This is a genomic window from Paenibacillus amylolyticus, from assembly GCF_003719335.1.
GTDB lineage: Bacteria > Bacillota > Bacilli > Paenibacillales > Paenibacillaceae > Paenibacillus > Paenibacillus amylolyticus_D.
The window spans coordinates 57,672-115,342 of sequence record NZ_RIAS01000009.1 but is presented as its reverse complement, the minus strand read 5'-3'; the positions used below and the strand labels follow the sequence as shown (position 1 = coordinate 115,342).

Sequence of the window (57,671 nt, the reverse complement as noted above, 5' to 3'; positions counted from 1 at the left end):
GATCTTCCTTCAACTTTGATTTCTGCGTTCATCAATTGGAACTCATCAACATGCATAAAGCGGTTCTCAAAAACCGTTTCCGTCACAACGCTCGTTCCTTCGGATGCAAGTAACAAAGCCATCATTTGGGATTGCATATCTGTCGGGAATCCTGGGTATGGTAACGTTTTGACATCCACTGCTTTGAGTGGACGGTCTGCAATAACACGCACACCATTCTCGTCAGGTTGTACTGTTACGCCCATTTCTTCAAGTTTCGCAATGACGGAACCCAAGTGATCAGAGATGGCACCTTCAACGTATACGTCGCCACCAGAGATTGCTGCGGCAGCCATATACGTTCCTGCTTCAATACGATCCGGAATTACCGTATGCTTAACACCAGACAGTTTCTCTACACCTTCGATACGAATGACGCCTGTACCGGCTCCGCGAACCTTTGCACCCATCCCGTTCAGGAAGTTAGCCAGGTCCACAATCTCAGGTTCTTTCGCCGCATTCTCCAGAACCGTTACACCTTCGGCCAAAGTTGCAGCCATCATAATATTTTGAGTGGCACCTACAGAAGCCACATCCAGATAAATTTTCGCCCCGCGCAACCGTCCTTGGCTACGTGCTTCGATATAACCTTGGCCCAAGCTGATCTCGGCTCCCATGGCTTCAAACCCTTTGAGATGCTGATCAATCGGTCGTGTACCTATGGCACATCCCCCAGGCAGTGAGATTCTTGTTTGACCCAAACGCGTCAACAAAGGCCCCATGACCAGAAAAGACGCCCGCATTTTACTAACCCATTCATACGGGGCTTCACAGGAAGTAAGGTTCTCCGCATTTACGGTAATCACTTCGTCCCGGTATGTAACTCCCGCTCCTAGCGATTCCAACACTTTGTTAATCGTCATCACATCGTCTAGAGGAGGTGCGTCAATAATAACGCTTTGTCCTTCTTCCCCTAAGAGAGAGGCAGCGATGATCGGAAGAACAGAATTTTTAGCGCCGCTAACTTTGACACTTCCGGTCAACCTTTTGCCACCGCGGACGATAAATTTGCTCATCATGGTTCCCTCCGCGCTTTTATTCCCTTTTCCTCATTCCGGAATACGTAAGCCCCACTGTGATAGAAAGGACTGTTGCTGTGTGTGGAATTTCGACAAATTCTGGCATGTACGCACAGATGTCTGATCAGAAAAGAATTGGTTTGTATAATTCATATCGATGATACCATGTGTACTGTACATCCTGCTTCATGGCTTGAGAACTCATTAGAAAGGCCATCTTAGCATCAGAACAGACCAATTGGGATGGTTTTTAGCCGGTAACTACCGGATATCCCCTTTATAACCTACATAATTAGTGAAAAATTGTGAATTCCCTAACTTCCATCATAACATTGTTGAATTGTCCGATACAAGCATTTTTTACATAAACACTTCAAATTCGTTCCGTTGAACGTTCACATTTATTTCTTACATTTTGGCCGACAGCTCATACTCTAATTGTTAACACAATTAATCGATGTTATTCGACAATGAGCCGCTTGAAGAACCTAACAGATGATTAACCAACCATCTCAACATTAAAACAAATTTCTTAACATTTGAGTCCAAGACAAATAATCAATAACAAAGCCTGCAACGGCATGCCCTAAAATAATGGCAAGCAACAAATGTAACAGTCTTCCCTGAGGACCCTTCGGCTGTCTGATTACTAAATCCAATTTCAGATTTTGCAATGACCACCATGTAATCGCTATACATATAAGAGAAACGACAATTGAGATCAGGCTGTTGGTGCTCAATGTCTGGTTCACCTGATTTGCCAGATCATTACCCATATCTTCTTACCTCCACCTTCATTGCTGCAACGATCGGCATATCATATGCCTTGCCCCCATAACTTGTTAGTACACAGGAATGTTCGAAGCAGGAAACAAGTCTGTTCAACTGTCAGGTATCCCTCGATCTGACAAGATCATCTGATGCCTACATGACCAAGCAACAGCAATTCAGCTATGCATGATGAAGGAATCTAGTATCCAACTTCTTGCATCTGCCGACTCTAAGGAATATAGGCTGTTTCACTATTACTTGTCAACTACATTGATTTCCACTTCAAAAACATTTTAATTATTATCCGCCAGTATTGTGTGACTAAAACGACATCAAAGAGCATTATAACGATATCGATTCTGTCATTTCCTCGGAAATAATTCAACTAAGTCTCGTAAAATTAGTTCTATCAGGGGGATATGCCTATACTACTTAAGTCCTACATGTTATTCACCTTATCATTGAAAGGTGAATCTAATCATGTAAAGTACATTCATACTATATAAAGAGAACACTCTCTAACGTTCGAATTCATTAAATAATGTAGTGGCATACTATCGTTGTACTCCACTGGATTGATTTCCTCGTGAAAGATTAAAAGAACCCGGTAGACTATGCCACCGGGTTCCATGAATCACTTTATTTGCCGTACACGTTGATCCGGTTAACCGCTTTTTGCAAAGCAATCTCTGCACGGCGGTGATCAAAGTGGTCCTGATTGCTCTGGCTGGCAAGCCGGCGTTCTGCCCGTTCTTTAGCCGCACGCGCACGATCCACATCAATACTTTCCGGGAATTCGGCACTCTCTGCGAGTACAACAACCTTATCTTTGCGTACTTCGATAAAGCCGCCGCCAATGGCAACCTGCTTGTTCTCTTTTCCGTTTTTGATCATGATTGGTGCAATCTGTAAAGGTGTAACCATCGGGATATGACCAGGGAGAATCCCCAGTTCCCCTTCAATACCACGAGCAATGATGCTGTCCACTTGTTGTGAATAGACCAGACGCTCAGGCGTTACGATTTCCAACAAAAAGGTGCTCAATTCCATCCCTCCTGAAACTATCCGAAGGATAGCTCGCTTCATAAGGACAATCCTGGACTCAGATTATACCAGTGTTTTAGCTTTCTCCACTGCCTCTTCAATTGTACCCACGAAGAGGAATGCTGCTTCCGGCAGATCGTCATGCTTGCCTTCGAGAATCTCTTTAAAGCTGCGCACCGTTTCTTTAACCGGAACGTATTTACCCGGAATACCGTTAAATGCTTCAGCAACGTGGAAAGGCTGGGACAAGAAACGTTGAATTTTACGCGCACGATAAACGAGCGCTCTGTCTTCTTCGCTGAGCTCGTCCATACCCAGGATCGCAATGATATCTTGAAGTTCGTTATAACGTGCCAAGATACGTTTTACACCTTGTGCAACGCTATAGTGCTCTTCGCCAACAACTTCAGGAGACAAGATCCGGGAACTGGATGCGAGTGGATCTACCGCTGGGTAGATACCCATCTCGGAGATTTTACGCTCCAAGTTTGTTGTTGCATCCAAGTGAGCAAACGTTGTTGCAGGAGCCGGGTCAGTGTAGTCATCCGCAGGGACGTAGATCGCCTGGATGGATGTAACCGATCCTTTTTTCGTTGAAGTAATACGCTCTTGCAATTGACCCATTTCGGTTGCCAGCGTAGGTTGGTAACCTACCGCGGAAGGCATACGTCCAAGCAAGGCAGATACTTCTGAACCCGCTTGGGTGAAACGGAAGATGTTATCGATAAAGAGCAACACGTCACGGCCTTCTTCATCACGGAAATATTCCGCCATCGTCAAACCTGTGAGGGCTACACGAAGACGTGCGCCTGGTGGCTCATTCATTTGTCCGAAGACCATTGCTGTTTTGTTGATAACGCCGGAATCACTCATCTCGTGATACAAGTCGTTACCTTCACGTGTACGCTCACCAACACCGGCAAATACGGAGATACCACCGTGCTCCTGCGCAATGTTGTTGATCAGTTCTTGAATCGTTACCGTTTTACCTACACCGGCACCACCGAACAGACCGATTTTACCACCTTTTGCGTAAGGAGCCAGCAAGTCGATAACTTTGATACCTGTTTCAAGCATTTCAGCTTGGGTAGTCAGTTCATCGAATGCAGGAGCAGAGCGGTGAATCGGATTTTTGTGTTCAGCTGCTACTGTACCGCCAGTATCGATTGCCTCACCGAGTACGTTAAATACACGGCCCAGTGTCGCTTCACCGACAGGTACAGAGATTGGAGCTCCAGTATCTACGGCTTCCATGCCACGTACGAGACCGTCCGTGGAGGACATCGCGATACAACGTACCCGGTTGTCACCCAGATGTTTCGAAGCTTCGAGTGTAAGATTTACACTAACGCCGCTTTCGGTTGCTGTAGTGATCGTAATGGCATTGAGGATTTCCGGCAGACCGCCGCGATCAAACTCGACGTCAACAACCGGACCCATGATGCTCACAACGCGTCCTTTGTTCATCTTAACGTTCCCCTCCTACAAGCCTGCTACTTTGACAAAAATAAAGTTCCGTTCATTCATTTTTGCAGTGCAAGCCTTCATTAAATAAAAAACGGTTAGCCTTGTGCTGCGTTGGCACCTGCCACAATTTCCGTAATCTCCTGCGTAATCGCTGCTTGACGGGCACGGTTATATGTCAATGACAGATCGTTAATGAGCTTCGATGCATTTTTGGTTGCATTGCCCATTGCCGTCATTTTCGCGCCCAGCTCACTCGCTTTACCATTCAGCAATGCGCCGTAAATCAATGTCTCCGCATAACGCGGAAGCAAAACTTCCAGCACAGCCTCAGCTGAAGGTTCATACTCGTAGCTTGCAGTCGGTCCATCCGCAGCAGATAACTCAGGTGTATCCATAGGAAGAAGTTTTTCGACCGTTGGAATCTGGGTCAACGCATTTACAAAGCGGTTATAACAGATGTACAATTCATCAAATTTAGCCAGTTCAAATCCATGAACCGCTTCATGAGCAATGGATTTGATATCGGCGAATGCAGGTGAATCCGACAAATCCGTTATCGTGGAAGCCATAGCCATTTCACGACGTCTGAAATAGTCGCGCCCTTTACGTCCGATAACAAACAATTCATAGTCGTCCTGAGAGTTGTGACGCTCTTTCAGCGTCAGATTAACCTGACGCAAAATATTCGCATTGTATCCGCCCGCAAGACCACGGTCCGACGTAATGATCAGATATGCTGTCTTTTTCACCGGACGGCTATCCAGCATAGGATGCTGAATGCCTTGCGTGCTTGTTGCGATACTTGCCACAACTTCTTTCAGCTTCTCTGAATAGGGACGGGCAGCCTCTGCTTTTTCCTGCGCTTTACGCAGTTTTGCAGCAGCAACCATCTCCATTGCTTTGGTGATCTGCTTTGTGCTTTGTACGCTTTTAATTTGCCGCTTAATTTCGCGCATGCCTTTTGCCATGATTTCACCACCTCAAAACTTTGGCAAAGCCAAAGTTACTTCGTAAGCTTCGTTACAAGTTACACATGCAGACATGCGGAATCGGTTAAACAACTCCGCAGCTACATGAATCTATTTAGACAGAGACAGCGAAGCTCTTTCTGAACTTCTCAATTGCATCTTTAAGTGCATTCTCATTGTCTGCTGTCAATTCTTTTGTATCACGGATGGACCCAAGGATTTCCTCATGGTTGCTCTCCATGAACGCAAGGAACTCACGCTCAAATCGAGTTACATCACCTGTCGGGATTTCATCCAAGTACCCTTTAACCGCAGTGTACAAGCTGACAACCTGTTGTTCTACAGGAAGCGGCTGGTTTACACCTTGCTTCAGAATTTCCATCATTCGCGCACCACGATTCAGACGAGCCTGAGTGGATTTATCCAAGTCAGATCCGAATTGAGAGAACGCCTGCAACTCACGATATTGTGCGAGATCGAGACGCAGGGAACCTGCAACTTTTTTCATCGCTTTGATCTGTGCAGAACCACCGACACGAGATACCGAGATACCTACGTTGATCGCTGGACGTTGTCCGGCGTTAAAGAGGTCGGACTCCAAGAAGATTTGACCGTCTGTAATGGAGATTACGTTGGTCGGAATGTATGCAGATACGTCCGAAGCCTGTGTTTCAATGAATGGCAGAGCGGTTAAAGAACCACCACCAAGTTCATCATTCAGCTTCGCAGCACGCTCCAGCAAACGGGAGTGCAAGTAGAATACGTCACCCGGATAAGCTTCACGGCCCGGAGGACGACGGAGCAGCAAGGACAACTCACGGTATGCAGCTGCTTGTTTAGTCAAGTCATCATATACTACAAGCACGTGCTCGCCTTTGTACATGAAGTACTCACCCATGGAGCAGCCGGAATACGGAGCAATGTACAACAATGGGGATGGATCGGAAGCGGATGCCGTTACTACGATCGTATATTCCATTGCACCTCTACGACGCAACGTTTCTACGACCTGAGCAACAGTGGACTGCTTCTGACCGATAGCCACATAGATACATTTCATGCCGCTACCTTTTTGGTTCAGGATCGCATCGATCGCAATCGATGTTTTACCTGTTTGACGGTCACCGATGATCAACTCACGTTGTCCGCGACCGATCGGAACCATCGCATCAATCGCTTTGATCCCTGTTTGCATCGGCTCATGAACCGATTTACGGTCCATAACGCCTGGTGCTTTACCTTCTACCGGACGGAATTCCGTTGTAGCGATCGGCCCTTTGCCGTCCACTGGAATACCGAGCGGGTTCACAACGCGTCCAATCAATGCTTCGCCAACTGGCACTTGCATGATCTGACCTGTACGTTTTACTTGGTCTCCTTCACGGATATCCGAGTAAGGTCCCAGAATAACGACACCCACGTTGCTTTCTTCTACGTTCATGGCGAGGCCCATTACACCGCTTGGGAACTCAACCAACTCGTTGGACATGACATTCTCGAGTCCGTATACACGGGCGATCCCGTCACCAACCTCAATAACTGTACCAACTTCGACTACATCGATATCAGTCTTATATTGTTCAATCTGACTCTTAATTAATGTACTGATTTCTTCTGGTTTGATACTCAAGTGTCCTCACCCCAATCTACTGTACTCGTCTGTTAAAAGACTGCTCAAGACGTTCGAGCTTGCCAGCCAAGCTGCCGTCATAGATCGTATCGCCAATGGCGACTTTCAATCCGCCCAGCAGTGCAGGATCAACAATGTTCTCGATACGGATCTTTTTATTCACACGGCCACCGAACTCACGGGCTACCGCTTCTTTCTCTTCTTCATTCAATGCATAGGTCGAGTATACGCGAGCATCGGCGATTCCAAGGGAATCCCCTTCGATTTTCACATAATCATTCAACAGGTCTTGCAACAATTCCACGCGGCCACGCTCAATCAGAAGCAAAACCGTGCGAAGGACAGGTTCGGACACTTTGCCATCAAGGCTTGCATGAAGCACATTCTGCTTGGCTTCATCAGAGATGTTCGGAGAAACAATAAACTTGATAATCTCTTGATCTCCGGTTAATCCACTGACAACAGCACGCAGTTCCTGTTCAACTTCAAGCACTTGCTGCTGCTGAAGAGCAACTTCGAACAATGCTTTTGCATAACGCTTGGCAACAATCGTATCGCGGCTCATTGTCGGCCCCCTACCTCATTGAGGTATTGGTTCACAAGTTCCTCTTGTGCTGGACCGTTCTCAACTTCTTTTTTGATCAATCTGGAAGCAATCTGAACGGAAGCAGTACCCAGTTCGCTGCGAAGTGCGGCAACCGCTTTGTTCTTCTCGCTCTCAATTTCACGTACAGCATCGTCTTTGAGACGAGTTGCTTCAGCTTTGGCATCAGCCAGAATGGATTCAGCCTGCTTGCCACCCGTTTGTCTGGACTGTTCAATAATGTCGTGAGCTTCTTTGCGTGCTTGTTCCAGAGCCTGTTTTTGCTCCTCCACATAAGCAATCGCCTGTTCCCGAGTCTGAGCAGCCTCATTCATCTGGCTCATTACGAGTTCACGACGCTTTTCCATGATGGAGAACAACGGACCGAAAGCATAACGGCTAAGCAGCCAGTATAAAACCAAAAATGCGATAATCGCAAGAAGCGTATTTTCCCATAAGAAACTCAATCTGTTCACTCCTTCCTGGAGGTATCCTAAACCGTTATCCCTTACAGGATAAGTTCCTAGCTAAAAAGAAGGCGCGGAGGGCTACAGCCTTCCCCGCCGTACTGTGTTATGTCTTAAGCAGCACCGTAGAACATGAATGCGAGTACCACACCGATGATCGGCAATACCTCGATCAAACCTACCCCGATGAACATTGTTGTTTGCAGTGTGGATTTCGCTTCTGGTTGACGCGCGATCCCTTCCACTGTTTTGCTGATTACCATACCGTTACCGATACCTGCGCCGAAAGCGCCCAATCCTGCAACAATTGCTGCTGCGATTAATGCCATTGCTCCCATTTGTATATCCTCCTTAAAATTATAAATCAATTTTATTGTTCAGCCTGATGGAGAGATCCCCGCAGGTCTAAAACTTAATGTTCTTCGTGCGTTTCGATGGTCTGTGAAATGTACACCATCATTAGAATGACGAAAACGAAAGCTTGAATCCCGCCGATAAAGATACTGAAACCTTGCCACACTGCAAGCAGCGGTATTGCGAAAATTGCGCCCAGCACTTTGAAGCTGGTCAATTTGAGGATGGTTGCAATCAGCACCTCACCCGCAAAAATATTCGCGAACAAACGCATGCCGTGCGTGAGCAGCTTGGACGCGGTCTCGATAATATTAATCGGAAGGAACAACGCGTACGGCTGCACATAGTGTTTCAGGTAACCTCTAGTGTTCTTGAACAGTCCCAGTCCATGTGCTACGAGGAAAGCTACGAGAGCTAGTCCCATCGTTACAGACAAGTCAGCTGTTGGCGATTTGAACCAAGCCAGCTCGATATGTGGATGCGCTTCTGGATCCTTCGCGTGAGCCTTTTCATAAGCCTCAACCGCTGTAACGATTGGTTTCCCGAAAACGGTAGCTGCATTAACATCCTTAACATCGGTAACGGCCTGGAATGGAAGTCCAAGCATATTTCCTACGAAGATGAACAAAATCATCGTAAGTGCGAGAGAAATAAAGTGTTTGCCTTTCTTCATGTCCATCGTACTGGATATCAGATTACGAACGAACTCAACAGCCCACTCCATAAAGTTTTGCAGCTTTCCCGGATTATCCACCGACAGGTTCCGTGTAGCGATGATGGCAAAAATGAAGACAATGGCGCTGGTTACAATCAACATCAATAGTACGGACAAGTCCAGATGAAATCCACCAAGCATAATCACTGGAGCTTCATGCATATTTTTTTCTCACCCCTTTCTCTACCTGAAAGTTGCCACACTCAAAATCACTCTGCTTTGCGGGACATGATGATCCCTATAATTAATAGGGAAAATTGCGCAATGGCCAGACCGCCTGCAACCGCATATGTATTGAAGTACTGCGGAAAGCGCATCGATATGTAAATACCAAGCACTGCGAGCGCCGCTCTTGTCAAAAATCCCAGGTTCACACGCTTCAGATTACCTTCTGCCGCATCATCGGACATCTTCCTGACCTTGTAGCCCAGGTAAAATGCATTAATCAAACTAATGCTAACACCCAGGGCCAGTCCCAAAGCAATCGTTTCCAAACGAGGTACAAACGCAACCGTTAGAAAACAAATCATGAGAATATACATGACGGAAACGGTCATCCATCTGCGATATCTGGCTAGTTCACTCATCACTTTCCCCCATGAATTTTTTAGCAATAAAGTAAATGCTTACCCCGCCTGCCGCAAGAAAAAAGAGAACGCTTACGGCGATCCATATTCCGTTGCCTCCAATGGTCCTGTCCAACCACGAGCCAGCGTAATATCCGGCAACAGCGAGCAAGGCAATCTCGATCCCAAAAGCTGTCACGAGCCCCATTGCTTTCCAGACCTTATCATCATGGTTACGGGATGAATTTGGTTTGTTCGAATCGGCCATTTTCCTCGCCACCCTTGCAATCCCAGTTAATTTTACTGAATGATGAGAGCCTTTGTCAATTGATTGATTTTAGCGTTTTAAAGGGAGAAACGACGGGTCTACAGCTCAATAAAGCCCATAAACCCGCGTAAACCGTACAGTTTAACTGTATGCTATCCCCTCTATAAATCCAACAGAAAATGTGAATTATTTTTTGAACTTTCTGTGAAATGAATCCGGACGCTCACTTTTTACGCCGAAATGGTGCAAAATCGCATTGACAATTCTTTCCGATGCATGTCCATCACCGTATGGATTAGCAGCTTGACTCATGCTTGCATACAGCGCTTCATCTGTAAGCAGAGCCTTGGTCCGTTCATATACACGTTCCTCTTCCGTCCCTACCAATTCGAGCGTACCCGCTTCGATGCCTTCTGGGCGCTCTGTTGTATCGCGCAATACAAGAACAGGCACACCAAACGAAGGCGCTTCTTCCTGCAGACCGCCTGAATCAGTCAGGATCAAGTGAGTGTGCGGGTAAAAGTTATGCAAATCCACTACGTCTAGCGGATCAATTAACTGAATACGGGGATGATTCCCCAAAATCGCGTGAGCCGGCTCCTTCACAGCAGGACTAGGGTGCACCGGGTACACGATGGCAATATCTTCAAATTCGTCAGCAATACGTTTGACGGCCTGGAAAATGTTGCGGTGAGGCTCGCCTTGAGATTCGCGGCGATGAGCAGTCATCAACACTAGGCGTTTGCCTTGTGCCCAATCAAGTACCGGGTGTTTGTAATCCTCCCGTACTGTATATTGAAACACATCCGTTACCGTGTTGCCTGTGACGTAGGTACTAGACTTCGATTTATTTTCCTTGGCAAGATTGGAAGAAGACCAGTCCGTTGGTGCAAAATGCAGATCAGCCAAAACACCCGTCAGCTGGCGGTTCATCTCTTCCGGGTACGGCGACAGCTTGTTCCATGTCCGAAGACCAGCTTCCACATGTCCAACCTGAATCTGTTGCAGGAACGCTGCATAGCTGGCTACAAATGTAGTCAACGTATCACCGTGAACGAGCACAATATCGGGTTTAGCTTCACGCAAAACCGGCTCCAGACCGCCAAGAACACGAATGGTGATTTCGTTCAGGGTCTGACGATCCTTCATGACATCCAAATCATAATCGGGATGAATGTCGAAAACTTCAAGAACCTGATCCAGCATCTGGCGATGCTGCGCAGTTACGCAAACAATCGACTCAATAGACTCGGGATGTTTTTGCAATTCCAGAATAAGCGGAGCCATCTTGATCGCTTCTGGACGCACCCCGAAAATAGTCATAACTTTAATTTTTTTGGACATTTGAGCAAAGCCCCTTTTCTAATCCGCATGAAAATATGCTTATTTCGTTCCGTACAGACGGTCTCCTGCATCGCCAAGTCCTGGCACGATATATCCGTGATCATCCAAACGGTCGTCAAGCGCAGCTACATAGATATCTACATCTGGATGTGCATCTTGTACTGCTTTTACTCCCTCTGGCGCTGCAACCAAGTTCATCATTTTGATCTGAGTGCAACCGCGCTTTTTGAGCACGTCAATCGCTGCGATTGCTGATCCGCCTGTTGCAAGCATCGGGTCAATCACAATAAGTTGACGTTCAGTTACATCTGTAGGCAGCTTGGTGTAGTATTCAACAGGTTGCAACGTTTCCGGATCACGGAACAAGCCAACATGTCCCACTTTTGCCGCCGGCAGCAATTTTACTACGCCATCCAGCATCCCCAGTCCTGCACGCAGAATTGGCACCAGTCCAAGCATACGTCCAGAGATAACCTTTCCTTGTGTTGCCGCTACAGGTGTCTGTACGTCGATCGATTCCAGTTCTACATCTCTTGTAATCTCGTAAGCCATCAACGTGGCTACTTCATCAACCAATTCACGAAAATCTTTCGTATTTGTACGCATGTCGCGTATAAACGTCAGTTTGTGTTGAATCAGGGGGTGATCACATATTACTAATTTTCCCATTAAATTGTCCCTCCGGTAAGTTCTTCATGAGTTAAGCATTTCCAAATATACCTAGCCGTCATTCACAGGCTCGATAAATCCTGTATATTATATCATCACCCACACTGAATTACACCATCAAAGGGCACCTAATCATTACAGAAAAGCAAATCCTACAAAAATAGGACCGGAAAATGATTCATCCGGTCCTGTTTGCTCGTGCTGTTGTGTGAGTTGAATAGCAAAATGTTAAATACAATACCACTCCGCCACCAGAATGCTCCTTCGATCGCCGTTATCCCCAAATTTTATGATCACCTTAGAAAGGTGAAAATTCGGGGATAAATGCGAGCGCTCCGCTTCTACGGCCTCATTCTGCTCACTTCGTTACTTTGTATTCCATTTTAACAACCTTCAAAGACAAACAGCACGAGCAATATTTATAAGTAATACTAGTATTTAAGGTCGGTGTAGAGCGGGTATTGGTCAGTCAAGGCAGTTACCTCTGCGCGTGCCTGATCAAGTGTTGCTGTGTCTTTTGGATTTTTAAGCGTCTTGGCAATGATCTTACCGATCGCTACCATTGCTTTCTCATCCATACCGCGGGAAGTCGCCGCAGGTGTACCAATACGGATACCGCTCGTGATAAACGGACTTGTTGGATCAAACGGAATCGCGTTTTTGTTCACGGTAATACCGATGGAATCAAGCACGTGTTCTGCTTCTTTACCCGTGATGTTTACGCTACGAGTATCGATCAGCATCAAGTGGTTGTCTGTACCGCCGGATACGATGTTCAATCCTTCACCGATCAATGTTTCAGCCAACACTTGTGCGTTTTTTACCACGTTCTGAGCATACGTTTTGAACGAAGGCTGCAAAGCTTCACCAAACGCTACAGCTTTTGAAGCGATCACATGCATCAAAGGTCCACCTTGGGAACCTGGGAATACCGCTTTATCAATGGCAGCTGCCCATGACTTCCGGCACAGGATCATACCGCCACGGGGTCCGCGCAGCGTTTTGTGTGTTGTTGTTGTAACGAAGTGCGCATGAGGCACCGGGTTAGGATGCAGTCCAGCTGCAACAAGTCCTGCAATGTGTGCCATATCGACCATGAACAGCGCGCCAACATCATTGGCGATGGAAGCCAGCTTTTCAAAATCAATCGTACGTGGGTATGCACTTGCGCCTGCTACGATCAGACGAGGGCGGTGTTTGAATGCCGCTTTGCGAACTTCATCATAATCAATGAGGAATGTGTCTTCTTGAACGCCATACGCAACGAAGTTGTACAACAAACCAGAAGCATTAACCGGGCTACCATGCGTCAAGTGACCGCCATGTGCCAGATTCATACCCAGAACGGTATCACCAGGCTTCAATGCTGCCAGATATACAGCCATGTTTGCTTGTGCGCCAGAGTGCGGCTGCACGTTCGCATGCTCCGCACCAAACAATTCTTTCGCACGATCGCGCGCGATATCTTCAACGATATCGACATGCTCACAGCCGCCATAGTAACGTTTGCCTGGATAACCTTCAGCGTACTTATTCGTCAGAACGGAGCCAAGTGCTTCAATTACCGCTTCACTTACGATGTTCTCTGATGCGATCAGCTCAATGTTGTTCTGTTGACGTTTCAGTTCAAGATTCATCGCTTCCAATACTGCAGGGTCATTTTTACGCAATTGTTCCATGATTAAATTCCTCCTAAATTATAATGAAGTTATAAAGCAAATCATCAGGTTACACTTCTGACTTCAATTGCATCACCATCTTACGATCGCTGCTATCCCCAGATTGGTGTTGCACTCTCCGTTTTCGTGTAAACATCATTTTGCTTTATACGTTAGTCACAAAAAGTAGCATTAGGCTCTTCTTCCATTCGATAAACCGCACGTTCGCCGCCAATCAGCTTCGGACGTGTAAGTGCTGCTGTGACACGAGCCTCTCCAATGTAACGAAGCGATGTCCGAAAAGGAACCGCGACATGGCGAAGATGCATGCCAATCATTGTCTCTCCGATATCCAGACCTGCATGGGCTTGAATATGTTCAGCCAGACATGGATCGGAAAGTGAACGATAGGCGGTAGATGCCATGGAACCACCCGCTTTTGGCACAGGTACAGCGCCAACCTCTGTCAGTCCGAGCCGATGAAGCAATGCACGTTCCATGACAAGCGCCCGGTTCAGGTGTTCACAGCACTGGAATACAGTGTCGAAACCAAACTCCGTCTGCACCTCACGAATTCCTGCAAGCAACTGCTCTGCCACTTCGACGGCACCACTTGTTCCAATGCGCTGGCCAGCTACCTCGCTTGTACTCGTGCCGATAACAACAACATGGCCAGACCCAAGCTTACCGGCAATTGCCAGTTCGCGCAGGATCGATGCGGTCTGTTGCTGCAATCCGGGTTGTTCCGAATCCAATTCAATAGTCATCCTATCGCCTCCCGATAAAATCATGCCCGCTATCTATATAAGTTGAATTAAAGATTTTACACAGTCCACTCCAATGACAGAATAACCTGGAGAGTAGCTGTTATCCCCGTTTTTTTTCGATTCCCTTTTCCAAAGGGGAAAATCCGGAGATAAGCGTATGCTTCCGATGTAGCTTTCTTGCAGAAAGCTTTCAGGCGACCGCTACGCTTTCGGTTTTTTTGTCCTCTCCGTTAACGTGTAAATGAATAGTTCAACTTATAGTTAATATTTGCTCTACATATGCGCTGCATGGCATTTCAGGTACTATTATAGCGAAAAATCAGATGAAAGACGAAAAAAAGAGCAGTCTGCGGGTATCGCAGAATTGCTCTTTTGCCCAGGCGACCGGCCGTTTGTTCCGGTGCTCCATTGTGGTTGTGCCCACTTCGTCGCCAGTTACACCGGATCCCTGTTTTCCCCTTCATCATAAATCAACCCCACTTGAAAATCAACGGTTAATTTACATTCCATGTTCTGTTTCTATATCTTGTCTCTGTGCAGATGAATTATTCAAGCTTATCCAAAAGCTTGGATAACGCTGTACGAATCTCTGCCGCAGCAATATTGTAATCGTCCCGGCTACCACCAAACGGATCGGAGATATCGAAACTTGGGATGCGCTGCCGAATTTCAATCGCACGTTCTCGCTCTGATGCCAGAATTTCCTGTCCCAAGGCTCGTTTCATTTCCAGTGTAGCAAAAAGGCTGTCCAACTCCTCCAGGTCTTGAAGCACTTGTGCATCATTCTCGGCATATTCTTTCAGCGTGTACGTCTTCTGAATAGAATTCGGGAACACCTGCATCACATGTTGCTTATGGCTCCTCGTTAACGTCAGAATCAGATCTGCCCATTCGATCAACTCTTCACTAAGCTGTGTAGACTGGGATGGACCCTCTGCCTGATGATCTTTCAAAACTGCTTCGGCATGGCGTGATATCGGCATACCTGACGACGCAGCCACACCTGCGGAACGAACCTGTACCTCAATGCCGCGCTCGGATGCAAGTTTTCGCATAAGCCCTTCTGCCATGGGGCTGCGGCACGTATTGCCTGTACATACGAATAAAATATGTTTCATTATGTTAGCCTCCCCATTGATCAAGATGTGAACTACCTATTCTATCGTCTACATGTATTATTTTTAAAATATAAACAAAAGTCCAAAGGCAAGCAAGATGGCCCCGCCTACAGCTTCACCGTAATCCCCCAAATTCTGACTCACCCTACGTCCGAGAAGCAGACCCATGATTGACATCAAACCGCCGCAGAAACCAAAGGCCAAGATGGTCAGGACAAGATCACTGCTGAACATGCCGAGCGATACCCCAACAGAGAAGGAGTCGACGCTGACACTAAGCGAGAACAAAAGAATACCCAGCAAAGATCGATGATCAACCAGCTTGGTCTCCCCTTCACGAAATGCATTCAAAATCATGTGACCGCCTAGCAGTACCAGCAGTCCGCCTGCTGCATAATTCGTAATATTGCCCAGCAAGGAACTGACATACTTACCCATATACATGCCAGCAAACGGCATGATGACATGAAACAGTGCCGTAACGGTACTAATTTTCAATACATCCCGCAGCCGTATACCCTTCATGCCGATGCCGATGCCCAGCGAGAATGCATCAAGCCCCAGCGCAACCGCCATAATCAGAATGGTTACCAACTGCCCTACATGGGCAGACACATCCCACATCCTCATACCCCCAAGTCACATAAAGGTTCTTGTACACGATATGCGGACAAGGACTCAAACATGACGGATACAGAGAAACTGGAGGGCAGAAGTGTCGATACAGCGTTCCGTTGAAAAACAGATCAAGTGCGCCTTGCTAACATGAAAATAATAGAGTGTTACGTTAAACATTACGTCTGCTTGCAAACGTGTTGACTGCTTGCGAAAGTTGAGGTTCTCTCCTGATCCTGTCGGCAGGAGCGCTTAGGTGGGCGGCTCAGCCAACTTGAATAAGTTGGTTGCCTGCCGCCTTGAGCAGCCGATTCATAACGGCTGCTCCCAGCCCTTCGCGTGAGCAGGCTTCCGCCACGATATATGTGGCGCCCTGCTCATCGCAGCTGCGCAGCGCGGCGTATAGCCTGCGCGCAGCTTCCTGTAGCTCGCTGGCATCGCCCAGCGAGAACACGGCATTGGCGCGGTACTGCTCCGCGTGCTCGGCGAACGCCAGCACCGCGGTGCGCTCTCCGCGCTGCGCCGCCTCCGCCAGGGCGGCGCGGGTCCAGGCCGCCACCGCTGCGGGCGGCCCCTCTACCACGCACAGCGACCCTGCGGGTGCGTAGTGCGTGTACTTCATGCCCGGCGAGCGCGGCGCCGGGCTGTTGCTGTCGCCACCGGACCCTTCGGCGAGAAGCGCCGGGTCCGTGGCGACACGGGCGGCCACGGCGGACAGCTGTTCCGCCGTAATGCCGCCTGGGCGCAGGATGGTGACGGTACCGTCGTCACCGGCCTGCACCACGGTGGACTCGACGCCCACCCCGGTGGGGCCGCCGTCCACAATGCCGCCGATGCGGCCATCCAGATCCTCCCGCACATGTGCGGCGAGGGTCGGGCTAGGCCGCCCGGAGCGGTTCGCACTTGGCGCAGCAACGGGGCATGCCGCCGCCGCGATGAGTGACAGCGCCACCGGGTGGTCGGGCATGCGCACGGCCACCGTGTCCAGTCCGGCAGTGACCCGCGGGGACACTGCCCCTGGCCTAACCGGCAGCACCAGCGTAAGCGGGCCTGGCCAGAAGGCTGCCATCAGCGCTTCCGCCGCTGCATTTACCTCAGTGACCAGTTCATGCAGCTGGTCACGGTGCGCGATATGCACAATCAGCGGATTATCGGATGGCCGCCCTTTGGCGGCAAATACCGCCTCCACCGCTTCTGTGCTGCGCGCGTCTGCGCCGAGGCCGTAGACCGTCTCGGTAGGGAAGGCAACCGTCTTCCCTTGACGAAGGCAGGCCGCGGCTGCCTGCAAGTCAGCGAGCGCCGCTTCGCGGGCGGCACTCGCCTTTTTCACATCCGATACTGGGGAAATCTCTTGCACGTGCACATTTATGTTCTCGGCCTCACCCTGCTCATGCAACAGTGCTCTGACATCCCAAAAGGCTGTGTTGTGTTCCACCTTGGCTCTCTCTACCGCCGCATTATCGGGCTTGTCCTCAAACGAGGGTTGTTGTACCTTTTCGTGCTCTCTGGTCATATATATCATCATCCCTAAACTTCAAGTAGGTTCAATTTCAGTACATATAAGTATACCATATCTGTCACGTTTCAGGTTCGATCCAATCATAAGGTACTTCCTCCGCATATCCTGTTCACGTAAAAAGGAAGCTCCCCGCACACCTGCAACGAAACTTCCATCCCTTAGTTTTTATTTTATATCGCACTGCATATAAATATATCACTAATTGGTTGTTAAGCGAATAATCCTGCTACCCAATCCCATATTTTCACGGCAACGTCCCATAGAAAAAATCTAGCTTCGGGCGTCTCACCTTGCACAGTTGCCTTCACCTCTACTGCATCCGCGGATGCCGCAGAGACTGTCGATGGTTTCGCCAGCGCATCGCCTGTGCTTGCATCGATGAAACAGAGCGGCGGGAACAACACACACCACCAGTTCTGTCCTTTGCCTTCGCCCAGCGTAATCCGTACTGCTTCGTATTCGCCAGCAGGGTACACCGTACCACCATAGAGCTTTGTTGGAAAAGGAACCGTGCCCAGCTCCACCTGATATTCATAAGTTAGACCACGTTTCATTAACTCTTCCCCTACCCGATTCTCAATCTCGGACAGATGCTCCCGAATGACATGCCTTGCCTGCTCCAGACTTTGCGGATTCTCCAGCGCTCCAACCCATTCGCCCATCTGTGCAACGACTGCATCCCGAATCTCACGTTTCACGAGCTGATCTCCGGCCGCATCGGAATTCGCTAGAATCCGCAAACGAATCGACTGCTCCGGAATAGTAGTAGCAGCAACAGCCGCATCGGTTTTCTGACCTTCCCACATCATAATGATCATCATAAGACATACAAGGATAAGTCCAATTTGTTTTACAATTCGTCTGTTCATCCCGTTCTCCCCCTCGGTTCCGATATCCAGCTGCAACTCTCTCATGTCTATCAGTATGCCCGGTAGAGGAAGAAGTAAACCTAGTATAAGCCTGAAATCTATTAAATTTATTCATAGAAACGGATGAACCAGCTTCATAACAGGGCACAGAAATACAGAAACACAGACATACTCATTATCCCCGCCACGAAAAGAGCACCCTTATCAAATTCTTACTTATCTACTCTAAACGCTGCACACATGCAATCTCTTATGTAGCTCATTTGAACAATCCAGCCCCTCAATCCCTATAGATAAGAGGCGACCCCCGACTTATCCATAGACCTGCAAGCAACTCGTAAACATCCCTGAACAATTCTTCTTGGACATACAAAAAAAGCCTAGTATTCACTAAGCTTTCTTTGAGGACAGCAACGGATTAGAGTGCCGTTTTAATTTGAATTATACAGGTGGTGAATAACACTCTCTTGCATTTGATTACTATGTTTCATTTCCACATAGATTAGGCACAGTAAAACCGTTATTAACACGAGTAATACAGACACAATCTTTTGAAAATTATTCATCATGAATAATCCCTCCAACTCGTGAAAAACACAACTACATCGCGCTGTTCTCTTTTTTCTTTTTCAGTAGACTCCAAATCCGCTGCATCAACGACGGAGACTGTTCCTCCGGCAGCCATTCATCCTCGTCTTCATCACCATACAGCTTAATGCTCATCACCAGCCCAATACAGGCCATGTTGATCAGCAAAGACGTACCGCCATAACTAATAAATGGCAGCGTAATGCCCGTCAGCGGCATAAGGCCAAGAAATGCACCTACATTTTCAAACACCTGATAGAGCAGCATCCCGATAATGCCCACAATGATAATGGGCCCAGCCCGTTCTTTGCACTCCAGTGCGATCAATACCATCCGGTGGATAAGGATAAAATATAACAGGATTAACAGCGAAGCTCCGACAAAACCAAATTCTTCTGCCACCACCACAAAGATGGAATCCGAATACGTATAAGGCACACGTCCGCTTTGAACCGAGGTTCCTTCCAAAAATCCCTTGCCCGTAATTCCGCCCGATCCGATGGCAAGCCCTGCATTTTTCGTATGCCACATCGCTTTGGCTGTAGCTTTCTCGGGGACAAGCCACGGATCGATCCGTTCAGCCCAGTGCTCACGTTTAATCTTTTCCAGAAAGGTAAACACTTCGTCATGGTAGAAGGTGTACGATTTGATGAAACCAATAAAGAATGCACCCACAATCGTAAGCCCGATTAACGCATGTTTCAGCTTCATATTGCCGATCCATAAAACGGAAACCAGAATAACCACATAACCGAGAGCGTTACCCAGGTCATTCTGTGCCATAACGAGTGCAAACGGAATAAACGTCCAGAGCCCAATCGGCACGACATCTCTCCAGAACCCGAGTTCCCCACGTTTACGCTTCACAATTAAATGGGCGAGGAACAGAACAAGGATCATTTTGAACAATTCTGCAGGTTGAAACGAAATGGTTTCGGTGATCTTCAGCCAACCATTCGCGTTATTCACCGTACTTCCAACCACATTTGCCAATATTAGAAAAACAATGCCTATACCGTATAGTAGAAACGCATATTTCACGTACAACTTGTAATTAAACAAACCAATTCCAATGATTGCGATGAATCCGACCACATAGAAATAGATCGTTTTCACATGGTGATTGGCCAACTTGGGATCAAAGCGTGTTCCACTGTAAATCGCAAGTATACTTATAATCATTAACACCAACAGAACAAAAAGTATGACGCCATCCAGCTTCTTTACCATTTTCCACATGATGTTTGAATATCCCCCTAGTTCACACCTCGCGCTTTACCAATATTGATCAATATTACCATTGTACCTAATTGGATGGGAGAATGGAAATCCGGTTCACTTTAACTTTTACATGTGGTGTGGTTAACGTAATGATTTAAGTTCCTGCACAGAGGTTTGCCTGTAAAATAACCAAAAAACCTTGAAAGTCCGTTCCCCAGCAAATGCCGGGAAGAACGGTTCCAAGGTCGATCTGACTTCGTGTACGATAGTTCGATTCACTGTTCCGGTTGATCCTGCTGCACAGGTTTGCGTCTAAACAGCTTCATCACCAACTCTGAAATACTCGGTTGCTCCGCCGATCCCAGAATATCTTCGTTTTCCTCAGTATGCACCTTGATGCTCATCACAATGCCCATACTGATCATATTCAGCACGAGTGACGTACCCCCTGAGCTGATAAACGGCAACGTAATCCCCGTCAGTGGCATCAGTCCAATGAAGGGTCCAATGTTGACAAAGATCTGATAGAGCAACATGGCAATAATGCCTACGATAAGGTATGGCCCCGCTCGATCTTTACACTCCAATGCAATTAAAACCAACCGGTGGATCAGGATAAAATACAGGAGTAACAGCACGGAGGCGCCGATAAAACCAAACTCTTCTCCGATCTGAACAAAGATCGAATCGGCATACGCCAGTGGCACACGGTTGGATTGGATGGTTGTGCCTTCCATGTACCCTTTGCCCGTAATTCCGCCGGAACCGATAGCCAGCTTCGCATTATATGTCTGCCACAGCACATCCCGGGATGTCTGATCTGGCACAAGCCATGGGTCAAAACGATCCGCCCAGTGCGAACGGCCGATATCCTTAAGGAATTTCACGATCTCATCATGATAATGGATGTATGCCTGCGTGCCCCCGACAAATGCAGCTACAGCAATCATAAAACCGATTAATGCATGGGTAAACTTGATATTACCGATCCAGAGCAGACCAATCAGAATAATGATATAGCTCAGGGCGTTACCCAAGTCATTTTGTAGCAGCACAAGCAGCAAAGGCGGCAAAACGCAAAGAGAAACCGGAATCACATCACGTCCAAAATACAAGGGCCGATTTTTCTTTCGAGCCAATAGGGCAGACAAAAAAACGATAAGACATAGTTTAAATAATTCAGCAGGCTGCAAGCTGACACCGAATACAGATAACCAGCCTTTGGCACCATAATATTCTTTACCAAAAAACATGACAAAGATCAGCAGCAGCATGCCCACGCCGTAGATATACAAATAGTTTTTAATAATGAATTTGTAGTTGATCATCGACATTCCGAAGAAAACGATGAAGCCCAGAATATAAAAGATAACTGCACTTCGTGTCAGACCTTCCAGCTTCGGACGACCAAACGTGGTGCTATAAATAGATAAAATGCTGATAACCATCAGGAGTATTAGAATAAAAACGATGGAGTAATCGATCTTTTTGAATTTGTGCAGCATGTAATTATGTTCCCCCAAGCATTCAGAAAATCTTCGGCATACCCCATTGTAGAGGATTTTACGGCAAAAAGAAAACTTAAGTTGCCTTACATTTTTGTCACCTGTTCCGAAGGTCGAACACCCAGGACATGCCGCTCAATTCCGGCAAGGTCGGGAACGATGATAATCTCCGGCCAGTGCCCCGCCGATTCCAGCAATGCCGCCACGTCCTGAGCCTGGCCCATGCCCAGCTCAAAACCGACAATCTGCGGTGGCGCAGGCAGCAGCTTCAGCTGCTCTACCATGATGCGGTACGGGGCGAGCCCGTCCGGACCGCCATCCAGCGCGAGGCGCGGCTCATGATCGCGCACCTCCTGCTGCAACCCGGCGATATCGTCCGCCGGGATGTAGGGCGGGTTGGACACCAGAATGTCCAACCGCTCCCCAGCGAACGGACCAAGCAGATCGCCTTCACGGAAGTCGATCTGTACGCCGTTCGCGGCCGCGTTGCGCGCGGCCACATGCAGGGCATCCGCCGAGAGATCTCCGGCGGACACCTGCCACTGCGGGCGAAGCGAAGCCATCGTTACCGCGATGGCGCCGCTGCCCGTGCCAATGTCGACGGCGCGCACCGCACCGCCGGCAAACACGCGGTCTGCTGCGCGTAGCACAGCCTCGACCAGCAGCTCGGTCTCCGGCCGCGGAATCAGCACGGCCGGCGTGACCTCGAACGGCAGCCCGTAAAATTCCTGGCTGCCGATAATGTATTGCGCCGGCTCACCCGCGGCCTTGCGCGTGACGGCGTCTTCCCAGCGGCTGCGCAGCTCGCTGGGGAACGGCTCCGGCTGCATCATGTAATACTGGGCGCCATAGACGCCCAGCACATGCTCCAGCAGCAGCCGTGCATTGTTATGCGGCTCGTACACGCCGCACTTCTCCAAAAAAGAGGAAGCCTCTACGAAGGCTTCCCGGCAACTCTGCTCCGGCGTCATTACAAACTGTCCGCCCGTCACAGATTATTCTCCTCTGTCCATCATCTCGGTCTGCTGAGCAATCGTCAGTGCAGACAAGATATCTTCAATCTCACCGTTCATGATTTGATCCAGCTTGTGCATCGTCAGGCCGATGCGGTGATCGGTTACACGGCTTTGCGGGAAGTTGTACGTACGAATCCGCTCACTGCGGTCACCCGTTCCCACTTTGCTTTTGCGCTCTACGGAAATTTTCGCTTCTTCTTCCATACGTTTCATATCAAAGATACGTGTACGCAAAACTTGCAACGCTTTTTCTTTGTTGGAGTTCTGGGATTTCCCATCCTGACATGTTGCTACGATACCTGTAGGTACGTGAGTTACCCGTACTGCCGATTTCGTTGTGTTAACCGATTGTCCACCGGCACCACTGGAACAGAACGTATCCACACGAATGTCTTTATCATGAATTTCGATATCAAAATCTTCCGCTTCCGGCATTACGGCTACGGTTGAAGTCGATGTATGAATCCGTCCACCGGATTCCGTTGTCGGGATACGTTGCACACGGTGTGCGCCGCTCTCGTATTTCATTTTGCTATACGCGCCGCGTCCGTTGATCATGAATACAACCTCTTTGAACCCACCGAGGTCATTCGTGTTCACATCCATCAGCTCGACTTTCCAGCCCTGAGCATCCGCATAACGGGTATACATCCGGTACAGATCCGCCGCAAACAATGCCGCTTCATCTCCACCAGCCGCGCCGCGAATTTCCACAATAACGTTTTTGTCGTCATTCGGATCTTTGGGCAGCATGAGTACACGAATCAGATCATCCAGTTCTTTCTGGCGAGCGGACAATTCTTCAATCTCCATTTTGACCATCTCGCGCATCTCATCATCCAGCTTCTCGCCTTGCATTTCCTTCGCCGCTTCCAAATCCTCGCTTACCTGTTTGTACTCATTGTACGCATCGTATGTCGGCTGAAGATCGGATTGCTCCTTCGAATATTCACGCAGCTTTTTGTTATCACTAGCTACATCCGGGTCACACAAAAGCTCGCTCAGCTTGTCATAACGATCGGCCAATGCCTGCAATTTATCCAACATGTATAGTCACCTCACGTTTTATTTTGTCTTTGCACATGCCCGTCTTTCATAACGATCCCACATGTACATTTGCTGTATATATCTATCATTCAAAATTCCACAAACCACAGGATTCTCTGAATCCCCTGACCGCAGCATCTCATTCGAATTCCGTGTTATATGATCGACGTATAACCTCGCTACAACGTCATCAAATCCTTTACTTTTAAAGTGATATAAAGAAATCGCCTACCTCCTGAAGACCGCCGCCTCATCTTATCGATTACAACGAATAGTTCATCATGGGTATACGACTCTTAATTATAGCATATTCTTATGCCTCTGAACAGCAATAGTTCATGGTGCAAACATGAATATTGTTACGTAAAACCACAAAGCCACAAGAAATATTTGCAACTTAGCCTTCATCACCCCTGGAAACAGCCTTCCTTGTCAGCGTCGCTAGAGCAATTCGTCCTCCAACTGCTCCAGCACAACACTCCACCACGTTTCCTCATCAATCATACTTACAGGGTCTTGTTCTGTATAAAATAAACGGAGTAGCTTCACCGCATCATCTCTTCCAGATTGCTCACTTTGCGTTAAACGAGGTTTAATCTCTCCGCGTCGAAATGCTTCCAGCTTCGCTTGCGCTTGTTCCAGTGTCATGACAGTGGGTTCATAGGCTTTGGAGTACTCCTGTACGATTGCCGTGTACCTGCTCAGAAACGCCAGAAACAGATGGAGACTGCTGTTCATTACATCATACTCTTCGGTCTGCACATCTACTCTATACAGTATGCCCGTTCCAGCTTCCACCCCAAGAATGGCCGTCTGCTCATCCCATTCATAACCGATGGGTAACAGCATTTTGAGATCATCCGATGTCCTCATCAACCCCATATCCGGCAACGAGTTGAACCTAATACCAAGTACATCTTCACCGTCCAACGTGGGCTGTGACAAGCCAGAATGAAGCAGTAACTCCTGCGTTTCTTCGGATAAATTTGCTTTTTCTACAAGCAGAGGATCGTATCGAATACACCGGGACGTTATATCCACTCTTGCCACCTCCTCCAAGGGTACTTCTTTCTTTTATTATATCCATCAAGGGTAAACAATCCAGTGAAAACGTAATCGAACTTGCATAAACTGACCTGTCGTTTCGGAGTGAAATGCAAACAAAAACAGCACTATTCCCCCGCTAAAGAGAGTAGTGCTGTTCTTTATTTTAACCGGTAAGCCTCTGAAGGCTGACCCGTCTTTAATCTCGCTTTTTAAAATTACACGTTGAAACGGAAATGCATAACGTCGCCGTCATTCACCACGTACTCTTTACCTTCCAGACGCAGTTGACCGCGCTCTTTGGCACCGTTCATGGAGCCCGCAGCAACCAGATCGTCATAAGAAACAACCTCTGCACGGATGAATCCGCGTTCGAAGTCCGTGTGAATAACACCCGCTGCGCCAGGCGCTTTTGTTCCTTTACGGATGGTCCATGCACGAACCTCTTGTACACCCGCTGTAAAGTACGTATACAATCCGAGCAATTTATAAGCTGCTTTGATGAGCAGGTTCAGACCGGAATCCTCGATACCGAGCTCTTCCAGGAACATTTGTTTATCTTCGCCTTCCAGTTCGGAGATTTCTTCCTCCACTTTTGCACTGATCGGCACCACTTCGGCATTTTCAGCAGCTGCGAACTCTCTTACCTTTTGCACATATGCATTGTTCGCTACATCACCAATTTCGTCTTCAGCCACATTGGCCGCATACAGAACGGGTTTCAGCGTAAGCAAGTGCAGGTCACGTACAATCAGACGCTCTTCGTCTGTCAGCTCCATGCTGCGTGCCGGCTTGTCTTCATAAAGGACCGCTTTGACTTTCTCCAATACTTCCACTTCTTGAGCAGCCGTTTTGTTGCCACCCTTCATGTTTTTCTTGGAACGGTCGATTTTTTTCTCAACACTCTCGATATCTGCCAGGATCAACTCCAGGTTAATCGTCTGAATGTCACTTACAGGATCAATCTTGCCATCGACGTGAGTGATGTTCTCGTCCACAAAGCAACGTACAACATGCACAATCGCATCCACTTCACGGATGTGGGCAAGAAACTTGTTACCCAGGCCTTCACCTTTGCTCGCTCCGCGCACCAGACCGGCGATATCAACAAACTCAAATGCGGTAGGCACTGTTTTTTTCGGTACAACGAGTTCTGTCAATTTGTCCAAACGCTCGTCCGGTACTTCGACGATCCCCACGTTCGGGTCAATCGTACAAAACGGATAGTTTGCCGACTCGGCACCTGCTTGTGTAATTGCATTAAACAACGTAGATTTTCCGACGTTCGGAAGCCCCACTATTCCTGCTTTCAAAGCCATGTATATGACAACTCCTCATTCATTACTTGTTCGGTATGGATAATCCTATCCATTATATATGACAAACCCCAAGGCATCAAGGAACTTCGCCGATTCACCCGCAGCCATCTCCTTCTTCAAATCCCTGGTTCATGCTAGCCTTTGATTTCCTTGTACATCGTCAAGTCCGTCACTTCATAACCCATCTTGCGATACAGGCTGCTTGCCCGCTCATTATGTCCAAACACATGCAGCCCAATGCGATTCACCCCAAGACTTCTCGCGGTCTTTTCGAGTGCATTCATCGTTTCTGTACCGTACCCTTTGCCGCGATATGCTTCTTCCACCACGATATCCAGCAGAAAGGCTTCTTTCCCCCGGCGATTCTCCGTAATGTTAAACCAGATGTATCCTACAATGCCGTCCACCGGATGCACCAGATTAAACACATATGCCCCTGGAGTATCTAACCCTTCCGGCAGATAACGCTCATACGATTCCTCTGCCTGTCCTAGCGCCTCCTCCGGCGCCCACGTTCCTGCTTCTACTTTTTCCTGTGCAAAATCTTCAATTGAACGGCTGCGGAAACTCGCAAATTGTTCCGTATTCATTGGAGACAGTTCCATGTTATTTCCTCCTTATCCAGGTGTGATCACTTCGGTGTGAATATTAGGATGACCTACATGTGATCTTTATGTACAGTTCAGCACCTCTTCAAGTATCCCACTGCATGAACCTCATTAAATGAACTCATTCCAGGCACCTCAACTACTTATGTTGAGCACTCATCACCTAATCGACTTTACACGTCTTCATGCGTATATCCTCTATAGATCTGTTCGTTCTCCTTCGTATTGTACCTTATTCATTGAACATACACTGTAAAATAATGCTCCTGCACCAACTTTTGCATGCATTCCTGCGTTTATATCTTTAATACGAGACACCCGTATAAAACAATCGAATAGAAAGGACGGTTTAACCATGCACACCAAACCACGTCGTCCCTTTTCCAAAATAAAAATAATGATTGCCCTTGGCCTGTTCCTTGCACTGGGCACCATTGTAGTGATGAGTTTTCTAAATGCCATCGATCCGTTCCGCAAACTCAGAATTACAATTGATAATCAGTCAGACTATGACATTATTCAGATTAAGACAGGCATAACGAATTGGAAGCAACCCATTCTCGATTCGAGCACAGCAGATAAAAAAGAAGATTCCGACCTGCTCTATACCTTTAGCGAAGAAATCGTTAGCGGAAAAAAAATTAAGTATACTCCAAAATTGCATTTTTTAGGCGAAAGTTCCGTCTACGTCATATTTAAGGACAGTCGCGGCAATACCTATACAAAAACAGCCTGTGGATATACAGAATCTGTGTCAGGAACTTCCCTCATCACGATAACTAACGATAATGTGACTGTGAAGGAAAATTGTACTTAAATTGAATGTTTCTCTTTCTACACATCCACTTATGTTAAAATAGAAGGACGAGCGACCGGCCAAAGTTTCTCGCCCAGAGGTCGATGGATTACTCCATCGGCTTTATCCTTTTAACATGATTGTACATATTAATAAGTTCATCCAGCACCATAGATTGGCGGATCACCTGAGGGTGAAGAAGCTCGCCGTACTCCGTCTTTAATTGGTGGAGTCTCTCCCTTGCTTCTTCGATCCGCAGTTTGAGTTCGTCTCGCTCCATAACACCCCTCCCTGCTGTATTATTTTAGAACATCCTGCTAATTAGCAAAAATTCAAATAAACTCCAACAGTGAAAACGACAAAAAAACACCCTTTTCTGAAACACCTTTTGACAATCTAAGCAACTGTCTGTATAAGGAATTTCAAAACGGAGGATGCATCAGAGTGCAACGAGCCTAATCTATTTTGACCTTAGGGGATGCACCTAGCCTATACTTACATGTGGATACGTTACTCAGCCTTCTCTATTGTCTACTTTTTGTACCCTTTCATCGTTCCGGACTGTACAATCTCTGTATCTTCTCAATAAGCAACTCGGCGCTAGGCTTGACCCCTAGTCCAGTGACGACGTACTGCAAATCATCAAACAGGCCTAGACAATCGAGAAGTCCATCTTTATTCATGTTTTCAATCGCAAATTCCATGCCTTGACGAATATAAGCTACGCCTCTGTCATAGTGGTTATTTCTTAAATAATACGTACCTAACCCTGCAAGCAAAATACCATATTGATCATTGGTGTATTGTTTGCTCATTTTTCCGAAGCAACTGCTCTGTTCCTCGTAATCCAGATGAGATTGATACTGCTCAAGTACATCGTCAATATTGACATTATATCGATTTGCTGCGGTCACAATTGCGCATAGTGCAGGAAATATTTCTTTTTTTCGGTCAGAGATATACGTTAAATATTCTGGAATCAACTCTGTTTCACCTGACAGCAATCTGAAATAGTAGTTATTTCCTTCTGACCAATCCTGAAACTGAAGAATCACCATCTTTTCCTCTTCAGTAGGATCTTTGATCCAGCTGTAATCAGCATATTTTGAGACATACTGAAGCGTTTCTTCATATTTCCCATGTTGATAACTGACCTCAGCAAGAGCAAGATACGAATACAAAGCATAATACACAATCTTCTTTTTCGTTTTAGTCTCCACTTCTCGTAATGTTTTCTTGGCGTCATATTGAATAAAAGCTTTGATCTGTAACTGGTCGGCAAATTCTTTCACTTTGTCCCAGCGGCGCAAGGATGCATACACATTGATCAGTTCATTCAGCGCATCGAATTGATATTGCTCATCAAGACGTTCTACAAATAGTTCGAATCGTGTGGCTAGCGTAAGATTATGAACCTGGTCATTCGAAAGTCCTATCGAAAACAGACGATATTGGCATAAAGCCAGACGTTCCGAATGTTGCAATTTCTCACTTTCAGCGACACAGCGGTACAACGGTTTACAAGCCTCCATCTTGCCTTCGCTATGCAGCTGCTCTGCCAATTCAAACAACATAGGTATGTAGGAAAGGTTATCCATCACATAGTTCACCGCTGTCTCCATATGTGTTATATGGCCTAGCTCTGCACAACGATATAGAAAAGGTCTAAGCCTTCTCCAATCCAGATTAGAGTCCACTAAATATTCATTTATGTACAGTTCATATAATTCGCCTTCAGGCATCCCAATGCCAGCCGTAATGCGATCCAATTGATTTAACCCGATTGGACGATTTCCTTTCAACGTGCCGCTCAATGTCCCGGAATTCACGCCAGAAATCTCGGAAAAGCGATTGATGGTCATTCGATTCCTTTTTAAAAAATGTTCTAAATGGTCACGAATTGTAGTTTTTTCGCTCAACGGGACACCGCCTTCCCAAGAAATAAAGCTTAATGCGATCATACAATATTTTGGTAAGTATCATCAATATTTTACTTGTAAATATTTTACTTTAATATACAAAAAAAACCGCCCCATACCAGTTGAGCGGATTTAGAACGATCAGCGATTGCTACGATGGGACTCCACGAATTCTAACGATCACCAGGGAGCTTATTTACTTGAAAAGCCACGTTTTTCGCCCACTTTTGAAGGTTTTCACACAAATAGCGCTTCTGGTGATCGTTAGATTTATAAACACCTCAAAAAGCGCAGAATAAGGTTCTGTGGGATCGTTAGAGCTACTGAACCGATACAAACACACCGCTCACTAACCTTCGATTCTCCACTCTGACTCCTCGGCGTCCCCGTCCACCAACATTACCGCCGCTCAACCAGACGTTCTGTCCGTTTCACATCTGCAACGCTGCCTGCGCCGATGCCAAACATGACGGTGCGTAGCTCGAATTCGACCTGCTCTAGCCGTTCGGACAGCGCTTCGTCGGAGGTGACGGCGGATTCGAGCAAAGAGCGACCAAAACCTGCGAGGTCGGCACCGAGCGCGAGGGCTTTGGCGGCATCCACGCCAGTATACAGTCCGCCGCTACCGATCATCGCCCCATCGGGGTTCAGCGCGCGCACGTCCTGGATGCATTCAGCCGTTGGAATGCCCCAATCGGCAAAAGCTTCCGCAGCCGCCCGGCGTACCGGGTTATTGTTACGATACTTCTCCACCTGTACCCAGCTTGTCCCGCCCGCACCAGCCACATCGATGAAGGCTACGCCCGCTTCGTATAGTCGCTGTGCCGTCACGCCATCGATGCCAAAACCAACTTCCTTGACACCAACAGGCACTTCCAGCTCACGACACAATTTCTCGATTCGTTGGTACAGACCACTGAAGTTCGTATTGCCTTCGGGCTGGAATACTTCCTGCAGCGTGTTCAGATGCAGCACGAGCAGATCTGCGCCGGCGATATCCACGGCACGCTGGAAATCAGCTGTGCTGAAGCCGTAGTTCAGCTGAACCGCGCCCAGGTTCGCGATGACCGGGATGTCCGGTGCCCAGCGGCGGACATCAAATGTGCTTGCGAGTTCCGGCTGCTCCACCGCAGCCCGGATCGAGCCTACGCCGAGCGCCCAGCCTCTGGCGTTGGCTACCCTTGCCAGGCGTTCATTGATGGCGCCTGTCGTTTTGCTTCCACCCGTCATCGAACTGATGAGCAAGGGTGTACGCATTTTTTTACCAAGGAACGAAGTGTCCAGATGAACCTCTTCAAAGTCCAGCTCCGGCAGCGGATGATGACGAAACGCATACTTCTCCAATCCGCTCGTTATGCCTTCTCCTGCCACATTCTCCTCCAGACAGAGGCGCACGTGCTCCAGCTTCCGTTCCCCCGTTGCCACTTCGGGCAGCAGCCGTTTGCCGGCTCGCTCTTGTTCGTTCATGATGAGACCTCCTATGTGAGAATGATGTGCAGGATAGGCTTGTTTGCGTTGTTTTGCTTCATACTCCCTACCCCATGCTGAGTTGCTCTGTAACTCTTGTTTCTATGTAAATGCGGTGCAATGGACTAGTGGCAATCACTCATCGTCCTATCTACTCACGCCTATCCAATAAATCATCCTGTGTCGCTAACCGCTCGGCTTATCCATTCGGTTCTTAGACAAACCCTATAGGGTAGCGCCCATCAATGGACAACTCTATCTAGTATACCGTTCCTCTCAACCTAATGAAAGGACACTCCAAAACCCCATGATCTCAAACATGAACTCATTAGAGTTTTGGAGCAGCTATTTGCTTTATTAAAGCTCGGATCAACTATGCTGCATTGTTAGTCCTTGCAACCCTTGTTCTCATTCAGTCAAACAATGGAGCAGCTATTGTATTTCATTAGAGTCTTGCAACACCTCGTTCTGCCTCATTAAATTCATTGAATTGATTAAAAGAATCGAGGTTCGGCACACCTGCCCTCCACGTACCCTGCCCTACCTCCCCAGCTCGGCTGCAAGTTGCTCCCCCACAAGCTGTCCGGACAACGTAACAATCGGGGTTCCGCCGCCAGGGTGGGTTGTGCCGCCAACGTACCAGAGCCCTTGAACATCTTTGCTCTGATTGCCTGGCCGCATGAAAGTCTGTTTCACCGAATTGGAGGAAATGCCATAGATCGACCCTTGATGAGCAAGCGTATCCCGTTCAATATGTTGCGGTGTATAAAAAATTAACACTTCCGATTGTTTCAATCCGCCAATACCACGCGCCTCCAATTGCTCCAGCACAAACTCACCATAACGATACTTCTGCTCTTCCCAGTTCCACGCTTGAGACAAATATGGCGCGTTCACTAGAATGAACAGATTGCTGGCTCCTTCTGGAGCCATGCCTGCTTCGGAGTAACCGGAGTAACAGATGTATATCGTTGGATCGGAAGGCATCCTGCGGTCACGGAAAATATCATCAAACTCCGGCTTGTACTGTTCTGGAAAAAAGACCGTGTGATGCAACAACTGATCGTATTTCCTGCGTACCCCGGCCAGGGTGACAAAGCCTGAAATGGACGGTTCATATTTTGCAATCCGGGCATCACTCATTCGTTTCCGATGCTCCGGCGCGAGCAGTAGCCTGTTTACACTAAGCACATCTCCGTTAGCCACAACCTGCTTTGCTTCCATAAAGCCCCGATCCGTATCCATGCCGACCACCTTGCCATGCCGAACCGCGATCTGGTGTACCTCTACCCCCGTCATAATCTGCACGCCTTTTTCCTGCGCGAGCCGGGTCATGCCTTCAATCAGCTGATACGTTCCGCCTTTGACCCCATAGACGCCTACCTCTGCTTCCACATGACCCATCATGGCAAAAATGGAGGGAGAGAGATACGGCGATGACCCTACATATGTAGCGTACCGCCCGAACATCGCGAGTGTATGCGGATGGCTGAAATACTTGCGCAGCAGGTTATCCAGCCTGACCGTAGGCCGCACCCGAAGCAGACTGCGCAGCATCTGGAATTTGTATTTATCAGACGGGTTCAGCAGCAGTTTGCCGAGAAAATGACGATTAGCCTCCGCATACAATGCAGCAGATTCATCCATAAATGCATCATAACGCAAGGCATCCTCCGGACTGTACACAGCAATCTGCTCTTTCATCCAGCCGCGATTTCTAGACAGATCGACCACCGTTCCATCCGCAAAAACATTACGTGTCCGAGGTTCCAGCTCGTACAGCTGCACATAGTTCTCCATCACCACTCCCGCCTGATCAAAAACAGAGCGAAACGCATCCGGCATCGTAATCGTGCTCGGCCCGCGGTCAAAATGATAACCGTCCTGCTGGATCTGCTGCAGCTTGCCGCCCACATGCGCCTGGCGCTCCAGAATCGTTACCCGCAAGCCAGCCGTAGCAAGGCGAATCGCACAGGAAAGACCTCCGAAGCCTGCCCCGATTATAATGACATCCTGTTTTAAGTTTCCACTTGAAGCTTCCCCTTGGTGCCAGGTGTGCATTTCCGTTCCTTTTTCCAGCGTTGTCCCCGTCCCTGTACTACCTCCCGTGATACCTCGACCTGTCTCTGTACCTTTGCCTTTCCCTGCACCTTCCGAACCGTCACCATTTCCTTGTACACTCTGCATCAGCTATACCGCCTGCCTTTCCATACGTACCCTTTACCAGATCGACCTGCCTGCCATGAGGCTAGACCAATAGCAATCACACAAGCCATACTGATTGGTTGCAAAAGAGCAAGCCACCACGGCTGACCTCCGATATGATCGGATACCCGTTTTACAGCCATGCCAAGCAACATGCCTATGAAACCATACAGAAATGACGTTTCGCTGCCCGTTAATAGCCCTATAACCAGACCCAGTGGCGGCACGATATACATAACAAAATACATTAGCATCGTACCCAGCAACAGCACGTCTTTGCGTCCCATGCCTTCATACATATTTTTCTTATATCCGTTCCATACCTCTGCACCGTTCTGATACATTCGTGTACTCGTCACATCGTGGACATCTGCAAGCATGACGGGATGACCCGCACGTTTCACCGCTTTGGCGAGACTCATGTCATCCACCAGATGCCCTTGAATCGCTGCATGACCGCCGGATGCTTCATAACTTGTTCGATGAATAAGCAAAAAAGCCCCCGTAGCGGCGACAAACATTGGACTGGCTGACCTGCGTATCATGAAAATAGGCAAATGACTGATGATCGTAAACATCATCATCGGCACGACAAGCTTTTCCATCCAGGTCTTCGCAACCTGATACGGGAAGCCGGTAACCAGCCCGCCGCCCTGCGCACACCCGGCAGCAAGTGTATGCCGAATGGCATCCGGCTTGACCCGGACGTCTGCATCCACGAACATAAACCAGTCTCCTTGCGCTTCCTGAACCAATCGGTTACAGGCATGGGATTTACCCATCCAACCCGCAGGCAGCTCCGTACCACGCAGCAAACGTACACGTGAATCTCGATCAGCCATCGCCTGAACCAAAGCGGCAGTTTCATCTTCGGAGCGGTCGTCCAGTACAAGTACCTCCATGCGGAACCCATTCGTTTGGCTGGCAAGCACACTGTGCAAACATTCTTCAATATGTATTCGTTCATTTCGCGCGGGAATCAATACCGAAACAAGCTGATCGGGCGGCACGATGTTCCCCTTACGGAATGATCGTACTTTGGGAAGGCAAGAGGCATTCCACACCGCAAAGAGCAGTTGCAGCAGCAACCCTCCCACCAGACACATCCACAATATCTCAGATGCATTCATACTCTCATTCATGTTATCGGTTCACCCGCTTTCGTGCCTCATCATATTTTTCGCTAGTGGAACGCGTGCCCCGAATCAATGACCTTGCATCTGGCAGACTTCCTTGTCCAAGTCGAATCAACGTTGCTCTATGATCATTCAGTTGTTGCTCCAGCACATGTCCCAGCCGCTCTGCAATCTCTTCGCTCTTCCACACGTTCCAATCTTCCACGATCGGCGGGCCAGCCTTCATTGAGATTTCAGGCAGGTCATGCTGAACCATGCCATGACATAAGGTGACCGGCACGGCAATAGCCTGCGGAAAACGACGAAGCACGAGTCCAATGCCCGGACGGAACTGAATCGGCCGAGCCTCCTGATGTATAATTTCACCCTGCGGGAATATCCAGACCCTTTTGCCAGCAGCCAGCAACTCATTCGTATATTGCAACGATGTCCGAACACCAGATGCACTGTTCTTGTTGATTGAATACGCTCCGAGTTTGCGAAAAAAAGCATACTGCCGAAGCTGCCGCTCCTCCATCATCACATAATGATCACCGCGTGAAGTTTGCTTCGCCGCATGATACAGCAACAGACCATCCCACCACGAGCTATGGTTCATGAAATAGACAACGGGCTGTTCCGGCGCCATAGGCTCCATCCCGCCCATGCCGTTGCCATCCATCATCTGCGGGTCAAGAGAACCCGAGAGCGTGAACGAACGAAAGCGTCTGTGCAGCAGATAATAATGGTTGTACAGCGAGAACACCCGGTCAAACGCTTTGGACTTTACGGCGCGAATCATACAGCCAGCTCCCCTCGGCAAGCAGTACACCTGCGATGGCAATGATGAAGCTGCCTGTTATACCTTCTTTTAATGCAAGCAGGCCGAACAGAAGGATAAACAGCTGGTACAGCCATTTTGCCCGTAGCAGGGAACGTCGATCCTTCGGCATGGCCGGCAAAAAGAGAGACAGAAATGCACCCATAATGAACCAACTGATGTAGTTTGTCCACGGGACACCGTAGAATCCGCCCGGTGCTTGCCATTCCCAGAATCCCCTTGCATGAGCGACAGGGTCAAGCACGAAATCGAGCACAATTGCCCAAAATCCCGTCTTGATTGCCCGTACCAACTTACCACCCCAAGTCGATCCACCGCCGCTAATCAGCGCCGAGTTGCCAACGACTGCGATCCAGGCGAATCCAAGTGTTACCGGTACACTGAACAGATGGATGCCAAAGAAGTCGGAATAGGCATACTCGCCAAAAGGCCAGTGTGTATGTACACCGATCCATTCCACACCCATACCGCCCAGCCAGATGATAAAGGACGATATCCAGAGGCCGGGCCGTAGCCACTTGACTGACTGGTCGGACAGGTCAGATCGGCGATGTTGCTGATATATAAGGTCAAGCACATACAACGAGTAGAACACTAGAAATAGCCCATTAGAGAAGGATAACGCCTCAGGCACACCAATTGTAAGCATTAGGATAGCACCAATGGCGTACCATACCCAGTACACCCACTGAACCATCAGGATACCGCCATTCGGGAAGCTTGATACGCCAGCATCGGATAACGTTTCACAATCGCACCCAGCATCTCCAGTTTCAATTCATCGCTGACATACGCTCGTTTCGTGTACACATCGTAGTCGTTACGCTCCACGACGTGCAGGATAGTTGAATAGAAGGCCGCGGCTAACTCAATCGAAAAGGCACTCTCAACCGGATAGGTGTCCAGACGATCCATGCCGATCCTGAACCAGTTAAGCGCTGCAGCTTTCAAATCCTGAATGATAGCAATAAATCGGTCATCCACAATACCGTCTTCCCAGTCCTGTTCGGAGTAACCGTGTCTCTCCATGATCTCCAGCGGTACATAGCGGCGCATTCTGGCCCGGTCTTCTCCTACGTCTCGAATAATGTTCACAATCTGCATGCCTTTGCCCAGCGCAATGCCGTTCATCGCCACTTCTGCGCCGTTATCATTACGCAGCACAGGCAGCAACATCTCACCAACAGTTCCGGCAACCAGATAACAATAGTGTTCCAGCTGTTCCAGTGTTGTATAGTGGGTCACTTCCAGATCGGTTAATTGTCCCTCCATCTGACGAAAAAACGGACCTTTGTCCAGATGGGGAAAACTGCCGAACAGCCATCTCAGTGCCGGCCAGATAAAATGTCCCTCGGCTTCTTCGAGATGTTCAAATAAATCACGAATCTCATGAATCGTATATGTCGATTGCTCCGGCTCATCCACACTATCGTCAATCATGCGGCAAAACGCATAGATGACATATACCGCTTCGCGGCGGGGACTCGGCAGGCCCTTAAATGCCTGATAAAAAGACGAGGAACCCTTCTGCATCAACTCTTCACACCTGCTCAAAATTGCTTCGTTCATTTCCCCATCTCCTTCATGAGTTGATTGACAGCCATCCTAGCGCCCTGCATCACAATAGGCACGCCGCCTCCTGGATGTACCGAAGCCCCGGCAGCGTACAAGCCTTGTATCTTCGGAAACGGCTTGGGCTGCGGGCGATATACTCCTGACTGAAACAGGACAGGAGCAATGCCAAAGCTTCCTCCACCATAAAGACCATCACGCGCGGCGTCAGCAGGTGTACGTACCTTTTTCCATTGCAGCGCTGCACGTAAACCCGGGAATCCCCGCCGCTCCGCCTCTTCCAGCACACGTTCTGCCAGCGCCTCACTCTCGTGTTCCCAGTTCACGCCTTCTGCATCCGGTACCGGAATGAGGAAATACAGTACACTCTGTCCCGGAGGTGCAGCTGTCTCGTCCACCGCAGCCGGGTTGAATACGTAAAATGATGGCTTCGCCGGAATACGGCGCTCGTTGAACACTTGGCGTAAACTACCATCTAGGCTTGGTGGCAGGAAAAACTGATGCGTTGTGGCCTCCTCCCACCTTTTGTCTGCTCCGGCATAGATCAGCACGCACCCCGATGAAGGGCGATAGGGCTTGCGTTTCACGGGTATTTCCGGCACCTGCTTCAGTAGCCCATTCAAGTTCGGAAAATCCCCGTTATAGATCACGGCATCCACCTTTTCAGCACCGTCAGCCATTTTAATCCCTTCGCACACTCCATTACTTATCTTCAATCCAGTAACTTCTGTATTCAGCTTGATCTTGCCGCCGCGAGAGAGCAGTTCCTGCTCCAGAATAGCGGGCAGAGCCGCATATCCGCCCTTCACCATCCAGATGCCATACTCGTGCTCGGCGTAAGGAAGCAATGAATAAATGCCCGGCGTGCCAAAGGGCGACCCACCGATATACAAGCTTTGCAGCGAATAGGCATCCAGCAATTCTTCATGTTCAAAGTAATCCCCTACAGCCTTCCGCACACTCTTGTGTGCACGCAGCTTGCCCATAAGCGACATGAGCGAAGGGGTGAAGAAGTCCCTTTTGCGCGGAAACATCTGTTCCAGAAACGCCGCTCGGCCTGCGGGAAACAACGTGTCCATATCCTTCATGAATCTTGTGAATCCACTGCCTTCTCCCGGGAATAACCTTTCAATCTCGGCCATCTGCTCACTCCGGTCTGTCTTCTTGGTCATGACACGTCCGCTGTGATAGTGCACCCGGTATAACGGGTCACAGCGCAGCAGCTCGACTTTGGAGCGATCCACACCAGCCTCTTCCAGAATGCCAAGCAACATCTCGGGCAGCAAGACAATGGTCGGCCCCTGATCAATCCGGTAATCGCCTTCCTGTTCAAAAGCAATCCGTCCACCTACGCGGGAGCCCCGCTCGTATACCGTAACATCCCATCCCTGACGGTTCAGCAGCAGAGCTGAGGTCAGTCCCCCAATCCCTGCACCTACAACAGCAGCTCGTTTCATGAGTGGCCTCCAGCTTCCGCTGTTTTCACATAAGAGGATGGTTTCGTACGTCTTCGCGCATCCTCTTCCTGAATGAGTCTCACGCTGATTCGTGCGGATTCAAAAATAGTCGGTAAACCGCTGCCTGGATGCGTTCCTCCACCAACCAGCCAGGCATGCTCCAATTCCTCGAACTGATTGTGCGGTCTGAGATACATCATCTGACCCAGGTTATGTGCCATATTAAACGTTGCTCCCTGGTATACATCCAGCTCATTTTGCCAATCCAGCGGTGTAAACATCATGCATTCTTCAATCCGCCCACGGATGTCTGCCAGCTCAGGGATCGCTTCAAGACGCTTCAACATCGCTTCCTGTACCTTCGCTCGTTCAGCCTCCCAGTCGATGTCTCCTGTAAGGTTTGGTGTCGGCATCAGTACATAAAGTGCAGATTTTCCTGCTGGTGCGAGTGTCGGATCGAGTCTGGATGGGTTATGAACATATAGAGACGGATCAGCGGATAATATTTTGTGCTTCGTAATCTCATCCACATTCACCCGGTAATCTTCTGGAAAATAGATGGAGTGATGCGGCAGATCAATCTCGCCGTCTACGCCTAGATACAACATCGCTGTAGAACAGGAATACTTTTTGCGTTTCATTTTCTCAGGTGTGTACTTCTTCAGTACGCCAGGTTCGAACAAATGGTTCACTGCATGGGCAAAATCGGCATTGACTACGACATGATCGGCTTCGATCCGTTCTCCGCTTTCAAGCAGTACACCCTCGGCGCGACCATCACGAACAATAACCTGCTTCACAGGTGTACTCGTGTGAATACGTCCGCCATTCTCCTCAACGACATCGGCCATCGCCTGGAATACCCGATTCACGCCGCCGATCGGATGGAACAGTCCATATTGGTGTTCGATAAACGACAATATCGTAAATGTTCCCGGACAATCCCATGCGGACATCCCCAAATATTTGGACTGGAATGTAAAGGCCCAACGCAGGCGTTCGTCGGTAAAGTACCGGGAAAGAATGCCGTAAACCGTATTATTTATATCAAGTTTAGGTAGAGCCGTAATCGCATCTTTACGTAAATAATCGGTGAGCTTGCCAAACGGACGGCGGAGCAGTGGCATCACTTTGCCAAACTTTACTTCTTCGTCCCGCATGTACCGGAGGTAATTCTCTTCATTGCCGGGGAACAGCTCTTTGATCTGCGCTGCTGTATCCTCCCGATTGCGTGAAGGCGTGAACACCTTATCTCCAAAGTTCAAAGCGTACAGCGGGGTCAGTTCTTTCATATCTACATAATCCGACAGCTTGCGTCCGACCACATCAAACATCTCTTCAATCAACTGAGGCATCATCAAAAAGGTAGCCCCGCGGTCAAACTTGTATTCACCAAGCTCCAGACGGGAAGATCGTCCGCCAATGGCTGGCTGTTTCTCGTATACATCGACCTCGTATCCCTGACCGGACAGTAACATGGCTGCCGCGAGTCCACCCGGGCCTGCGCCAATGACAGCTGCACGTTTGCGTTGTTGATTCGGTATCATGCCACTCACCTTTCTATGTAGGGAATATCTCTAGTTCTTAAGCCCCTAACCTATTATTAAACCGCATTGAAACACTTCAAGCGGGTAAACTAAAAAACATTATACAAATGGTGTACAAATATTATACGACAAGTAAAACATAAAATGACCCACGGGTCAAATTAATCATCTTTTCTATGTATGGATATATAAAAAAACATCCCTTGATCATTGGATCAAAGGATGTCCGCTATGTTATGAATCTATTCCCGCATTATCTGCTTTATGTGTGATTGCTATACAATCATTATCCCGCACCTGGTGGGCGATCCGTAAAATATTCCCGTTCAATCCAAGACTGCCAGTCTGCCGAATCTTCAGGCATAATCCACTCTGGGTAACGAGCATGCTTCGCACGTTCAAACCCTTTGCCGCCCAGCACAAAACGGATATGAGGAAACTCGTCCTGAATCCGCCCAATCAACTGGTCACAGGCTTCTACAAGCTCAGGGCTCGTGATCGATAGGCAAACCAGTTTGATTTTCTGCTCACGGAGAATTGGAAATACCCCTTCTTCCGGTGTATTGGCTCCGAGATACAGGACTTCCGCTCCATTTTTGCGCATAAATAAAGAGAACAACAATAAACCAACCTGATGATGCTCCCCTTCCGGACAGAGAGCAAGTACTTTGGGTAGATGCGGATAGATCGGGAACAGATGGAAAAACTGATAAAAGCGCTGGGAGATCAATTGAGTCATGAAATGCTCCTGCGCTACCGTTGCACGTCCTGCTTCCCATGCGTCTCCGACCCGAACCAAGATTGGAACAAGCACATGGTAGAACATGCTGTCATATCCGTACATCGTGAAACCAAAATCAATCAAACCGTTGGCACGCTCGCCCTGAAAATGATAGAGGGAGTCATAGATCTGATCAGCCATCTGTGCATAAGCCTCTTCCATCACGGGTACCGGGGGCACCATCGGCGCAGGTGAAGAAGACTCGGGCCGTTTGGCTTTACTAATCTTCAACATGCGTACGGCCTCGGAAATATTGGCCTGATGCTGATCAATCTGCTCCTTCAGCCAACGCAGATCCGCCACATTCTCTTCCGTATACATGCGATAACCCGACTCTGTCCGCTCAGGGGTGACTGCATTATACCGATTTTCCCAAGCCCGGAGCGTGACCGCCTGAATGCCCAGCATGGCAACGACTTGTTTGATGGAATACACGTGATTACCTACTTTCTCTCCATAAACGTTCTACAAAAATAATACGTTCATTATACACAACGGCCTTGCACCTGTCGATGAACACGCCCAAATTGTGGAACCAGCTTGTCATAAACATCCTTCAAGGGCTCCTGCGTCAACATCGCGGCACCTGTGGTAATAAACGTCAGCAAGCATAGACAGATAGAAAGGGGGAGTCCAGCCTTGTTCTCATTACGCCGTCATACCTCTAACCGCAAAACTTCTCGCAGCAAATTCCCATACATACGTACAGCATTGGCAGTAATGATCCTTTGGCTTATTGCTGTTATGCTCTATCAGACCTATAAACCCCTGCCGCCAGGGATCTCCTATGAGAGCCCGGAATACCGGGTGAAAAACGTGCAGTTTCTGCATGATCTCACGTATCCATCTGCCGATGGACAGATGCAGCATGAACAGCAGATTTTCCAGCGGATGCTTCAGGTAGTTGAGGATGCCGAGCAGTTTGTCGTTGTAGATATGTTTCTGTTCAACAACTACCAGCACAAGGGACAGAACTTTCCACCTGTCAGTCAGGAGTTTACGGATGCACTCGTAGGCAAAAAAATGCAGCATCCCGACATGGACATCTGGTTCATTACCGATGAGGTGAACACCAACTATAACTCGGCCCCCAATCCGCTGCTGGAACAGATGAAACAGGCTAACATTCATGTCGTCGTCACGAATGATGCTCCACTGAGGGATTCTACACCGGTGTATTCTGCGGTCTGGCGTACGTTTTTCCAATGGTTCGGTCAGTCAGGGAAAGGTTGGATTCCTAACCTGATGGCGACCGATGGCCCGGATGTTACGGTGAGATCTTACCTGAAATTACTCAATGTGAAGGCAAATCACCGCAAGGTTGTTGTCAGCGAAAAAACCGCTATCGTGTCATCAGGCAACATTCATGATCCAAGTGCATATCACTCCAATATTGGATTTGAGATTACTGGCCCGATTATTGGGGATATCCTTCAATCGGAGCAAGCTGTTGTGGACATATCCGGAGGAGGTCAACTCCCCGACTATACCGAAACTTCCAAGGCCTTCCCATCCGGGAAATCGAGTGAAAATGATGGGCCTATTCGCCTTCGTTATGTGACCGAAGGCAAAGTCAATGATGCCTTGCTCGATGAGTTAAGCCAGGTCGGGAAAGGGGATACCCTATGGATGGGAATGTTCTATATCGCTTCACCGAAAGTACTGGAAGCATTGCTGGATGCCTCAGAGCGAGGAACGGACATTCGGCTTGTGCTCGATCCTAATGAAAATGCCTTTGGTCAGGAGAAAATCGGCATTCCCAATCGTCCCGTAGCAGCCGAATTACATGATAAATCGAACGGCAAAATCCAGATTCGTTGGTACAACACGACCAAAGAGCAATACCATACCAAAATGATGTATATCGCGAAGGCTAACGGAGATCATATCGTGCTCGGTGGATCAACCAACTTCACTCCCCGGAATCTGAATGACTACAATCTAGAGAACAATGTGTGGATTGCAGCTCCGGCAGACAACAAGTTTACGTTAGACGTTGCGAATTATTTCAAGCGCATTTGGACAAACGAGGATGCTGAATTCACTCTGAATCTGGAAGAATTCCAGGAGAAGACCACCTTCTTGAAAGGCATTCTGTATAAACTGCAGCTCATTCTTGGGTTTACAACATTCTAATTGACGTATTTATTTCCGCTTGAATGAAGGCCCGTTTTTGGTAAATGATTCGTTCAGCCTATACAGTGACTCCAGATCACAACTTAACCCATACATCCATTTAACTAAATGCATCCGTCTGTAATCTTTATGTGCGGCGGGTGTATTTTGTGATTGCTGTTCTGTCTTGACAGAGGATGTAATGTGTGAAAAGATGTTACCTAACGACCGTTAGGAAGGTGAATATAATGACTGGTTATTCTATCCGGGATGCGGCCCTGTTTCATTTTGCTAGAGACGGTTATGAAGGGGCTTCGCTAAGAGCGATAGCTGATGAAGTGGGGATTAAGAAACCCTCTATATATGCGCATTTCAGTTGTAAAGAAGACTTGTTTATGCACACGCTTGAGTATGCATTTGACGAAGTGCGGCGACATACCTTGGAGTATTTCCGCGACCACGCCCACCTGCCACTGGAAGAACGGTTGCGAGGGTTGCTCACGTGGTTCGAGCAGGAGTATCAGGATCATGCCTCTGCCAGGTTGATGTTGCGCAATTGTTATTATCCACCTCCCGATCTGTACAGCCAGGTGATGGATCTGGTGTATCCATTTCTGGACGGCATGGAGCGTACATTGTCTCGGCTGTTGCAGCGAGCGATTCGCGGGGGGGATGTTCCACCTATTCCTGCCGAGCAGGCCGCCATTGCTTTTATGACCTTTCTCGATGGCATTACGGTTGAAATTATCTATGGAAGCTCACGTCGGTACAAGAGACGGCTGGATGCGTCCTGGCCCGTCTTTTGGAATGGTATACACAGCTTGAATGAACAGGCACGCCCTATTGTGACAGAAGGAGATTGAACATCATGAACCGCAACTGGTTATACGTTTTTGTAGGAGGCATCATTGAAATTGTCTGGGTTAGCGGACTTAAACATGCCTCGAATGCTTGGGAATGGGCATTGACGGGACTCGCCATATTTATCAGCTTTGGCCTGATTATTGCTGCTGCCAAAAGACTGCCCGTGGGTACGGTCTATGCCGTGTTTACCGGGATCGGCACAGCTGGTACGGTGTTGACCGAAATGCTGCTGTTCGGCGAGCCGTTCCGTCTGGCTAAAATGCTGCTGATTGGACTGTTGCTCTGTGGCGTCATCGGACTGAAGCTGGTCACCGATCAGCAGGAAAGCCAGAAACCCCAAGTTAAAGGAGGTGCCGTCTGATGGCTTGGCTTGCTATAGTAGGTGCTGGGATATGTGAAATATTTGGAGTCATCGGCATCAATGGAGCTTCTACGCGTAAGGGTTGGCCTTACATTGTCCTGATGCTGGTATCGTTTGTATTCAGCTTCTCGCTGTTATCTTACGCTATGACATCTATCCCTATGGGCACAGCCTACGCGGTATGGACAGGAATTGGTACAGTAGGAAGTACGGTGACGGGCATGCTTCTATTTGGTGAACGGAAAGAAGCGAAGCGGCTGCTGTTCATTGCAATGATTTTGGTAGCAGCAGTAGGATTGAAAATCATTACGTAATGTAATGAATACCATTCAACATAATGGATGTAATTTAACACTAAGAAAGGCGACTTCATTCAGGGAGTCGTCTTTTTTGTGTACGATTGCTTAAGTGCGATTGTGTAGATACATTTATGGAGATAGGTTTGTGGAGATAGGTTTGTTTAGGTTCTTTTATGCAGGTACAAATTTTGGGCGAAATGTTTTAAGTACAACAGGTAATTTGGGGTATAATGTAATATAAAAAATAGTCTTGCCATTAAGCTGATGGGAATGAAGGAGGGTAATTTTTATGAAAAAATGGTTGGTACGTATCGGCGCATATACCGGTTATTCGTTCCTGATCGCACTGGCACTCTTCTATCTCTTCTTCCTGGCAGTGATTATCATGCTCGCTATATACGATTTCCAGGGAGGAACATAGTCTGCTTCTCTGTCTTTCCTTTCATCTTCTCTTCCGTTTACTTGCTCTTTTTGCTTAGACTCGCAATGCTTTGCTTGGATTTTCATTTATTCCTTTTTTATTTTTTAATTTCTTTTATTGAGACTGTACTATATCTTCTTTCTATATCTTCTTTAATTACTCTAATCTATTTTAATTACATTGGTTTACTTTCATTTCTTTCTGTTTGCGCTCTCCTTCGCTTTCGCCCCACTTCCTTTTCTTCTTTTCTTTTCTTCTTTTCTTCTTTTCTTTACTTCTATACTTCACTTCACTTCTTCACTTTACTTTACTTTACTTTACTTTACTTTACTTACCCTTTCTTGTTTTTCTGTTTTGCTTGGCTTACTTCCCTTCATTCGATATTCCTTCGTTTGTTCTCTCTTTTCCTTTCCTTTCCTTTCCGAAGTAGCGCGGTGCATGCATTTTAATTCTAACGATCACCAGTAACGCTATTTGGGCCAAATTACAAGTTTTATATTTCTAACGATCACAGGAGAGCTTATTTAAGGATTTTGATGCGAAAGTGCACGTTTAACTTGTGTTTTCTGCAAATTAAGGTTTCTGGTGATCGTTAGAATTTCAAAAGGATGTATATTGCTCAAATAAGCTCTGCCGTGATCGTTAGAATAAATTTTCGATATGTTCTTGAGTCGCCCTTGAAGCTTTCTTAATGTGTTCTTAACGTTCTTGATGTTATTGATGTTATTGATGTTCTTAATGTGTTGATGTTATTGATGTGTTGATGTGTTTTCGTTGTGTTTGCACAGTACGCATCTCCTGGCACGTGATGTAATGAGTTTGGCGCATCAAGATGATCAGCCGTGCGGCCAGGCCTGCATACTTGAATCCTTCTTGATGCGTTTTCGATGCTTCCTTTATGCGTCTTCGATGCGCCCTTTATGCATTCTTCCATCCCCATCTCCCAAAAGTGCAACGTATAAGTTTACGGCTTGTATCTTGTATAATGTACTTTATTTTCTCAATTCTTATCTCAGTTCTTTTCTAGATGTCTTATCTCAATTCTTTTCTCAGTTTTTTAGCAATTCTTTAGCAATTCTTTCTGAGTTCTATTCTCGGTTCTTCTCTGAATCTACTTTTCGACTCTCTCCCCCTATATCGTGCACATTTGTAATCCTCCATACACATCGTTTATACTTAGTTTGACCACAAAGTCAATATAAGAACTCAAGAGTTCCCAGCGAGGTGAACATACCCTTAATGAACCCGATCCATGGGATGAATGAAAAAAGAAAACTGGTTATCACCACAGCACTCAAGCTGTTTTCGGCCAAGGGCAGCGCCGCAACCTCCATGCAGGAGATTGCCGAATTATGCGGGATGTCTAAAGGCAGCTTATATCTGATGTTCAAATCCAAAGAGGAACTGGAGGCCAGTACGCTGGAGTACTGTGTATACATTCTTATGGATGAGATGTCCCAGATTGAACATGAAAGCAGCCTGACTTCCAGAGAACGGCTACATAAACAGATTGAGGTGCTGCTAACGCATGTCGCGGAATTGAAGGAATTTTTACGTGTCCAGCTACGCAGCATGATGATGGATGATGAACAACAGCGCAAGGAGCACTGCACCCCTCAGCAAAGAGATATTGAGATACGTACGTTGCATTGGTTCAAAAGTAAACTGGAAGATCTGTACGGCTCCGAGATCGAGCCTTATACGATTGATCTTATCCTGCTGACACATGGACTTTTCCTGTCGTACGTCAAAATCTGGTTTACCGAAATGCCTTCCCTTACGGTCAATAAGATGGCTACACATCTTTTACAGATGATGGATTATGCAGCACAGGGCTGCCTCCAGCATCGGCCAGAACCTCTGATTTCTCTGGATCAGTGGCCTGCCTGGATTGCTGAGCCCCAACCGGATGCAGCCATGTTGCGGCATCCCGTCCATATTCTGAAACAGATGCAAGATATCGCATCAAGCGACCTGCCCAGCGGTCAATCAAAAAATGATGTGCTTGAGACCATAGCCATACTAAGGCAAGAGATCATGGAATTTATGCCAAGGCGTGCCATCATTCTCGGTATGATGCGCAACCTGGAAGGGATAACTATCCTTGAGCCGATGCACTCCGAGCTCCAGCACATTATGGATACCATGTATAACCGGTTTATCCAGGCTGACTCGTCAAACACATAAACAGGAGAAACAGAGAGGAGAAGAAACCAACGTATGAAAGGGATTATTAACTTTTCACTGAACAACAAGTTTGCAATCTGGATTCTGACCATCATCATCTCATTCGCAGGCTTGTACAGCGGAATGACGATGAAGCAGGAGACCATCCCGAACATCAATGTACCGTTTCTGAATGTCACGGCGATCGATCCGGGTGCCGCTCCAGAAGGTATTGTAGAAGATGTCACGAAGCCGCTGGAACAGAAGCTGCGCAACCTCGATGGCGTGAAGACCGTCACCTCCACTTCCATGGAGAATGCGGCATCCATCACGCTGGAATTCGACTATGGAACCGACCTGACGAACGCGACAGCTACGGTTCGTGAAGCACTGAACGAGGTGCAATTGCCCGACAGTGTGCAGAAACCAACGATCTCCAAATTCAGCATTAACTCGTTCCCGGTTGTATCCCTCAGTTTGTCTGACAAAGACGGCGGGGATTTGGAAGAACTGACACGGCTCGTAGAATCGGATATCAAACCTGCACTAGAAGATATTGATGGTGTAGCTCAGGTTCAAGTGTCCGGTCAGTACGTTAAAGAAGTGCAATTAACGTTTGATCAAGCCAAAATGGCTGAACTCGGTCTAAGCGAAGATACGGTGAACGGAATCGTTAAGGGTTCATCCATTCGTGTACCGCTCGGCCTATTCGAACTGGATAAATCCCAGAAAGCCGTGGTTGTGGACGGCAATATCATCGGACTCGATGATCTGAAAAACCTAGCGATTCCAGTCGTACCAAGCGGAGCTGGCGCTGGTGCTTCTGCAGGCCAAGGTACTGGAGCGGCTACAGAACAAGGTGCGTCTACGCCAGGGGCTTCCCAAGGTGGCGGTGCGCAAAACGGTCAAGCTACAGGTCAAACTACTGATCCATCGGCTCAAGCTGGACAAGATGCAGCTGGTGCTGCGCAAGGTTCCAATCCCGCAGCAGGTCAAGCTGGCAGCGGCAATGCTGCAGCAGCGAACCCATCCGGTTCCGCAGGTGCTGCAAGCGCAGCTGGCATCCCAACCGTGAAGCTGAGCGACATTGCCAAAATTGAGGTCATCGGTCAAGCCGAGTCCATCTCCCGCACGAACGGCAAGGAATCCATCGGTATTTCCGTAGTGAAATCCAACGATGCCAATACGGTGGACGTGGTTAAGGCCGTCAAAAGTAAAGCCGAAGAACTGCAAAAGCAATTTAAAAATGCAGAACTGACGATCCTGCTTGACCAAGGTCAGCCTATCCAGGATTCCGTCAACACGATGTTGGGCAAAGCCGTATTTGGTGCCTTGTTCGCGATTCTGATTATTCTGATCTTCCTGCGTAACATCCGTTCAACGATTATCTCCATTATTTCGATTCCGCTCTCCTTGCTCATGGCATTGACGGCGCTCAACCTGATGGACATCACCTTGAACATGATGACACTCGGAGCAATGACGGTTGCGATCGGCCGGGTTGTCGACGACTCCATCGTTGTTATCGAGAACATCTATCGTAGGCTGACACTCAAAAACGAGAAGCTCAAAGGCCGGGATTTGGTTCGTGAAGCAACTCGCGAAATGTTTATCCCGATCCTCTCCTCGACAATTGTAACGATTGCGGTATTCTTGCCGCTGGCACTCGTTAGCGGTATGGTCGGAGAGCTGTTCATGCCATTCGCCTTAACGATGGTTTTCGCCCTGCTGGCTTCCCTGCTGGTTGCAATCACCATTGTTCCGATGCTGGCACACAGCCTGTTCCACAAAGGAATCAAGAACAAACAAAACCATGAAGAGAAGCCGGGCAAATTGGCTGAAAGCTACAAACGTCTGTTGAACTGGACGCTCTCTCATAAAATCATTACCGTTCTTATTGCGGTTCTACTATTGGTCGGCAGCTTGTTCCTGTACCCATTCATTGGCACAAGTTTCCTGCCGGAGCAAAAGGACAAATTCGTTACGATCACGTATAGTCCGGAAACGGGCTCACTTCGTGAAGATGTTGAAAAAGAAGCCCTCGTTGCTGAGAAATGGTTACTGAAACAGCCAGGTTTGGAGAAGATGCAATATTCCATCGGCGGCGGCAGCCCGCTCGCTAGCATGGGTGGAGGCGGCGGAAACTCCGCGCTCTTCTACATCCAATACAATAAAGACACCAAAGACTTTACCGATGTGAAAACACAACTGGTTGAAGGTTTGCAAAAAGAGGTGACCAAAGGTACATGGAGTGAACTCGACATGTCTGGCGGATTCGGGGGCAGCAACTTGAGCCTGTCCATCTACGGCGACAATGTAGAGCAGTTGAAACCTGTGGCTGAAGAAGTCCTGAAACTGGTTCAGGCGGATAAGGACTCTTTTGAAAAAGCAGATACCACCATCTCCGACACCTACGGTCAGTACACGCTCGTTGCCGATCAGGAGAAGTTGAGCAAACTCGGACTCACGGCAGGTCAACTGGCAATGGCACTGAGCCCTGTACGTGAACGTCCGGTTCTTACCGAAGTGGATATCGACAACAAAACGTACAAAGTCTATGTAGAAACGGACAACAAAACGTTCAGCAGCATCAAGGATATTGAAAATGAAAAGGTCACTTCACCGCTAGGTATCCAGGTTCCAATCAAGGATGTAGCCAAAGTGGAAGAAGGCACTTCACCAAACTCCATTATGCGCATTGATGGCAAAGTGGTTGTACAGGTGACAGCGAACATTCTGGCTTCCGATGTGACGAAGGCTTCACAGAACTTGAAAGCAAACATCGACAAACTGGACTTGCCAGATGGTGTTGAAGTGAAGTTTGGCGGTACAACCGAACAGATTAATGACACCTTTACACAGCTCGGTCTGGCGATGCTGGCAGCTATTGCAATTGTATACTTCGTGCTTGTCGTGACGTTTGGCGGCGGACTTGCACCATTCGCAATCCTGTTCTCCCTGCCGTTTACCGTAATCGGGATCATGGTTGGTTTGTTCATCGCAGGCGGTACACTCGACGTATCTGCTATGATGGGTGCACTAATGCTGATTGGTATCGTTGTTACCAACGCCATTGTATTGATTGACCGTGTTATTCATAAGGAAAATGAAGGACTCACGACGCGTGAAGCGCTGCTGGAAGCAGGAGCTACACGTCTGCGTCCAATCCTGATGACCGCTCTCGCAACGATTGGTGCCCTGCTGCCACTGGTAACAGGTCTCGAAGAAAGTGCAGGTATCATCTCGAAAGGACTCGGTATTACCGTTATCGGTGGTCTGATCAGTTCTACACTGCTTACGCTGGTCATCGTGCCGATCGTTTATGAGTTCCTGATGAAATTCAAAAAGAAAAAAATCGTCGATTAATTCAGTCTAGCGTTATCCCCACGATTCAGATGTGATCGCAAGCAAAGCTTTGCCCTTGACGGGTACTGGAATCTGTAATGATTCCCGTGCCTGATCAAGGGCATTTTTTTTCGTTTCGACGTAAAAAAGACGAACATATATCTGCTGCCCATTTTAGATGCATAACAAAAAGATGAATTATTTTTGTTATCTAGACCAAATGAGCGTCAGGTTTAATCTCATCTATTCTGAATAAACGTATACTTATCTTTAAAAATCCAGCAAGCAAACACCCTAAATCCAGTACCCTTTGTATCAAATCTACAGATGAGTCATGGGAAAGGGCGGTGATCGTGTGGGGGAGACCACGCTTCATATCCAAGTTAGAGACATGCTGAAACGTCCTGTGTTTCGCAAGGCCGAGTACCTTGCCAGCCATCGCGCATTGGAGCGCTACGTACGCTGGGTACATATTATGGAGGTTCCTGAGATTGGGGGCTTGCTGAGCGGCGGAGAATTGGTGCTGACAACAGGGATCGGCTGGCCTGAAGGCAAGTCGCATGGTCTGTCTTTTCTGCAACAATTGATTGCCTGCGGTGCCGCAGGGTTATGCATTGAACTCGGGGAACATACGCGATCACAGCTTGAGGCGATGAAACAACTGGCTGAGGCGGAAGATTTCCCGCTAATCTGGTTTCATGAACAAGTCCGGTATGTTGATATTACACAGGATTTGCATTTTGCCCTGATTCGCAGTCATCAGCGTATGGTCGCGGAACTGGATCAGCTCACCACCTCCTTTCATCAGCTGTTGCTGAATGGGGATGGTGTACAGCCGTTACTGCGTCTGCTGTCACGCAATACCGGGTATGCTGTCGCCTTATATCCGCTGGAAGGTGAAGCTACAGCCATACCTTATGTCCCACCTGAACAACTGGAGAAGCGGAGACAACAGTGGTTGGAACAGCGTGAATTGATGGCTCACGCTAACCATGACCGTTATACAGGGAACGCTGCGGCTGTGAAGGTAACAGACCCTTTTTCCGGGCAGCTCACAATGAATCCAATCAGCATCCCTGTCCAGGCACTGGAGTACACCTTTGCCGATCTTATCCTTTTCCCTCACAAACACACAGACCCTGATCCTCCCATTCCCGATCTCACGCACCCATCCGACGAGTACGTTTTTCATGCGCTGGAGCGATGTGCTGCCGCCATAGCCCAGGATTGGATGCGTACCCAGTACATGGAGGAAAAACGGCGGTATAAGGAGGATATGTGGGTCATTGACTGGTTAAACGGACATCACTCCGCCAAAGAAATTCATGAATATCTTGCAGCGGTAAATCCGGCTCTCTGTACAGGACAGGCCGCAGTTGTGTTATTCGACAGCAGTCCTGCGCAGCACGACAGTCTCAGACTGCAAAAGATACTGATCCAGCGTAATATCGTTGCCCGCTCCGTATTTGCCCGGGAAGGCTTCACCCTCTACAGTACTGTGCTTAATCTCCAGATCATTCTCATTGTCATCGACCCACAGGTTGCATCTCTTCGTAAATCTAATCTTTGGTCCTGTATTCAACAGCTTCGGCAGCACGAGCAGGAGCAAACTCACCAGCTCTTCTCCGGTCTGTATGGTATCGGTCAGCACTATTCGGAATACCCACGCCTGCGAGAGAGTCTTGAATCCGCCAAGGAAACGCTGCGTATTCAGAAAGATATCGGAGTAATGGAGCAGCCCTTTTACAGTAACCTGCACTGTTACCGCATCATCGCCAGTATGAAACAGAGCGGTAGCTTAACTGATTTTATCAACGAATACTTGGGGCCACTGATTCGGTATGATTCGGAGAAGGGAGGTCAGCTACTCCTTACACTGAAACAATACCTGACACTTTGCTGCTCCAAACAAGAGACGGCAAGTGCACTGTTTATCGTCAGACAGACGTTGTACCATCGGTTGGACAAAATTGAATCGCTTTTGGGAAAAGACTACCTTCTACCCGAGAAACGGGTTGCCACGGAACTTGCGCTCTATGCTTACGAATATGAGCATGGATCACTTATATAAAGAGTATATGTCTGGAAGTGTTAGGGACTCAGATGGGTAAATGGCAGCCAAGCCATACCCATCACATACTACACTATGCGCTTCGCTGTTCCTGTAGCTGACGTATGAGTATGTGGCTGAACCACTTTCGGCCCGAGGCTGTCCCCACATACTGCTCCACATTTTCTCCCGGAAGCTCAGGATGTACCCATGTCACATGAGCTCCCTCCAGATGCTCCCGGACAGAATAGATTCGATACCCCTGTGCAACCAAACGCTCAATTGCCAGCTTCTCCAATTCAAATGCCTCGTGTTCTGACAGTAGTTCCGACATTAGTTCCGCCCCCCATGAACGGCAGTCACCGGTTGCCTCGATGGAATCGGTGCTCCTGCATCGTATTTGTTGCGCTTTACATATTGTCCTGCCCCTGCATTGCCCACATACTGCCGATCCCGTATCACATACTCGCCACGACAGAACACGGTCACCGGGCACCCCTGCACCTGCATGCCTTCGAACGCGCTATAATCCACGTTCATATGATGTGTTTCCGCCGAAATTATCCTAGTTACGGAAGGGTCAAAAATAACAATATCTGCATCCGTCCCTACCGCGAGGGTTCCCTTCTGTGGAAATAATCCGAATAATTTGCCGGCCCTGGTTGAGCACAAATCAACCCATTGATTGAGCGATATCCGGCCTTTCGCTACGCCCTCCGAATATAGAATACTTAGCCGGTCCTCAATGACAGGCCCCCCGTTAGGAATTTTGTTGAAGTCATCTTTGCCCAGATCCTTCTGCCCCTTGAAGTTAAACGAGCAATGATCCGAACCAATCGTCTGCAACTGCCCACTTTGCAGCGCATTCCACAGCGCTTCCTGATGCCCCTTCTCCCTCAGAGGAGGTGACCAAACATATTTGGCACCCTCAAAGTCCGGCTGATCCATTATGGACTGATCCAGCGTCAGATATTGCGGACATGTCTCTCCCCAGATTCGGTATCCCATCTCACGCATACGCGCGATCTGCTCGGCGGCTTCGCCACAAGTAACATGCACCACATACAGCTGCGAATCCGCCAGTGCGGCCAAACGGGCGGCACGTCCCGTCGCTTCTCCCTCCAGCATGGAGGGGCGGGTCAGTGCATGATGAATCGGTGCTGTGTGACCTTCAGCGAGCGCCTGCTTCACAAGCAGGTCAATGACATCCCCGTTCTCGGCGTGCACCATGACAAGTGCACCGTAGTCTTTGGCTTTTTGCAACGTCTGAAAGAGGATGCCATCATCGGCCTGAAACTGGTTTTTGTATGCCATAAACACCTTGAAGGAGGATACGCCCTCCTCTTCAATCATCTGCGGCAGTTCTTCCAGCACCTGCTCATTCATCTCGCCAATCATTAGGTGAAATCCATAGTCAATGACTGCCTTTCCCTCGGCTTTGCGATGCCATTCCTGCAGAGATTCGGATAATGGACGGCCTTTCTGAGTCAGACAAAAGTCAATAATGGTTGTGGTGCCGCCAAAGGCCGCAGCCTTTGTGCCCGTAGCAAAATCATCCGCTGTGACCGTGCCGCCAAACGGCATATCGAGATGAGTATGGGGATCGATACCACCAGGTATGATATAACAGCCTCCTGCATCAAGTACTTCTGTCTGATCATCGGGGATTAACCCGATACCGATCTGTGCTATTTTCCCTGCTGTGATCAATAGATCAGCCTCAAAGGTATCTGATGCCGTCACCAAAATACCACCGCGAATCAATGTGCGCGTACTCATGAAATCGCCTCCTTGGCTGATGGATTATGAATGGATTGCAGCAGGGAAATCGCCGACTGACGTTCATTCCAGGTAACAGGCTCCTGTTCTGGTGCAAGCTCAATCATCTCGATCGCACCGTCCACCGGGCAGACGATGGAACACAGATTACAGCCGACACAATCCTCCTCTACCACTTCAAGATAAGCACCTGCCGGGTCGGTTAACATATCAATACATTGATGGGATGTGTCTTCACAGGCAATGTGGCACTTGTTGCAATTGATGCATACATCCCGATTGATGCGGGCAACCACTTTGTAGTTGAGGTCCAGATTGCCCCAATCCGAGTATCTTGGTACGGTCTGACCGACCAGTTCGGCTACACTCTGAAGTCCTTTTTCATCCAAGTAATCGTTCAGCCCTTCAATCATGTCCTCCACAATGCGGAATCCATGGTGCATCGCCGCTGTACATACCTGTACTCCCGTTGCGCCCATCAGCAGAAATTCAGCCGTATCGCGCCAGTCGGATATACCGCCGATACCCGAAATCGGCACACCAACTTCGGGATGACGGGCGCATTCCGCTACCATGTTAAGCGCGATGGGTTTTACAGCCGGGCCACAGTATCCACCGTGTGCTCCCTTGCCGCCTACATGCGGCACGGTGTTCCAGGAGTCCAGATCAACGCCAGCGAGAGAATTGATTGTATTGATGAGTGAGATCGCATCTGCACCACCACGTACAGCCGCCCGGGCCGTTGCCGTAATATCTGTAATGTTAGGTGTCAACTTTACGATGACTGGTGTGGAAGCCACCTCTTTTACCCACATCGTCTGCGACTCGACAAGATCAGGCTGTTGGCCTGAAGCAGCGCCCATGCCTCGTTCTGCCATACCGTGCGGACATCCAAAGTTCAGTTCCAGACCATCTACGCCGACAGCCTCAACCTTTTTTACAATTTCATGCCACTTTTCCCGCTTGGGTTCCACCATTAGAGATGCCACGACGGCGCGGTCAGGGAAGCGTTTCTTCGTCTCGGCAATCTCGCGCAGATTGACCTCCAGTGGACGGTCGGAGATCAGCTCAATATTGTTAAATCCCGCCACACGCTGACCGCCAAAATGTACTGCCGCAAAGCGGGAGGAAGTGTTAATGATCGGCTCGCCGAGTGTCTTCCACACCGCACCTCCCCAGCCCGCCTCAAACGCACGCTGTACCTGGTACCCGGTATTTGTCGGTGGTGCCGAGGCAAGCCAGAATGGATTAGGTGACCGGATGCCTGCCAGATTGATGGATAAGTCAGCCATATCGAACCCTCCTTGATGTGATTTGGAGTGAATCTACGCTTGCTAAGATGAACGTAAACAAAGATAGCTCTCTAACAATCTCCACAGCTCTTATTTAGCTGAAATTCAGCCTTTGGGAATTCTAACGATCCGTAGGAGCGTTATATTGCTCTTTTTGTCCATTTCCGGCCTGAATCCACAGGTTTTGGGTGAAATAAGCTTCGTGGTGATCGTTAGAATTTCACATGCCTTGTTTTTGCCGAAATAAGGTGTCTGGTGATCGTTAGCCGATTTGGAGCCGGTATGATCTCTCGTGGAGATGCGTTTCTGAGAAAGATGTGACTTTCACACTTCCTTACGCGCTCTCTTCCGAGCGACCAGGCAACATCTTCATGATCGTGGCCGCGACACATTTACCCTGTTGTGCCGCTGAAACGACCATCGCTTCTCCTTGGCCTTGACCAAAAATGACGTCTCCTGCCGCATACACCTGAGGATGTGAGGTACGATACGTATGCGCCTCGACTTCTACCACACCTCCATGATGTTTTAGCTCGAACGCCTCAATGAGCGGCAATAACCGATTTTGTCCAATAGCCCGAATCACCGTGTCACATTCGATAATAAAGGATGAATTCTCCACCGCCACAGGCATCGCACGTCTGCCGCCGGGTGGGGTTACAAGTTCCATTTTCACACATTCCACTGCTCGAACCCTGCCATTCTCGTCTCCAAGAATACGCCGGGGCATCGTAAACCAACGAAACTCCACGCCCTCCTGCTTGGCAAACGTGTACTCAAATGCATAGGCCGTCATCTGTTGCTCTCCGCGCCGATACAACATCTGTACTCGCTCCGCACCCAGGCGCACCGAACAAGTCGCTGCATCCACTGCCGTATTGCCTGCACCAATTACAGCTACATTCAGACCATGCAGTGCCGGCGGTACACCCTGTTTGGTCGTTTCCACAAGTTCAATCGCATCATAGACGCCTTCCAGCGTCTCCCCTTCAATGCCCAGCATCGGGACCGCTCCCATCCCACATGCGAGAATGACAGCCTCATGTTGCTCCAGCAACTCGGGGGCCGCTATATCTACACCAACCCGTACACCGTATCGAATCTTTACTCCCAGTGCCTCCACCTGCTCGACTTCCCATAATGGGACCGACTCCGGCAAACGGAAGGATACGATGCCATAGGTATTCAGTCCGCCGCCCTTTGCTTTGGCTTCATAGATAGTCACGTCATATCCAGCCCGACCCAATTCGCGTGCGGCTGATAGCCCCGCCGGCCCAGCTCCAACAATAGCAACACTTCTCCCGTTATCAGGTGCTGCATGAAACAGCGGTTCATGCCTCTCCCTTGCCCAGTCTGTCGCATAGCGTTGCAGGTCACCAATGCGGATCGGTTTGGAGGACTCGTTCAGCACACAGGCCCCCTCACATAACTCTTCTGTAGGGCAGACACGTGCGCAACTCGCGCCAACCGGATTGGCATCCATGATGGTACGAGCCGACCCTTTGAGATGTCCTGTTGCTATTTTTTTGATAAACGAAGGAATATTGATATCCGTAGGACATGCCTTAATACAAGGGGCATCGTAACAATACAGACAGCGGTTAGACTCTTCCATTGCTTCCTTATTGGTCATGGCTGGTTTCATCTCGCTAAAACGATTTTCCCAGCCGTAATCCGACCATGCTGTTCCAGAACGGTTCATCAATATCACGCACCTCCCGCGGATTTAAGATTTCTGCCGTACCATCCATTGATATGCCAGACAAATGCCAAGCCTATGCCTCCCGCAACAACGCCCTAAATCCGATCTACAAGCTCACCAGATGTTCATACGTCTCCGGTCTGCGATCTCGGTAAAACTGCCACACGTTACGTACCTCACGGATCAACTCCGTATCCATCTCGCCAATGACCACTTCATCCCGATCCCTGCTGCCCATCGCAACCATGCGCCCTCGCGGGTCCACCAGATACGACTGTCCATAAAACTCACCCATGTTCCACGGCGCCTCCATGCCCACACGGTTGATTGCCGCTACATAGTATCCGTTGGCTACCGCATGGGCTGGCTGTTCCAGCTTCCATAAATACTCCGAGGTGCCTGCCACTGTAGCCGATGGATTAAAAACAATTTCTGCCCCTGCCAGCCCCAGCAATCGTGCCCCTTCAGGAAAATGACGATCGTAACAGATATACACGCCCACTTTGGCGTAAGCCGTATCAAATACCGGATAACCCAGATTACCGGGTTTAAAATAATACTTTTCCCAAAAGCCGTTCGTCCCCTCTCCCGCCTCGACATGCGGAATATGATGTTTGCGGTATTTGCCCAGATACGTTCCATCTGCATCAATCACCGCCGCCGTATTGTAATAAGAAGCAATGCCCTCTACTTCGTACACAGGCAAAATAAGGACAACAGCAAGCTCCTTCGCCAGTTCCTGAAAACGCCGGGTCGTCGGCCCTTCGGGAACCTGCTCT

The 57,671-nt window shown here is 48.4% G+C and carries 52 protein-coding genes and 1 riboswitch (2 of these 53 cut by a window edge); of the genes, 9 read left to right on the top strand and 43 right to left on the bottom strand.

The features are described 5' to 3' along the window. From murA to EC604_RS16970, 27 genes are all read right to left on the bottom strand, one after another. Positions 1-1,055: the 5' portion of a UDP-N-acetylglucosamine 1-carboxyvinyltransferase gene (murA, locus tag EC604_RS17100; RefSeq protein WP_192895125.1), read on the bottom strand. It extends 292 nt beyond the left edge of the window; the window shows 1,055 of its 1,347 coding nt (coding positions 1-1,055); it begins with the start codon at positions 1,053-1,055; its stop codon lies off the left edge, out of view. A gap of 521 nt (positions 1,056-1,576) precedes the next feature. Next, positions 1,577-1,834, bottom strand: a complete 258-nt coding sequence (locus tag EC604_RS17095) for a DUF1146 family protein (protein WP_090922880.1) — start codon at positions 1,832-1,834, stop codon at positions 1,577-1,579. A 634-nt stretch (positions 1,835-2,468) separates the two neighbouring features. Then, positions 2,469-2,873: a F0F1 ATP synthase subunit epsilon gene (locus tag EC604_RS17090; RefSeq protein WP_123065310.1), complete on the bottom strand. Its 405-nt coding sequence runs from the start codon at positions 2,871-2,873 to the stop codon at positions 2,469-2,471. Positions 2,874-2,936: 63 nt separating this feature from the next. Beyond that, positions 2,937-4,340 carry a F0F1 ATP synthase subunit beta gene (gene atpD, locus EC604_RS17085; protein WP_123065309.1) on the bottom strand — a complete coding sequence of 468 codons (1,404 nt, stop codon included), beginning with the start codon at positions 4,338-4,340 and terminating at the stop codon, positions 2,937-2,939. Between the two features lie 95 nt (positions 4,341-4,435). Further along, the gene (gene atpG, locus EC604_RS17080; RefSeq protein WP_123065308.1) at positions 4,436-5,308 is read right to left on the bottom strand and encodes an ATP synthase F1 subunit gamma; all 873 of its coding nucleotides are present in this window, start codon (positions 5,306-5,308) and stop codon (positions 4,436-4,438) included. Positions 5,309-5,423: 115 nt separating this feature from the next. Beyond that, on the bottom strand, positions 5,424-6,938 hold the full coding sequence (atpA, locus tag EC604_RS17075) for a F0F1 ATP synthase subunit alpha (protein ID WP_123065307.1): 1,515 nt from the start codon (positions 6,936-6,938) through the stop codon (positions 5,424-5,426). 16 nt (positions 6,939-6,954) lie between these two features. Continuing rightward, entirely contained in the window at positions 6,955-7,503 is a 549-nt protein-coding gene (locus EC604_RS17070) for a F0F1 ATP synthase subunit delta (protein ID WP_123065306.1), read from the bottom strand. Then, entirely contained in the window at positions 7,500-7,988 is a 489-nt protein-coding gene (atpF, locus tag EC604_RS17065; RefSeq protein ID WP_090922868.1) for a F0F1 ATP synthase subunit B, read from the bottom strand. The genes EC604_RS17070 and atpF overlap by 4 nt, the downstream gene beginning before the upstream one ends. Before the next feature lie 113 nt (positions 7,989-8,101). Next, complete coding sequence (atpE, locus tag EC604_RS17060) at positions 8,102-8,326, bottom strand: F0F1 ATP synthase subunit C (RefSeq protein WP_090922866.1); 225 nt, start codon at positions 8,324-8,326, stop codon at positions 8,102-8,104. A 74-nt stretch (positions 8,327-8,400) separates the two neighbouring features. Then, complete coding sequence (gene atpB, locus EC604_RS17055; protein WP_090922864.1) at positions 8,401-9,219, bottom strand: F0F1 ATP synthase subunit A; 819 nt, start codon at positions 9,217-9,219, stop codon at positions 8,401-8,403. A 47-nt stretch (positions 9,220-9,266) separates the two neighbouring features. Further along, on the bottom strand, positions 9,267-9,644 hold the full coding sequence (locus EC604_RS17050; RefSeq protein WP_123065305.1) for an ATP synthase subunit I: 378 nt from the start codon (positions 9,642-9,644) through the stop codon (positions 9,267-9,269). Continuing rightward, positions 9,637-9,891 carry an AtpZ/AtpI family protein gene (locus EC604_RS17045; RefSeq protein WP_090922860.1) on the bottom strand — a complete coding sequence of 85 codons (255 nt, stop codon included), beginning with the start codon at positions 9,889-9,891 and terminating at the stop codon, positions 9,637-9,639. The genes EC604_RS17050 and EC604_RS17045 overlap by 8 nt, the downstream gene beginning before the upstream one ends. A 186-nt stretch (positions 9,892-10,077) precedes the next feature. After that, positions 10,078-11,235: a non-hydrolyzing UDP-N-acetylglucosamine 2-epimerase gene (wecB, locus tag EC604_RS17040; RefSeq protein ID WP_123065304.1), complete on the bottom strand. Its 1,158-nt coding sequence runs from the start codon at positions 11,233-11,235 to the stop codon at positions 10,078-10,080. 39 nt (positions 11,236-11,274) lie between these two features. Next, entirely contained in the window at positions 11,275-11,904 is a 630-nt protein-coding gene (gene upp / locus EC604_RS17035) for a uracil phosphoribosyltransferase (protein WP_090922856.1), read from the bottom strand. A gap of 431 nt (positions 11,905-12,335) precedes the next feature. Then, positions 12,336-13,583 (bottom strand): serine hydroxymethyltransferase, encoded by a 1,248-nt coding sequence (gene glyA, locus EC604_RS17030; RefSeq protein ID WP_192895124.1) that lies wholly within the window; start codon positions 13,581-13,583, stop codon positions 12,336-12,338. Positions 13,584-13,735: 152 nt separating this feature from the next. Continuing rightward, on the bottom strand, positions 13,736-14,329 hold the full coding sequence (locus tag EC604_RS17025) for a TIGR01440 family protein (protein ID WP_123065302.1): 594 nt from the start codon (positions 14,327-14,329) through the stop codon (positions 13,736-13,738). A 367-nt stretch (positions 14,330-14,696) separates the two neighbouring features. Then, positions 14,697-14,778, bottom strand: a riboswitch (ZMP/ZTP riboswitch). A gap of 96 nt (positions 14,779-14,874) precedes the next feature. After that, positions 14,875-15,447, bottom strand: coding sequence for a low molecular weight protein arginine phosphatase (locus EC604_RS17020; RefSeq protein WP_123065301.1), 573 nt, complete (start codon positions 15,445-15,447; stop codon positions 14,875-14,877). 63 nt (positions 15,448-15,510) lie between these two features. Then, entirely contained in the window at positions 15,511-16,071 is a 561-nt protein-coding gene (locus tag EC604_RS17015; RefSeq protein WP_123065300.1) for a manganese efflux pump MntP family protein, read from the bottom strand. 256 nt (positions 16,072-16,327) lie between these two features. Further along, positions 16,328-17,575, bottom strand: a complete 1,248-nt coding sequence (locus tag EC604_RS17010) for an L-threonylcarbamoyladenylate synthase (protein ID WP_430538803.1) — start codon at positions 17,573-17,575, stop codon at positions 16,328-16,330. Between the two features lie 215 nt (positions 17,576-17,790). Next, positions 17,791-18,450, bottom strand: coding sequence for a stage II sporulation protein R (spoIIR, locus tag EC604_RS17005; RefSeq protein ID WP_123065299.1), 660 nt, complete (start codon positions 18,448-18,450; stop codon positions 17,791-17,793). 600 nt (positions 18,451-19,050) lie between these two features. Further along, positions 19,051-20,277 (bottom strand): FtsW/RodA/SpoVE family cell cycle protein, encoded by a 1,227-nt coding sequence (locus EC604_RS17000; RefSeq protein ID WP_123065298.1) that lies wholly within the window; start codon positions 20,275-20,277, stop codon positions 19,051-19,053. A 257-nt stretch (positions 20,278-20,534) separates the two neighbouring features. After that, entirely contained in the window at positions 20,535-21,764 is a 1,230-nt protein-coding gene (locus EC604_RS16995; RefSeq protein WP_123065297.1) for an FtsW/RodA/SpoVE family cell cycle protein, read from the bottom strand. Positions 21,765-21,850: 86 nt separating this feature from the next. Then, positions 21,851-22,735: a peptide chain release factor N(5)-glutamine methyltransferase gene (gene prmC, locus EC604_RS16990; RefSeq protein WP_123065431.1), complete on the bottom strand. Its 885-nt coding sequence runs from the start codon at positions 22,733-22,735 to the stop codon at positions 21,851-21,853. Positions 22,736-22,759: 24 nt separating this feature from the next. After that, complete coding sequence (prfA, locus tag EC604_RS16985) at positions 22,760-23,827, bottom strand: peptide chain release factor 1 (RefSeq protein ID WP_123065296.1); 1,068 nt, start codon at positions 23,825-23,827, stop codon at positions 22,760-22,762. Positions 23,828-24,268: 441 nt separating this feature from the next. Continuing rightward, positions 24,269-24,868, bottom strand: a complete 600-nt coding sequence (locus tag EC604_RS16980; RefSeq protein ID WP_161556965.1) for an SUKH-4 family immunity protein — start codon at positions 24,866-24,868, stop codon at positions 24,269-24,271. Positions 24,869-25,089: 221 nt separating this feature from the next. Further along, positions 25,090-26,190, bottom strand: coding sequence for a redox-regulated ATPase YchF (gene ychF, locus EC604_RS16975; RefSeq protein ID WP_123065294.1), 1,101 nt, complete (start codon positions 26,188-26,190; stop codon positions 25,090-25,092). A 134-nt stretch (positions 26,191-26,324) separates the two neighbouring features. Further along, entirely contained in the window at positions 26,325-26,795 is a 471-nt protein-coding gene (locus EC604_RS16970; protein WP_123065293.1) for a GNAT family N-acetyltransferase, read from the bottom strand. Between the two features lie 358 nt (positions 26,796-27,153). Here EC604_RS16970 and EC604_RS16965 point away from each other — a divergent pair, with 358 nt between their 5' ends. Continuing rightward, positions 27,154-27,615: a hypothetical protein gene (locus EC604_RS16965; RefSeq protein ID WP_123065292.1), complete on the top strand. Its 462-nt coding sequence runs from the start codon at positions 27,154-27,156 to the stop codon at positions 27,613-27,615. A gap of 88 nt (positions 27,616-27,703) precedes the next feature. Here EC604_RS16965 and EC604_RS16960 read toward each other — a convergent pair whose 3' ends face one another. From EC604_RS16960 to EC604_RS16910, 11 genes are all read right to left on the bottom strand, one after another. After that, on the bottom strand, positions 27,704-27,874 hold the full coding sequence (locus tag EC604_RS16960; RefSeq protein WP_123065291.1) for an aspartyl-phosphate phosphatase Spo0E family protein: 171 nt from the start codon (positions 27,872-27,874) through the stop codon (positions 27,704-27,706). A 268-nt stretch (positions 27,875-28,142) separates the two neighbouring features. Beyond that, positions 28,143-29,456 carry a transcriptional regulator gene (locus EC604_RS16955; protein ID WP_240036976.1) on the bottom strand — a complete coding sequence of 438 codons (1,314 nt, stop codon included), beginning with the start codon at positions 29,454-29,456 and terminating at the stop codon, positions 28,143-28,145. A 456-nt stretch (positions 29,457-29,912) separates the two neighbouring features. Further along, the gene (fni, locus tag EC604_RS16950; protein WP_123065289.1) at positions 29,913-30,980 is read right to left on the bottom strand and encodes a type 2 isopentenyl-diphosphate Delta-isomerase; all 1,068 of its coding nucleotides are present in this window, start codon (positions 30,978-30,980) and stop codon (positions 29,913-29,915) included. Positions 30,981-31,520: 540 nt separating this feature from the next. Further along, entirely contained in the window at positions 31,521-33,041 is a 1,521-nt protein-coding gene (locus tag EC604_RS16945; RefSeq protein ID WP_123065430.1) for a phytoene desaturase family protein, read from the bottom strand. 125 nt (positions 33,042-33,166) lie between these two features. Next, positions 33,167-34,327, bottom strand: coding sequence for a glycosyltransferase (locus EC604_RS16940; protein ID WP_240036974.1), 1,161 nt, complete (start codon positions 34,325-34,327; stop codon positions 33,167-33,169). A 1-nt stretch (position 34,328) separates the two neighbouring features. Further along, on the bottom strand, positions 34,329-35,102 hold the full coding sequence (locus EC604_RS16935) for a lysophospholipid acyltransferase family protein (RefSeq protein ID WP_123065288.1): 774 nt from the start codon (positions 35,100-35,102) through the stop codon (positions 34,329-34,331). Further along, positions 35,071-35,838 carry a carotenoid biosynthesis protein gene (locus tag EC604_RS16930; RefSeq protein WP_123065287.1) on the bottom strand — a complete coding sequence of 256 codons (768 nt, stop codon included), beginning with the start codon at positions 35,836-35,838 and terminating at the stop codon, positions 35,071-35,073. Before EC604_RS16930 ends, EC604_RS16935 begins: the two co-directional genes overlap by 32 nt. Then, complete coding sequence (locus EC604_RS16925) at positions 35,838-36,710, bottom strand: phytoene/squalene synthase family protein (RefSeq protein WP_123065286.1); 873 nt, start codon at positions 36,708-36,710, stop codon at positions 35,838-35,840. The genes EC604_RS16930 and EC604_RS16925 overlap by 1 nt, the downstream gene beginning before the upstream one ends. Then, complete coding sequence (locus EC604_RS16920; protein ID WP_123065285.1) at positions 36,707-38,170, bottom strand: phytoene desaturase family protein; 1,464 nt, start codon at positions 38,168-38,170, stop codon at positions 36,707-36,709. Before EC604_RS16920 ends, EC604_RS16925 begins: the two co-directional genes overlap by 4 nt. After that, complete coding sequence (locus EC604_RS16915) at positions 38,167-39,717, bottom strand: phytoene desaturase family protein (RefSeq protein WP_123065284.1); 1,551 nt, start codon at positions 39,715-39,717, stop codon at positions 38,167-38,169. The genes EC604_RS16920 and EC604_RS16915 overlap by 4 nt, the downstream gene beginning before the upstream one ends. A 286-nt stretch (positions 39,718-40,003) precedes the next feature. Further along, complete coding sequence (locus EC604_RS16910) at positions 40,004-40,933, bottom strand: MerR family transcriptional regulator (RefSeq protein ID WP_123065283.1); 930 nt, start codon at positions 40,931-40,933, stop codon at positions 40,004-40,006. Between the two features lie 204 nt (positions 40,934-41,137). Here EC604_RS16910 and EC604_RS16905 point away from each other — a divergent pair, with 204 nt between their 5' ends. The 8 genes from EC604_RS16905 (at position 41,138) to EC604_RS16870 (ending at position 52,140) form a co-directional block, all read left to right on the top strand. Beyond that, a complete protein-coding gene (locus tag EC604_RS16905) occupies positions 41,138-42,634 on the top strand; it encodes a phospholipase D family protein (RefSeq protein ID WP_240036972.1) in 1,497 nt (498 codons plus the stop codon). Between the two features lie 227 nt (positions 42,635-42,861). After that, positions 42,862-43,476: a TetR/AcrR family transcriptional regulator gene (locus EC604_RS16900; RefSeq protein WP_123065282.1), complete on the top strand. Its 615-nt coding sequence runs from the start codon at positions 42,862-42,864 to the stop codon at positions 43,474-43,476. A 5-nt stretch (positions 43,477-43,481) separates the two neighbouring features. After that, entirely contained in the window at positions 43,482-43,838 is a 357-nt protein-coding gene (locus EC604_RS16895; RefSeq protein ID WP_123065281.1) for a DMT family transporter, read from the top strand. Further along, the gene (locus tag EC604_RS16890; RefSeq protein WP_090922789.1) at positions 43,838-44,152 is read left to right on the top strand and encodes a DMT family transporter; all 315 of its coding nucleotides are present in this window, start codon (positions 43,838-43,840) and stop codon (positions 44,150-44,152) included. The genes EC604_RS16895 and EC604_RS16890 overlap by 1 nt, the downstream gene beginning before the upstream one ends. Before the next feature lie 274 nt (positions 44,153-44,426). After that, positions 44,427-44,558 carry a hypothetical protein gene (locus EC604_RS30850; protein ID WP_275670044.1) on the top strand — a complete coding sequence of 44 codons (132 nt, stop codon included), beginning with the start codon at positions 44,427-44,429 and terminating at the stop codon, positions 44,556-44,558. Positions 44,559-45,815: 1,257 nt separating this feature from the next. Then, positions 45,816-46,745 carry a TetR/AcrR family transcriptional regulator gene (locus EC604_RS16880; protein WP_161556964.1) on the top strand — a complete coding sequence of 310 codons (930 nt, stop codon included), beginning with the start codon at positions 45,816-45,818 and terminating at the stop codon, positions 46,743-46,745. 33 nt (positions 46,746-46,778) lie between these two features. Continuing rightward, on the top strand, positions 46,779-50,090 hold the full coding sequence (locus tag EC604_RS16875) for an efflux RND transporter permease subunit (RefSeq protein ID WP_123065278.1): 3,312 nt from the start codon (positions 46,779-46,781) through the stop codon (positions 50,088-50,090). Between the two features lie 334 nt (positions 50,091-50,424). Then, entirely contained in the window at positions 50,425-52,140 is a 1,716-nt protein-coding gene (locus EC604_RS16870) for a PucR family transcriptional regulator (RefSeq protein ID WP_123065427.1), read from the top strand. Positions 52,141-52,213: 73 nt separating this feature from the next. Here EC604_RS16870 and EC604_RS16865 read toward each other — a convergent pair whose 3' ends face one another. The 5 genes from EC604_RS16865 to EC604_RS16845 form a co-directional block, all read right to left on the bottom strand. Beyond that, on the bottom strand, positions 52,214-52,453 hold the full coding sequence (locus EC604_RS16865) for a hypothetical protein (RefSeq protein ID WP_240036970.1): 240 nt from the start codon (positions 52,451-52,453) through the stop codon (positions 52,214-52,216). Continuing rightward, entirely contained in the window at positions 52,453-53,898 is a 1,446-nt protein-coding gene (hydA, locus tag EC604_RS16860) for a dihydropyrimidinase (protein ID WP_123065277.1), read from the bottom strand. Before hydA ends, EC604_RS16865 begins: the two co-directional genes overlap by 1 nt. Next, positions 53,895-55,190 carry an NAD-dependent dihydropyrimidine dehydrogenase subunit PreA gene (gene preA, locus EC604_RS16855; RefSeq protein ID WP_123065276.1) on the bottom strand — a complete coding sequence of 432 codons (1,296 nt, stop codon included), beginning with the start codon at positions 55,188-55,190 and terminating at the stop codon, positions 53,895-53,897. The genes hydA and preA overlap by 4 nt, the downstream gene beginning before the upstream one ends. Before the next feature lie 334 nt (positions 55,191-55,524). Then, the gene (locus EC604_RS16850; protein WP_123065275.1) at positions 55,525-56,892 is read right to left on the bottom strand and encodes an NAD(P)-dependent oxidoreductase; all 1,368 of its coding nucleotides are present in this window, start codon (positions 56,890-56,892) and stop codon (positions 55,525-55,527) included. 106 nt (positions 56,893-56,998) lie between these two features. Next, positions 56,999-57,671 carry the 3' portion of a nitrilase-related carbon-nitrogen hydrolase gene (locus EC604_RS16845; RefSeq protein ID WP_123065274.1) on the bottom strand. 209 nt of this gene lie beyond the right edge of the window, so only the last 673 of its 882 coding nucleotides appear in the window; the start codon falls outside the window, past its right edge; the stop codon is at positions 56,999-57,001.

Coding starts and splice junctions, on each gene's coding strand:
- EC604_RS16915 (WP_123065284.1), bottom strand. CDS start 39,717: ATGATACCGAATCAACAACGCAAACGTGCAGCTGTCATTGGCGCAGGC.
- EC604_RS17010 (WP_430538803.1), bottom strand. CDS start 17,575: ATGACCAGAGAGCACGAAAAGGTACAACAACCCTCGTTTGAGGACAAG.
- glyA (WP_192895124.1), bottom strand. CDS start 13,583: ATGGAACAATTGCGTAAAAATGACCCTGCAGTATTGGAAGCGATGAAT.
- prfA (WP_123065296.1), bottom strand. CDS start 23,827: ATGTTGGATAAATTGCAGGCATTGGCCGATCGTTATGACAAGCTGAGC.
- EC604_RS17045 (WP_090922860.1), bottom strand. CDS start 9,891: ATGGCCGATTCGAACAAACCAAATTCATCCCGTAACCATGATGATAAG.
- EC604_RS16965 (WP_123065292.1), top strand. CDS start 27,154: ATGCACACCAAACCACGTCGTCCCTTTTCCAAAATAAAAATAATGATT.
- EC604_RS16900 (WP_123065282.1), top strand. CDS start 42,862: ATGACTGGTTATTCTATCCGGGATGCGGCCCTGTTTCATTTTGCTAGA.
- ychF (WP_123065294.1), bottom strand. CDS start 26,190: ATGGCTTTGAAAGCAGGAATAGTGGGGCTTCCGAACGTCGGAAAATCT.
- EC604_RS16890 (WP_090922789.1), top strand. CDS start 43,838: ATGGCTTGGCTTGCTATAGTAGGTGCTGGGATATGTGAAATATTTGGA.
- spoIIR (WP_123065299.1), bottom strand. CDS start 18,450: ATGAACAGACGAATTGTAAAACAAATTGGACTTATCCTTGTATGTCTT.
- hydA (WP_123065277.1), bottom strand. CDS start 53,898: ATGAGTACGCGCACATTGATTCGCGGTGGTATTTTGGTGACGGCATCA.
- EC604_RS16865 (WP_240036970.1), bottom strand. CDS start 52,453: ATGTCGGAACTACTGTCAGAACACGAGGCATTTGAATTGGAGAAGCTG.
- atpG (WP_123065308.1), bottom strand. CDS start 5,308: ATGGCAAAAGGCATGCGCGAAATTAAGCGGCAAATTAAAAGCGTACAA.
- EC604_RS16875 (WP_123065278.1), top strand. CDS start 46,779: ATGAAAGGGATTATTAACTTTTCACTGAACAACAAGTTTGCAATCTGG.
- EC604_RS16955 (WP_240036976.1), bottom strand. CDS start 29,456: ATGACCATCAATCGCTTTTCCGAGATTTCTGGCGTGAATTCCGGGACA.
- EC604_RS17020 (WP_123065301.1), bottom strand. CDS start 15,447: ATGAAACATATTTTATTCGTATGTACAGGCAATACGTGCCGCAGCCCC.
- EC604_RS17025 (WP_123065302.1), bottom strand. CDS start 14,329: ATGACTATTGAATTGGATTCGGAACAACCCGGATTGCAGCAACAGACC.
- wecB (WP_123065304.1), bottom strand. CDS start 11,235: ATGTCCAAAAAAATTAAAGTTATGACTATTTTCGGGGTGCGTCCAGAA.
- EC604_RS16930 (WP_123065287.1), bottom strand. CDS start 35,838: ATGGTTCAGTGGGTGTACTGGGTATGGTACGCCATTGGTGCTATCCTA.
- EC604_RS16925 (WP_123065286.1), bottom strand. CDS start 36,710: ATGAACGAAGCAATTTTGAGCAGGTGTGAAGAGTTGATGCAGAAGGGT.
- EC604_RS16995 (WP_123065297.1), bottom strand. CDS start 21,764: ATGCTGCACAAATTCAAAAAGATCGATTACTCCATCGTTTTTATTCTA.
- preA (WP_123065276.1), bottom strand. CDS start 55,190: ATGGCTGACTTATCCATCAATCTGGCAGGCATCCGGTCACCTAATCCA.
- EC604_RS16920 (WP_123065285.1), bottom strand. CDS start 38,170: ATGAAACGAGCTGCTGTTGTAGGTGCAGGGATTGGGGGACTGACCTCA.
- EC604_RS17015 (WP_123065300.1), bottom strand. CDS start 16,071: ATGTGGGATGTGTCTGCCCATGTAGGGCAGTTGGTAACCATTCTGATT.
- prmC (WP_123065431.1), bottom strand. CDS start 22,735: ATGACGCCGGAGCAGAGTTGCCGGGAAGCCTTCGTAGAGGCTTCCTCT.
- EC604_RS17000 (WP_123065298.1), bottom strand. CDS start 20,277: ATGTGGAAAATGGTAAAGAAGCTGGATGGCGTCATACTTTTTGTTCTG.
- EC604_RS16940 (WP_240036974.1), bottom strand. CDS start 34,327: ATGAATGAGAGTATGAATGCATCTGAGATATTGTGGATGTGTCTGGTG.
- atpB (WP_090922864.1), bottom strand. CDS start 9,219: ATGCATGAAGCTCCAGTGATTATGCTTGGTGGATTTCATCTGGACTTG.
- EC604_RS17095 (WP_090922880.1), bottom strand. CDS start 1,834: ATGGGTAATGATCTGGCAAATCAGGTGAACCAGACATTGAGCACCAAC.
- EC604_RS17070 (WP_123065306.1), bottom strand. CDS start 7,503: ATGAGCCGCGATACGATTGTTGCCAAGCGTTATGCAAAAGCATTGTTC.
- EC604_RS16895 (WP_123065281.1), top strand. CDS start 43,482: ATGAACCGCAACTGGTTATACGTTTTTGTAGGAGGCATCATTGAAATT.
- fni (WP_123065289.1), bottom strand. CDS start 30,980: ATGAACGAACAAGAGCGAGCCGGCAAACGGCTGCTGCCCGAAGTGGCA.
- EC604_RS16850 (WP_123065275.1), bottom strand. CDS start 56,892: ATGAACCGTTCTGGAACAGCATGGTCGGATTACGGCTGGGAAAATCGT.
- EC604_RS16880 (WP_161556964.1), top strand. CDS start 45,816: ATGAATGAAAAAAGAAAACTGGTTATCACCACAGCACTCAAGCTGTTT.
- EC604_RS30850 (WP_275670044.1), top strand. CDS start 44,427: ATGAAAAAATGGTTGGTACGTATCGGCGCATATACCGGTTATTCGTTC.
- atpD (WP_123065309.1), bottom strand. CDS start 4,340: ATGAACAAAGGACGCGTTGTGAGCATCATGGGTCCGGTTGTTGACGTC.
- EC604_RS16935 (WP_123065288.1), bottom strand. CDS start 35,102: ATGATTCGCGCCGTAAAGTCCAAAGCGTTTGACCGGGTGTTCTCGCTG.
- atpE (WP_090922866.1), bottom strand. CDS start 8,326: ATGGGAGCAATGGCATTAATCGCAGCAGCAATTGTTGCAGGATTGGGC.
- upp (WP_090922856.1), bottom strand. CDS start 11,904: ATGGGAAAATTAGTAATATGTGATCACCCCCTGATTCAACACAAACTG.
- EC604_RS16960 (WP_123065291.1), bottom strand. CDS start 27,874: ATGGAGCGAGACGAACTCAAACTGCGGATCGAAGAAGCAAGGGAGAGA.
- EC604_RS17050 (WP_123065305.1), bottom strand. CDS start 9,644: ATGAGTGAACTAGCCAGATATCGCAGATGGATGACCGTTTCCGTCATG.
- EC604_RS16945 (WP_123065430.1), bottom strand. CDS start 33,041: ATGCACACCTGGCACCAAGGGGAAGCTTCAAGTGGAAACTTAAAACAG.
- EC604_RS16970 (WP_123065293.1), bottom strand. CDS start 26,795: ATGGAACTGTCTCCAATGAATACGGAACAATTTGCGAGTTTCCGCAGC.